Raw genomic sequence first — 56742 nt, 5'->3', positions numbered from 1 at the left:
CGACCGTCGTGGCATCGCCAACGGGTTGCGCTCGACGTTGCAGAACGTGGGCAATTTGCTCAGCACAGCCATAGTGTTGGCCGTACTCACCGTCGGCCTCGACGCCGCCGCGCGCCAGGCCGCCTATGCGGGAACGCCAGGCGCACTGACCACGAGCGGGATCGACCTGTTCGTGGACAATGTCACCATCGCCGGGTTGGTCCTCACCGGCCTCGCAGCAGTAGGCGTGGCGGTGTGCCTCGGATTTCCACGGCGCACCGCCGATTCGCCCCGTCCGTTCACCACGACCGCACCCCACGGCGCCGACCGACCGAAGGAAACCGCATGAATCCGTTCCCATCCGACGACCGGACCCGCCAGGCCGCCGACTACGCGCAGGCGGGCTTCGGGCAGGAACTGCAACCGGGTGACCGACCCGCGCTGGTGGTGGTCGACCCGGCGCGCGCCTATGTCGAGCCGGAGTGTCCGCTCTACGCCGGTGTCGAGGAGAACGTGGAGGCGATGCGGGCGCTGGTGCACGCCGCACGCTCGGCCGGTATTCCGGTGGTGTTCACCGAGGTCCGGCTACGAGCCGACGGTGTCGACGCCGGCATCTTCTTCAAGAAGGCGGGAACCCTGGTCGCGTTCTGTGACGGCAGCCCCTACGCCGATCCGATCGACGGACTCGAACCCGTCGACGACGAGCTCCTGATCACCAAGAAGTACCCGAGCGCGTTCTTCGGGACCTCGCTCAACTCGTATCTGACCTCGATGCGTGTGGACACCGTGCTCATCGCAGGTCTGTCCACCAGCGGCTGTGTGCGCGCCACGACGCTCGACACGATGCAACACGGCTACGTCCCGATCGTCGTGGCCGACGCGGTCGGTGACCGCGACCCGGCGATCCACGCCTCGAACCTGTTCGACATGCAGCAGAAGATGGCGGAGGTGTGGTCGCTCGACCGGGCGGTCGGCTATCTGTGCCGCACCGCCGAATCCCGAACTTGATCGACACATCCAGGCCATCAGCGGCCCGACCCGCTCATCGGAAGGAAGACAAGTGACCACCACCGTCGTCGTCGGCAACCCCAAGCCGGCGTCTCGCACCCTCGATGCCGCCAGCCGGCTCGCCGTCGCGCTCACCGGAACCGAACCCGACGCCACCATCGACGTGGTCGAACTGGGCAGCGGGCTACTCGGCTGGGGTGACGACTCGGTGGGCGCGGCCGTGCAGCGCGTCGCGGAGTCCGATCTCGTGGTGATCGCCAGTCCTACCTTCAAGGCCAGCTACACCGGCGTCCTCAAGCTGTTCCTTGACCAGTTCGCCACCGGCGACGGCCTGCGTGATGTCACCGCCGTGCCACTGATGCTCGGGGCCGGTCCCGGCCACGCGATGGCACCGGACCTGCTGCTCAAACCGGTCTTGGTGGAACTCGGCGCGACCTGCCCCGCGCCCGGTCTCTACCTCATCGACTCCACGTACACCACCGACAGCCGAATCGCCGACTATGCCGAACGCTGGGCCCGGGTTTTCGGCCGGACCAGCCGGACGGAGGCGCCGTGACCGCACCGAAGTCCGACGGCGCCGTGCTCCGTCGAGTGTTCGCGAATGTCCCGGCCGGCGTGATCGCGATCTGCGCGGACACCGGATCGGAGCGGATCGGGATGGCGGCGAGCACCTTCGTGCCGGTCTCGCTCGACCCGCCGCTGGTCGCGTTCTGCGTCCAGAACACCTCCACCACATGGCCACGGCTCGCCGCCCGAGAACGGCTGGGGATCAGCGTGCTGAGCTCGACGCAGGACACCGCGGCCCGGGCCCTGGCTGCCAAGAGCGGTGACCGGTTCTCCGGGATCGACACCGAGACCCACGCCGACGGCGCACTGTTCGTCCGCGGCTGCGCCGTCTGGCTCGACGTGTCCGTCGAGCAGCAGGTTCCCGCCGGCGACCACGCGATCGTCGTGATGGCGGTACACGACCACTTCGTGCACGACACCGACACCGAGGTGGAACCGATCGTGTTCCATCGCAGCGAGTTCCGACGACTGGCCTCGTGACTGCCGGTGGCCGCCGGCCACGCGCGGCGTCGGCGGCCGTGGTGACGAAAGTGTGACCGCCGATGGCTTCGCTGGCCCCGCGGCCCGTCGTCCTCCAAGATGGCAGCATGGTCGAACACAACGCGGCGATCGGCGTGATCGGCGGCTCGGGTTTCTATTCGTGGCTGGCCGAGGAGGCCGCATTCACCGACGTCGTCTCCCGACATGTGTCGACACCCTTCGGCACCCCGTCGGCTCCGCTCACCGAGGGCGTGCTCGACGGGCGGCGGATCGTCTTCCTTCCCCGGCACGGGACCCGTCACGAGTACCTGCCGCACACGGTGCCGTATCGCGCGAACCTGTGGGCCATGCGCTCCCTCGGGGTCCGCAAGATTCTGAGCGCGTCGGCGGTTGGCGGGCTGCAACTCGACGCCGGGCCGGGAACCGTGGTGATCCCCGACCAGATCGTGGATCGCACGACCGGGCGTCCCCAGACCTTCTTCGACCGGCTACCCGACGGACATTCGCACGGCCCGATCCACGTATCCTTCGCCGACCCGTACTGTCCGGATCTGCGGCAGGCGTTGGTGCGCAACGGCGACGCCCGCGACGGCGGCACCCTCGTCGTGATCGACGGGCCGCGGTTCTCCACGCGCGCCGAGAGCCGGTGGTACGCGGCCCAGGGATGGTCGGTCATCAACATGACCGGCCACCCCGAGGCGGTCCTCGCCCGTGAACTACAGATGGGCTACGCGACGGCCTGCCTGGTGACCGATCTCGATGCGGGAGTCAGCGAAGGCGAGGGTGTCACCGCATCCGAGGTGTTCGCCGAGTTCTCCAAGAATCTGCCGGCTTTCGCCACTCTGCTCCTCGCCGCGATCCGGGACATCGATCCGCACGCCGAGTCCCCCGGCGCCGCCGGGGACCACGATGTCGACGCGATCATGCTGGACATCACGTGACGCGGGTGATGGTCACCGGCGCAGCCGGTTTCATCGGTGGCCGGATCGTGGCGCAACTGCGGGAGATGGGCGTCGAGGTTGTCGCGGTCGACGCCATGATCGCCGAGGCGCACGGCGCCGACGCCTCCACGCCGTCCGATGTCATCCGGGCCGACATCACCGATGTCGACACCATCGCCGCCCATCTCGACGGTGTCGACGTCGTCTGCCATCAGGCGGCGATGGTGGGTATGGGCGTGACCCTGTCGGACGCGCCGCTCTATGCCCGGCACAACGACCTCGGAACCGCAGCTCTGCTGGCCGCCATGCACCGTGTCGGCTGCCGACGACTGGTGCTCGCGTCGTCGATGGTGGTCTACGGGTCCGGCCGGCTCCGCACCGAGGACGGAGAGCCGGTCGAGAGCCCGCCGGCCCGCGACCCGGACCGAACACGCTTGGGCGACTTCGAGTACCACACGGCGGACGGCCGGCCGATCACGTGGGAGCTGACCGACGAGGATGCGCCGTTGCGTCCGGCGAGTCTGTACGCGGCCAGCAAGGTGGCCCAGGAGCACTATGCCCGCGCCTGGTCGGTGGCGACCGGCGGATCGGTGGTCGCGTTGCGCTATCACAATGTTTACGGCCCCGGGATGCCCCGGGACACACCATATGCCGGTGTCGCATCGATCTTTCGGTCCCGACTCGCCTCCGGGCAGGCGCCACTGGTCTTCGAGGACGGCGGCCAGATGCGCGACTTCGTGCACGTCGACGACGTCGCCGCGGCCAACGTGGCGGCGATCGGCACGCACACAGACGGTTTCAGTGCCCTCAACGTCTGCTCCGGCCGGCCGATCACCATCGGCGAGGTCGCCGAGATCCTCGCACGACAGATCGACGGCCCTTCGCCGGTGATCACCGGCGAACTGCGGCCGGGCGACATCCGCCACATCGTCGCCGATCCCGCACGGGCACGCGACGTCCTCGGCTTCACCGCGCAGGTGTCACCAGAGCAGGGGCTGGCCGAGTTCGCCACCGCACCACTGCGTGCGCCGGCGCGCTGATCCTCCGACAACACGCCGAGAAGACCTCAGCCGAGCCGCCCGGTCTCGGTTCCCACCGCCCGCCGAGCAGTCGGCGACCTCGGCAACAACACCTCGAACCTGCTGCCCCGCACCGTGTTCGATGCGATGATCTCGCCCGCGTGGGCGTCGACCAGCCCGCGTGCGATCGCCAAACCCATCCCCGATCCGACCGGGAGTCCGGCACCGTTGACGGGTGTCCGCGAGGTGGTCCCCCGGTAGGCGATCTCGAAGATGCGTGATAGGTCCTCCGGCGGAATACCGGTGCCGTCGTCATCGACCACGATGGACACACTCCCGCCCGCATCGGTGACCACCAGGTCCACCGCACCGCCCCGGCGGGTGTGTGCGATCGCGTTGACGACCAGGTTGGTCAACACGCGCGACAACGCCGTCGAACTGGCCGTGGCCACCACCGGCCGATCGGGGGCGGTGACCCCGATGCTCACCTCGGCGCGCCGGGCGGCACTGCCCAGCGCGGTGGTGACCTCGTCGACCACCTCGCGCACGTCGACGGGCTCGAATTCCAGTGTCATCGCCCCGGAGTGGATGCGCGACATCTCGAAGAGATCGTCGACCATCTGCGACAGGCGAACGGTGTTGGTGTCGATTTCGCGGGCGAACTCCTCGATCTCGTCAGGTGAGGTCACCACCTGATCCGACAACGCTTCCGCGAGCGCTTTGATGTCGGCCAACGGGGTGCGCAGGTCGTGGCTGACCCAGGCGATCAGCTCCCGCCGCGAATGTTCGGCCGCCCGCTCCTGTTCGCGCATCTGCCGCTCCCACACGGTGCGTTTGGCCTGCAGATGACCCAGCATCAGCGCGAGCGGCGCCGTGACCAGCGCGACCGCGGCGAGCACGGCCGCGACCCGTGAACTGTCGTCGGTGAACATGAATCCACTCACCCCGTAGATCGCGGTGAAGGTGGCGGCCAGCGGTACGAGGATGATGGCGACCATGTTGGCGCGCAGCGACATCCCCCGGATCAGATAGAGCACACCGGCCCCGGCTGCGGCGATCGGCGCGGTCATGGCCAGCGCCACGGCGAAGATGCGCAGCGTCTCGGTGGTCATCGGGGCGTCCTTCCGTCGGGTGTCGCGGTGTTCCAGCGGTAGCCCCGGCCCCAGACCGTTTCGATGCGCGCCGCGGCGCCGAGCTTCGCCCGCAGCCGCTTCACATGCACGGTCACCGTGGAGATGTCGCCGAAACTCCAGCCCCACACCTGATCCAACAGTTCCTCACGGGTGAACACGGCGTCCCGGTTGCCGAGAAAGAAGACGAGGAGGTCGAACTCGCGTTTCGTCGTGGACACCGAACGCCCGTCGACGACGACGGCACACGCTGCCGGGTCGGCGCGGATTCCGCCGTCGGTCAGATGGTCGGCATCCGGCGTCACCCGCGTGGCGGAGGCCCGGCGCAGGACCGACTGCACGCGCAGACTCAACTCTCGTGGGCTGAACGGCTTCGCCACATAGTCGTCGGCGCCGGACTCGAGTCCGGCGACACGGTCGTCCTCGTCTCCGAGCGCGGTCAGCATGATGATCGGCAGATCGGCATGCACACCGCGACGGACCTTCTCGCACACGGAGATCCCATCGCCGTCGGGCATCATCACATCCAGGATGGCGAGGTCGACAGCTTCATCGTCGATGCAGGACAACGCTTTCGCCCCGCTGTCGACAACCGTCACGTCCATCCCGTCACGTTCGAGATATCGCCGCACGACATCGGCGACCACGCGGTCGTCGTCGGCCACCAGAATGCGCACCATCACCCGTCTCCACTTCACCAATATGTCAACAGCAGGTGGTTGACGGCCAGCGCCAGACCCGCCTGCGCGATGAGCCACACCCGCTGATGACGCCGCGGCAGCAGCCCCACCGACACCATCACCCACAGCGAGAACGGAAGCCAGATGCGTTCGGTCTCCGCCTTGCTCAGCGCACTGAGGTCGGCGGCGACGATGGCGATCAACCCGCCGAGAACCAGGAGCGTCGGCGCACTACGCCACATCACACCCGGTGGCCACCGAAACGTCCGGCCCACACCGGCCGCCGCGGCCGGCCCGAGTGCGCACAGCGTCGCCGCGATGTTCGCCCACCCCCAGTACGAGAACGGGCGGTCACTGGCGATGCCCTGGTAGTAGCGGTCGACCACCAGGTGGTAGCCGTCGAGCCACCAGAATCCTGCGGCCCAGAACGCCGCGACCACGCCCAGTGCCGCGATGCAGGCCCACAGCAGGGGCCGGGCGGTGCGGGCGGCCAGCAACACCGCGACCGCCACCGCACCGATCAGGACCAGCCCGTAGCTGAGAAAGATGCAGAAGCCCAGCAGTACACCCGCCCCGACCGCCCAGCAGATGACTGCGGGTCCACGCGAGGTCGCCGCGATCGCGAGCAGCGCCACTCCCCACGCGGCGACGCCCATGAAGTAGCCGTCCGCGGAGACACCGACCCACACCCATCCCGGGAACAGGACGAGGAACGGCGCGCACCGCCTCGCCCAGCCGTCGTCGCCGAGCCTGCGCACCGTGATCATGACGGCGGCGACGGCACTGGTACCGATCACGATGCACCAGGTACCCGCCCATCCCCCGCCCTCGAGGCCGAGCCGGTCGAGGACCACGAACGTCAGGAGCGCGCCCGGCGGGTGCCCGGACACGTGCGTCGTCCACGAATCCGGCTGTCCGTCGACGATGCGATCGGAGAAGCCGCGCAGCATCGCGCCGATCCCGTCGACTCCCGGGACCTCGGCCAGGTATTCGTCGGGCCGCTCCAGCCGTCCGGTGTAGCCACGTTGCCGGCCGTCGATCAACGCGAGGCTCACCGTCCAGGCCATCGCCCATCCCCACGTGACCAGGCACAGCACCACGAACGACGCCCGTCGGGAGATCGCCGGCATCGCGATCACGGCGAGGACGGCAAGGACGATCGCCGGTACGGTTCCCGGCCCGTCGTGCGGCAACCAGTTCGCGAACAGCGGTGGCGCCTGCGCGAAGATGCGCCCCAGCAGCGAACGGTCGTGAACCAACGGTACGTACGCGGCTGCCGCCACGAGAAGCACTGCAACCGTGACACTTACGACGTCTCGCAACACCGTCGGCCGGCCGTTCCGGCCGACGGGCGCGGAACTCGTCGGGTCCCGTTCGTCCTCGGTCACGGTTTCGGCCATGGTGCAACGGTATTGGTTCGGCCCTCGGGCGCGGGGGCCGACGGCGGTGTTGTCACACTTCCGTCATCACCGAAGACCTGTTTCTGCAGCGCCGAGGCTCCTACCGTGAGAGGGGTGAATCCCCACGAGATCGCCGTGATCATCCCGTGTCGCAACGAGGCCGGCTCGATCGGTGACGTGGTGGCGCGGATTCCGGCCGGCATGCAGGGCATCGTCGTCGACAACGGCTCCGACGACGGGACCGCCGATCGTGCGCGGGAGGCGGGCGCGATCGTGGTGTACGAGTCTGAGCCGGGGTACGGGTCGGCGGTGACGGCCGGCGTCACCGCCGCCGACCGCGACGTGGTCTGCACCATCGACGGTGACGGATCGATGGACCCGGTCGATCTCCTCGACCTCGTCGCCGAGCTCGACCGCGGAGCCGACCTCGCGGTCGGTCGGCGCCGGCCCGATTCGCCACGCACCTGGCCCCTGCACGCGCGAGCGGGCTCCGCCGCCGTGGCCGCTTATCTCCGGCGCCGCTACCACCTGCCCATCCACGACATCGGGCCGATGCGCGCGATCCGTCGCGAGACGCTGCTGAGCCTGGGTGTCGCGGACCGGCAGAGCGGCTATCCCGTCGAGCTGCTCCTGCGGGCCGGTCAGGCGGGACTGCGTGTCACCGAACGGGACGTCCGGTACACCGTGCGCACCGCGGGGCAGTCCAAGGTGTCCGGCTCTGTCCGGGGCTCGGTACGCGCGGCCCGCGATTTCGTGATGGTGCTGCGATGACCGACTCCGCGGTGCTCATCGTGGCGAAGGCGCCCGTACCGGGCCTGGCGAAGACGCGGCTCGCGACACGGTACGGCCCCCGAGGGGCGGCAGCGCTGGCGGCGGCCGCGTTGCTCGACACCCTGCGGACCGCGCGGCAGGTGGCCCACAGCGAGGTGATCGTGGCCTACACGGGTGATCTCGGGGCGTCGTGCCGCGCCGACGAGCTCGCCGATGCGCTGCGCGACGCCATGCTCATCCCCCAACGCGGCGACGGGTTCGCCCAGCGTCTGACCAACGCCCACCTCGACGCCGCGGCGACGGGCGCCCACCGGGTGCTGCAGATCGGGATGGACACCCCACAGGTCCGCGTCGACGATCTCGAGGCCGGACTGGCCGGGCTCGAGGGCGGACGGTCGTGCGTCCTCGGTGAGGCCCGTGACGGCGGCTGGTGGGCGTTCGGCACCAGCCGAGCCCGCGGCGCCCGGGCGCTGGCGACGGTACCCATGTCGCGTCCCGACACCGGCCGGCTGACCAGGGACGCGTTGGCCCGGGCCGGCCTGACGGTGCACCTGCTCACGACGATGTCGGACGTCGACGTCCCCGACGACGTCGACGCGGTTGCCCGTGCATGCCCGGACGGCAGTGAGTTCGCCTGCACGGCAGCACATCTGGGAACGGTGACGCGATGATCTCCGAGTCCCTGCCGGGCCCCAACCCGTTCGACGCGATGTTCGCCTCCCGGCACACGGTGCTGCGGTCCGCGGACGGGGAGTTGCGTCGGTGGCCGGTCAACCGATGGTGTGGGGTCGACGACGTCGACGCCGTCGAGGCCGGGTCCGTGGACCACGAGTTCGACACCAGGATCGCCGATCGGTGTCGCGGAGCCACCATCGATCTCGGTTGTGGCCCCGGCAGACTCGTCGACGTGCTCGTCGCGCGACGGATGATCGCGCTGGGCGTCGACAGTTCCACCGTCGCGGTGTCGATGGCACGGCGACGCGGGATCACGGTGCTGCTGCGCGATATCCACGGACCGCTCCCCGGGGAGGGACGCTGGACCACCGCATTGCTCATCGACGGCAACGTCGGCATCGGTGGCGCCCCCGCGCGCGTGCTGGCCCGCGCAGCCGAACTGGTGCACCGGGGCGGGACCATCGTCGTCGAGATCGATCCGGCCGTCGAGCACGTCGAGTACGACACCGTGCGCGTCGAAGGCGACGAGTACGCGAGTTCGTGGTTCCCCTGGGCCCGGATCGGACTGCTCGGAGCCGAAAACCTCAGCGGTTGCTGCGGATTGACGATCGAAGGAACCTGGGAGCACGGTGGCCGACAAGTTGTGGAGATGTCGCGGCCATGACCACCACCGACGACGACACGCCGGGCCTGCGTAGCCCACGGGTCACCGCACGGATCGGCGTGGCGCTCGGGGTCAGTTTCGCGATCTGTTTCGTCACCGGCCTGCTCAGCCATTGGATACAACATCCGCCCAGCTGGTTCGAGTGGATCTCCCGACCGATCTGGCTCTATCGCGTCACGCAGGGCGTGCACGTGATCTCCGGATGCGTGGCGATCCCCCTCCTGCTGGCCAAACTCGCGGTGGTCTACCCGAAGCTCTTCGAGAAGCCGCTGCTCGGCTCACCGGCTCGGGCCCTCGAGCGGGCATCGATCGCGGTTCTGTTGGCGGCGAGCATCTTCCAGTTGCTGACCGGACTCCTGAACATCGCACAGTGGTACCCGTGGTCGTTCTTCTTCCCGGCCACCCACTACGCGATGGCCTACGTGGTGGTCGGCGCGCTCGCCATCCACATCGCCGTCAAGCTGCCGATCATCCGCACCGCACTCGATGGCCCGGTCGACCGGCGGACATCCGATCGCCGCGCGCCGTCCGGACTCACCAGACGTGGGTTCCTGAATCTCACCTGGGCGGCGGGCGGCATCAGCGCGCTGGCATTCGCCGGTCAGACGATCCCCCTGCTACGGCCGGTCGCGTTTCTCGCCCCACGCAACGGCGACGGACCCCAGGGACTCCCGATCAACCGCACCGCAGAAGCGGCCGGGGTGATCGAACCGGCCACCGACGCCGGCTACCGGCTCCGGGTCGCCGGGGCGGAGGTCACCCGGGACATGACCCTCGACGACCTGCGCCTCCTCCCGCAACGAACCGTCAACCTGCCGATCGCGTGCGTGGAGGGCTGGAGCGTCGGCGCCACCTGGACCGGTGTCCGCCTCGCCGACCTGGCCGCGCTGGTGGGCGGCGACGGGTCGCGCGGCATCCGGGTGATCTCCCTGGAGCGGGGCCTCTATGGGGTGAGCGATGTGCCCGCCGCCCAGTCGGCCGATCCCCTCACCCTCATCGCGTTGCGCCTCAACGGCGAGACGCTCAATCTCGACCACGGCTACCCCTGCCGTCTGATCGCGCCGAATCTGCCGGGCGTGATGCAGACGAAGTGGGTCTCCCGGATCGAGGTCTCGTGATGGGCAGGGTGTCGTGATGGGCAGGGTCTCGTGATGGTCGAGCGCGGTATCCGTGCGGTCCTGATCGGCTGCGGCGTCGTCGCCTGCGGATATGGCGGCTGGCTGCTGTGGGACCTCTCGACCGCCGACAAGGTGTCGGTGGTGATCTGGCTCGTGGCCGGCCTGATCGTGCACGACGCCGTCTTCGCACCCCTCGCACTCGGCATCTCCTGGCTGCTGCGCGACCGGCTCCCGCTGTGGTGGAGCCGCACGCTGCTGGTCGCGCTGGGACTGTCGAACGTGCTCATCGTCCTGGCACTTCCGGTCATCCTGCCGCGGCCGCCCGACGATCAGATCGCGAACGCCACTATCCTGAACCGCAACTTCGGGCTGGGCCTCACCGTCGCGCTGCTCGTCGTCTGGGGCTTGGTCTTCGGGGTCGCCGCGTGGACCCGCCGGCGCGGTGACCCGGCGATCTGGGCCGATCCGCTCCCCGATCCTCAGCTGTTCGACGTCCACCGCGTCAGGAATCCGCGGACCTGATCGACGTCGACGGCGGTGGCGATCCGATGTGCCGAGTCTGCGCCAGGCACTCCGATCAGGTGCGCCGGCGAGACGTCGGCTCGCACGGCCATCCGCCCCGGCCTGGTCCGTACACAGTCGTCGTCGAGCGCAACCGCCGCGGCGACCAGATCGTGACAGGGCGCCGACCAGCCGCGAAACCCTCGGTTGCGCCGCAGAAGTCCATAGCCGCGTAGGGACGTGAAGTCGCCGATCCCGCTGCTCGGCAGATCGACCGCGCGCAAACCGAGCGCAGAGCTGACGTCGAGTCCCACCCACCGGATCGGTAGCGACGCCGCGCGCGCAACCACCGCCGCGGCCCGCGGATCGCAACGCGTATTCGTGTCGGACAGCTGGCGCACCCCGCGACCACCGAAGCCGACACCACCGGAGATCACGATCGACCCCAGGCCGGTGAGAGCGGTGGGGTCCTCGATGATCACGCGTGCCAGGTTTGTCAGCGGTCCCAGACAGAGCAGCGTGCCGCCGGGATGGTTCCGGGCGAAGCCGCGGATCACGTCGGCGGAGTCGGGTTCCCGATGGGGGCGCCTAATCGGTCGCCGGCCACGGATCGTGTTGCCGGCGCCGTCGACACCGTGTCATCGCCGCGGACGCCACGAGGCCGGTGGTGTCCGGTCGCCGCACCACACGTCGACATCCGGCACCGCCAGTGCGACATTGCGCGCGGCGATCGTCGCCGACACGTTGCCCCACGTGGTGGTCACTCCCCACAACCGCTGCTGGTGCGCGATCGTGCGTATCGCGAGCATGTCGTCGAGTCCACCGTCGGTGTCGACGAGGATGTCCCGGCCGTCGGCGCGATCCATGGGCCCAGTCTCCCGCACCCATCGCCGGCGACCGGCCTGTCGATAGACTGGGCCGCGATGTGTGCAGCAGCCAACTGGGGCCCGGGCACGGCGCCGTCGAAGATGTTCGCCAGCGACAACGCGGCCGGCGCCTGCGCCGAGATCGTCGACGCGGTGGTGGTCGTCGCGGACCAGGCCCACCTCGCCTACGGCAACGACCCCGTCACGGCGGCCGCCACCCGGCGGGTTGCCGAGATCTTCGAGACCGATGTCGACCTGCACTGCGTGTCGACGGGGTCGGCGGCCAACTCGCTGGCGCTGTCGGCACTCGTCCGTCCCTGGGGATCCATTCTGTGCCACCGCACCAGCCACATCCAGGTCGACGAGTGCGGCGGACCCGAGTTCTACACCGGCGGAGCCAAACTCGCCATCCTCGACGGGGACGACGGCAAGATCGACCCGGGGCTTCTGCGTCGCGCAGTGGCGGACCGGGTCGGCGACGTGCACAGCGTACAACCCCAGGTCCTCAGCATCACCCAGACCACCGAGACCGGGTCGGTCTACAGCCTCGACGAGATCCGCACCCTCACCTCGATCGCGCGTGACGCCGGGCTCCGCGTCCACATGGATGGTGCCCGCTTTGCCAATGCTCTTGTCCACCTTGATCTGTCGCCGGCAGAGATGTCGTGGCGAGCAGGGGTCGACATCCTGTCGTTCGGTATCACCAAGAACGGCGGGATGACGACCGACGCCGTCGTCTGCTTCGACGTCGAACTGGCCACCGAACTCGCCTTCCGCGCCAAACGCGCCGGTCAGCTCGCATCGAAGATGCGGTTCGAGTCCGCCCAGGTCCTGGCATACCTGTCCGACGACGTGTGGCTGCGCAACGCACGACACGCCAACGCGATGGCACAGCGCCTGGTGGCGGGACTGCGAGCCACGCCGGCCGTCCGGGTCCGCGGGTCCGTCGACGCCAACCTCGTGTTCTGCGAGTTGCCCGAGCCGCTGCTGTCAAGGCTGCTCGATCGGGGATACGTGTTCCACCACGGCATCCCGGAGCCGGGCGTCGCCCGGCTCGTGACGTCGCACGCAACCACCGCCGCCGACGTGGACGAATTGCTCGCCGCGTTGGGCTGAGTCACCGCGTCGGACTGAGTCACCGCGTCGGCCTGAGTCACCGCGGCTGTCGCGCCCCACCTTTCGTGCTCGCAAAGGCGCGGCGACGAGTGAGGTCGATAGCTCACACCGTCGCCGCCGATGTGTCACCGTTAGATCATGAGCAGCCAAGAGTTCGATACGAACAAGCTGTTTCCCGGCAAGTTCTTCATCAGCACGGCACTCGAGGTACTCGAGTCCAAGGAGCGGATGACGGGGCGCCTGCGTCGCCGTTTCCTCCAGCGCGCCGCGATGGCCGGCATCATCATCGGAATCTTCTACCTCATCAACTACACGATCGTCGGCGCCTTCGACTCGATGGGAGACACCCCGGATCAGTTGCACGTGATCGGCAAGATGATCGGTGCGGCGACATTCGGGTGGGCACTGGTCTTCATCTACTACACGAAGTCCGAACTGCTCACCTCGAACATGATGATCGTGTCCATCGGTATCTACTACCGCAGGATCACCGCGATGAAGTTCGTGCGAATCCTCGGCTTCTGCTACCTCGGCAACATCATCGGCGGGCTGCTGATCGCCGTGTTGCTGTGGGGCACCACGCTGATCCACGGCTCGGTGCTCGAAGCGATGAACCATTCTGTCGACGTCAAGCTCGGCTATCTGTCCGAGGGTGTCACCGGCTGGCTGGACCTCTTCATCCGCGCGATCCTGTGCAACCTGATGATCAACATCGCGATGCTGCTCGTGTACAACGGCTACCTGAAAGAGGACATCGCAAAATGTCTCGCGATGATCGTCTCGGTGTTCGTCTTCGCCTTCCTCGACTTCGAACACTCGGTGGCCAACACCGTCCTGTTCATGATGGTCGGACTCGAGGAAGGGATCGCGGTGGGGCCGGCGCTCGGGAACCTCGGGATCGTGTTGTTGGGCAACTTCGTGGGCGGGGGCATACTCATCGGCTTCTACTACGCGTGGGTCAACGACGAACGGGACACCCACCTGCCCTCGCTACGCCGCCACCGTGACTCCGGGCGGGGCTGACGACAAGGCGTAGGGTGGCCCCTGCCATGGGTCATTCCTTCGCTCACGTCATCGACGCCACCGACCTCAACCCGCGCCTGCGCCGCATCCGGCTGGAAGTGCCCGACCTGGACTCACTGGGTCTGCACGGCGCTCCCGACGACGCCGTCGGCATCTACTTCCCCGCAGCCGATCAGTCGTCTCCGCCTCCGATGGAGCACCGCGACGGCGTGTGGGGCTACCACGATCCGGCCACGGCGCCCGACGCACGGTCGTACTCGATCCGGACCGTCGACCACCACGCCCGGACGATCGACGTCGACTTCGTCGTCCACGCCCGCGGCCCCGCCACGTCCTGGGCGCAGCGTGCGCGTCCCGGCGACGGCGTGATGTTGGCCCACCCGCGCGGCTGGTATCGCCCGCCACCGGCGATCGACTGGTGCCTGTTGGCGGCCGATCTCGCCGGACTGCCCGCACTCGCCCGGATTCTGGAGGACCGGACGGAATCGGCCGCCGCGATCGCCGTCGTCGAAGTGTTCGACCGCACCGACCTCGACTACCTCCCGCACACGACCGGCACCGACGTGATCCCGATCGTCGGGTCCGGAAACGGTTTCGGTCCCAGCGCACTCGCCACGACGATCCGCGGACTCGAATTACCACCCGGTCAGGGCTATTGCTGGTTCGCCGGTGAAGCGGCGGAGTCCCGGGCGGTGCGAAAGTATCTACGCCATGAACATCGTTGGGGCCGCGACCATTACGACATCATCGGGTACTGGCGGGCCGACGGCGACGAGTGGTCACGCCGTTACGCCCAGCACGGCGAGGAACTGTTCGCCGTCTATCAGCGGGCCATCGCCGACGGGCTCGGCGAGAAAGCGGCCGCGGAGGCGTTCGACGAGGAGTTGGAGCGGCGCGGTCTATGACAGCCCCGCGCCGACTCCTCGTCCCTACCTGACGCTGCTCAGCCGGACGCCTGGTCATTGTCCTTGAGCGCACCCCAGCCGAACCAGCGTTCCACCTCGACGAGCGCGGTGGTGCGCGGTCGCACCCGGTCCGGGTAGGGGCTACCCCCGTAATGCCGTGACAGGCGGTCGATGTCGGCGAGTCCGTCGTCGTCGCGGAACTCGGCGACCCGGCCGATCAGCGTCACCTGCGTGTACCAGCTGTCGCCGTCGAGGACGGTCAGGGTGACGCGCGGGTCCCGCTGCAGATGGCCCAGACGCACCCGGCCGTTGTCCATGCTGAGCAGCATCTGCTCGCCGTCGAGCAAATACCAGGTGGCCGCCGACACGGGTGCGCCGTCGGCGCGCAGTGTGGCCATCACGCACGGATTCGGCTTGGCCAGCATCTCTTTCACGGCGTCGGGCAACGGGGGCGTGGACATCAGGAGTCCTTTCCGAGTCGCTCGACGACGGCGCGGGCCAGGTCCGCCGACGACGCGGGATTCTGCCCCGTGTACAGGTTTCGGTCCGTGCAGACGTTCGGCGCCCACGCATCGCCGACGGTCACGGCGAACCCGGCGTCGGTGAGACGGTCCTGCAGCAACCAGGGTGCCTTGTCGGCGAGTCCGGCCTGCTGTTCCTCCGTGTTGGAGAAGCCGGTCACGGTGTGGCCGGCGAACACGTTGCGGCCGCCCGCATCGACGGCGGACAGCAGCGCCGCCGGGCCGTGGCAGACGACGCCGAGCGGGATGTCGGCGCTGTTGGCCGCGGTCAGGATGGCCCCGGCCTGCGGATCGGTGGCGAGGTCCTCCATCGGGCCGTGGCCGCCGGGCACGAACACTGCGTCGTAGTCATCGATCTTCACGTCCGCCAAGGTGATCGGATTCGCGAATTCCTTTGCGGTGTCGACAACCTCGCGGATGTGCGCGGACTTCTCCGCAGACCCGGTGTTCTCGGGGGTCAGGCTGCCGTCGTCAACCGGGGGACGCACACCCTCGGGGGTGGCAACCGTCACGGTGAAACCGGCGTCGGTGAAGATCTCGAGCGGTGTCACGGCTTCCTCGGCCCAGAAGCCGGTGGGATGTCGGGTCCCGTCGTTGAGGGTCCAGTGGTCGGCTCCGGTCATCAGGAAGAGCACGTGGCGTGCCATGTCAGCCTCCTTCTGCATCGGCGATCTGTCCGTCGATGATGGTCGGTCTCTCATCCCCCGCACCAACGCTACCGACGGCTCCTGTCATCCACGCCTGCTGTCATCCGGACCTGAACCGGTCTCGGCCGGCCGCTCGGGATCGGCCGACCATTGCGACCACGAACCCGGGAACAGCGCACCGCGGAACCCGGCGAGTTCGAGTGCGGCGACCTGATGGGCAGCGTTCACGCCGGAACCGCAGTACGCGATGGGGACGTCGCCCTCGGTGACGCCGAGTTCGGTGAATCGTCGCCGCAGAGCATCCGAAGCCAGGAACGTCCCGTCGGGCCGGAGGTTCTCGGCGGTCGGTGCGCTGATCGCGCCGGGTATGTGACCCGCGCGCGGATCGACGGGTTCCACCTCGCCGCGGTATCGCTGCGCCGCGCGAGCGTCGAGCAGTCCCGACGATGTGGCAGCGACGTCATCGATGTCGACGACCGGCATGTGTCCCCCGGTGAGGGTGACGGTGCCGGGTCGAGGTGTCGCGTCCCCCGACGACACCCGCAGACCCGCGCCGCGCCACGCCCCGAGACCGCCGTCGAGCAGGTGCACGTCGGTGAGCCCACCCCACCGCAACAACCACCACGCCCGCGCGGACGCCAGGTTCCCGATGTCGTCGTAAACCACCACCAACGAGTCGTCATCGATCCCCCACCGCCGCGCCGCGGCCTGAAGATCGGCGAGGTCGGGAAGCGGATGGCGACCCCGAGCCGGGGTGGGCGGTGCGGCGAGTTCACGGTCGAGATCCACGAACACCGCACCCGGGACGTGACCCGCCCGGTAGTGCTCGTGGCCGTGCGGGTCCCCGAGTTGCCACCGGACATCGAGGATGACCGGCGGCCGGTCGGACAACATCGCCTCGGTGAGGTCGTCGACGCGTATGACCATGCTTTCGATCATGTCACCGCTCCCGACACAGCCGCGGCCGTGACCCGACCGTGATCGTCGTCGCAATCCGGTTGCACAGTGCCGTCCACGGGGTACACGACCGAACGGCGCCTCGTAGCGTCGAGGCCATGCCCACGCCACATCTGTGCTCGAGGGGAACCCGATGAGATTGTTCGTGACCGGCGCGACCGGATACGTCGGATCACGGCTGGTGTGCGCACTGCTGGCGGCCGGCCACGACGTTGTCGTCACCAGCCGACAGCCGGAGACGCTGCGACGTTTCAGCTGGTACGACGCCGTGACCGCCGTCCAAATGGACGCCGACGATCCAGAATCTGCGCACGACGCCGTGCAGTCGGCCGGACCGGTCGACGTCTTGTACTACCTGGTCCACGGCATCGGGCAGGACGACTTCGACGACGCCGACGTGAGGGCCGCGAACAACGTCGCGCTCGCCGCACGCGACGCCTCGGTGGGCCGGATCGTGTATCTCGGCGGCTTCGTCCCCGACGTCGATCGGAGCCGACTGTCGGCGCATCTGCGAAGCCGGGCCGATGCCGCCGACGCCCTGAACATCCCCGGCGGCCCGGAGCTGGTGTGGCTGCGCGCGGCGGTGATCCTGGGTGCCGGGTCGACATCCTTCGAGATCATCCGCTACGTCGCCGACCGCCTCGCAGTGATCCCCGAACCCAGCTGGACGCGCAACCCGATGGACCCGATCTCCATCCGCGACGTGATCCACTATCTGTCCGCGGTGGCGGACCCGGGCTTTCCCGCCGGCGCCTACGACATCGCCGGACCCGACGTCGGGGTGCGCTACGGGGAGGTCCTGGCGGAATATCTGCGGGCCATCGGGCAACCGCGGCTTCGCCTGCCCATGCCGTATGTGAGCACCCGTCTGGTCGGAAAGGTCGCGGGCCGGATCGTCCCGGTTCCTACGTCGCTCACCGAAGACCTGGTGACCTCGCTCAATCAGCCCATGGCCGCCTCGGAACACTCGATCAGAGAACTCGTTCCCGCGCTGCCCGGTGGGCTCACGCCGATGGACAAGGCGATCGCGGCATCCGTCTCGACACCCGCGCCACGCCCGGTGTGCGACCTTGCCAACCTGCACCATCTCGCCGACTCCGACCCGGCGTGGGCCGGCGGTGACCTGATGCGGGTGCGGCGGATCGTCGGTTCGACGCTGTCGTCGACAGGCCAGTTGGCCCGAAGCATGGTATCCCTGCTGACAGGATGACCTCGGACCTCGCCACCATCGCGCAACGACTCACGGCACCTGCCCCCGCCACCCGGCTCGACACACCGGACAGGGTGCGGCGCCGGCGGGTCGTCGTCGGCGTGTTCCTGGTGATCGGGGCGATCATCCTGGGCTTCTCGCTGTCCGCGGAACCCGGAGCGGCGTCATTCGTGCCGATGACGGTCGGGCTGGCTGCCACCTGGCTGATCGGCGGGTTCCTGTCCGGACCGATCCACCTCGGCGGTTTCGGGTGGCGCAACGGCGGTTCGGCCTCGGTCGGTGGCGCGACGGTCCTCGGCCTGGTGGTTGGCCTTGCGGTCGGTGCGGCGTTCGTCGTCGGGGCCCTGATCACCCGCGAGATCCCCGCGCTCGCCTCCCTGGTCACTGAAGTCCTGGCGTTCCGCGACGAGGGCAGCCTGATCCTGATCACCGCCATCACCCTCGGCAACGGCCTGGCCGAAGAGATCTTCTTCCGCGGCGCGGTCTATTCGGCGGTCCAGAAGCATCGCCCGATGATCTGGTCGACGGTGCTGTACGCGCTGGTCACCTTGGCCAGCGGCAACGTGATGCTCGGCTTTGCCGCGGTGATCCTCGGCTCGGTGTGTGCCGTGCTGCGCCGATCCACGGACGGGGTGCTCGCCCCGATCTGCACGCACGTGGTCTGGGGTGCGATCGTCCTGTTCTGCCTGCCCCCCATCTTCGGCTGACGGAATCCTCCCGTCGACTGGGCGCCCTTTCCCGTCGAGTGGGTGCCACTTTCCGTCGACTGGGTGCCACATCTCGTCGACTGGGCGCCACTTCCCGTCGACTGGGTGCCGCCTCCCGTCGACTGGGCGCCACTTCCCGTCGACTGGGTGCCGCCTCCCGTCGACTGGGCGCCGACGCGGCGTGTCGCGGCCGTTCCCGCATCACGGTCGCGGCCATAGACTGTCCTGGCGACCGCGATGCTCTCGCCGAGAGCTGACGAGGAGGACGACTGAGTGACCACCGACTTCGGGGATCTCTGGCCGGCGGACGACGCACGCACCCAGATCGCCGGCGCGTCGGACACCGCCACCGAGGAACGCCTCCTCGAGGCCACCGACCGGCTGGTCGGCCAGGTCGGCGTCCGCAGACTCAGCATGTCCGACGTGGCACGGGCCGCAGGGGTGTCCCGGGGCACGCTGTACCGCTACTTCGAATCCCGCGAGATCCTGCTGGAGGCGCTGCGCCTGCGTACCACCGTACGATTCTTCGACGGCGTCGCGACGGCCATCGCCCCACTGCCGACGTTGTCGGCCCAGATAGGTGCCTTCAGCGACATCATCGTCGCCACGATCAACCAGACCGGCGATCGCTGCGCCGACCGGCACGGCGCGGAGACCAACTCCGCCGCGATGATCCACATCCTCGGTGCCCATGGCGCCGAGGCCGTCTGTGCCACCGCCGGATTCCTCCGGCCATACGTGGCGTCCGCGCGCGACCGCGGCGAGATCTCGGCCACCACGGACGTCGACGACGCGAGTTCGTGGCTGGCCCGAATCCTGACCTCCTTCACCACGTTTGCGGCACTGTCCACCCCCGGCGGGGATGCCCGGAGCCTGAGCTCGCTGGTGGAACGCTACGCAGTCGCGGGTCTGATCGGTGCGCCGCAACCGAAATGACGCGGCCGCCATCGTCGACCGATGGCTGGCGCCGTGGCCGACCCTGCCCCACGCGACAGGCCGGGAGCCCTCCTGCCCGATGCTCGCCTGGGCAGCGTGCGGCGGGATGGCGCTGACCGGTTTCACCGACGAGGCGCCGGTACTGTCACCGAGTGCGGCGATCGGGGTGCTCGCGCAGTCGCTCCACCGACTACGTGATCTCACCGGATCATGCGGCACCCCTGTTGATCTCGATGTCGGAACGGTGATCGGCGCCCGGGCCGCATTGCGCGGATTCCACCGGCAAGGCGACGTTTCCGCGGGCGGGCTGACCCGCCTACTGCGGGCCGGCGACGGCTGGATCGCCCTGGCCCTGCCCCGCGACGACGACGTCGCCTCGGTGCCGGCCATCATCGGCGACACCGGAACCGGCGACCCCTGGCACGACGTCACGGAGTTCGCCACACGGACAGCGGCGCGGGACGTCGTCGACCGGGCCCAGCTGCTGGGCGTCGCGTCCGCGGTCGTCCCGCCACCGGGCATGATGACGGATGCGGCCCCGTTCGAGGTGTCCCGCATCGCCGAACCTGCCACCGATCTCAGCCTGACCGGAGCCACGGTGGTGGACTTCTCCTCGCTGTGGGCGGGTCCGCTGTGCGGGCACATCCTGACCCGCGCCGGGGCGCAGGTGATCAAGGTCGAGAGCACGTCGCGCCCCGACGGCGCACGGGTCGGTGATCCCGACTTCTTCGCGTGGCTCCACCGCGATCAGCAGTTCCTCCGCATCGACTTCGCGTCGACGTCGGGTCGCGCGGAGCTGGCGGACCACGTCGCCGCTGCCGACATCGTCATCGAGGCATCCCGCCCACGCGCGCTCGAGAACCTCGGGGTCGCACCGCATCAGGTGACCCACCGACCCGGCCGTATCTGGGTGTCCATCACCGGCGGTGGCCGATCGCGCCCCATGCAGGTCGATTTCGGTGACGACGCCGCGGCCGGCGGCGGCCTGGTGGGGTGGACCGACCGGGGACCGGTGTTCTGCGCCGACGCCATCGCTGATCCGCTGTCCGGGGTGTCCGCGGCACTGGCGGTCGCCGCATCGGCCCGATCCGGGGGCGGCCACCTGATCGACGTCTCCATGACGAACACCGCAGCCGCGTTCGCCGCGGCCGAGAATGACTGCCCCGGAGAACATCACGTCATCACCGACGGACCGGACTGGTCCGTGTCGTGCTCCTTCGAGGACAACACCCAGCCGGTGCTCGCTCCCCGACCACCCACGCCCCCGCACTGATGGGCGTCGACTGATGGACAAGTCCCTACTGATCCGCAACGCCACACTCGCCGACGGTGGGATCGTCGACATCCGGTGCAGTGCAGGGCGGATCGAAGAGATCGGCGCATCGCTCCGGCGTCGCCTCGACGAGGACGACGTCGACGTCGGCGGCCACGTGCTGCCGGGACTCCACGACCACCACATCCATCTGTGGTCCCTCGCGGCGACCGCGCACTCGATCCGGCTCGGACCGCCCACCGTGCCCGACGCCGCCGCGCTCCGCCGGGTCCTGGCCCGTGCGGCGCAGGCGGCGCCTTCAGGAACGTGGCTGCGCGCGTTCGGCTATCACGAGTCCGTGGCCGGACCGCTGACGCGCGACGAGCTCGACGTCCTGGTGCCAGACCACCCGATCCGGGTCCAGCACCGCTCCGGCGCGCTGTGGATGCTGAACTCGCCGGCCTGCCGCGCGACCGGCGTCGACGAGTGCACATTGACGGGAGTCGAGCGTGACCCCACGGGCCGCGCCGTCGGCCGGCTGTGGCGGATGGACTCCTGGCTCGGGGACGCCCTTCCCTCCACCCCTCCCGATCTGGGTGAGGTCAGTCGTCGCGCTGCCAGCCGCGGGGTCACGGGATTCACCGACGCCACACCGGATCTCACGCAGTCCGCGATCGAGGATCTGGCCGGAGCCATCGAATCCGGCCAGATCCGCCAACGCGTGCACTGCATGGCGCGCCCGACGATCACCGAACCCACGCCGCCCGCTGCGACCGGCCGATTCACCCTCGGCCCCACCAAGATCCTGCTCGACGACGACCGGCTGCCCGACCTCGACGACTTCGTCGACATCGTCCGCGAAGCGCACCGCGTCGGCAGAACTGTTGCCGTGCATTGCGTGACCCGTGTGCAGCTCATCTTGACGATGGCGGCCCTCGACACCGCCGGCGTGATCGGCGGCGACCGGATCGAGCACGGCGCGATCATCCCGCCCGAGTGCTTCGACTGGCTTCGAGAGCGCCGGATCACGGTTGTCACCCAACCCAACTTCCCACTCGAGCGCGCCGACCAGTACGCGGCCGAGGTGCCGCCCAGCGAGACGCCCGACCTGTGGCGGCTGGGCAGTCTGCGCGACGCCGGTGTCGCCGTGGCGGCGGGTACCGATGCACCCTTCGGGGATCCCGACCCGTGGAGGGCGATTCACGCGGCCGTCGTCGACCATTCGGGCCGCGACCCACGCGAGAAAGTCGGCGTCGACGTGGCTCTCGGCATGTTCGCGGGGTCTGGCGACGACCCCCTCACCGCTCGCCGCATCGAACCCGGCGCGGTCGCCGACCTCATCGCGGTGCGCGGTGAGATCGACAGTGTCCGAACCGACCCCGACTCCGTCGAGGTCGTCGCGACCGTGGTCGGTGGCGTGCCCATCCACCTCGGGTGAAACCGCAGGCGATTCAGACCGCATCCAGACCGATCGTCTCTCCCGGATGGAGTTCGGTGGCCGTCACGCCGCGCCGGTCCAGCAGAGACACGAACTCGGCACCCGGCCGGTAGAACCGATCGGGCCGGATCCGGTCGAACCCGATCGGCCACAGCGTGCCGAAATGGATGGGTACGGCGAGCGTGGCCCCGACGATCCCGGCGGCCTCGGCGGCGCGGTCGGGAGTCATGTGCCCGGGACCGAGGTTGGGCCCCCAACCACCGACCGGTAGCAACGCGAGATCACACTCGGACACCCAGGTCCCGAGATCGGGATAGAGATCGGTGTCCCCGGCGAAGTACGTCGTCAGCTCGCCTGTGATCACATAGCCGAGCGCCGACGTGTCGAACGATCCACGGCGCCAACGTCTTCCGTCGTGATCGGCGGGCACGGCGCGGATCACGAGATCGCCGATCTCCACCTCGTCGCCTGCGGTCACCTCGATGAGCCGTCCGCCCACCGCCTTCAACGCGGGGAACACGTCGGGTGCCCGCCGGGGCACGACGATCGGGACGTCGTCGGAGATCATCCGCAGCGACGGAAGGTGCGTGTGGTCGGCGTGCAGGTGGGACAGCAGCACGACGTCGGGGTCACGGATCGCGGGGTCGGTGGGCGTCGGGCCGCGGCGACGACGCAGATGGGCGACTCGCGCGGTGAGGATCGGGTCGGTCAGGACCGTCGTCGCACCGTCGGTGATCAGTGTGCTCGCATGGCCGAGCCACCGCACTCGCGAACGCCCGGCCAGGGAGTCGCCCCGCGCATCGCCATCGCCCGCGTCATCATCCCCTCGACCCGTCATGCCACTACGATCGCAAAGCAACCGAAAGGACGCCATGCGCAGCACCACCCGAGTCGTCGGCATCGCCGTCGAACTCCTCGTCTTGTGGCTGACCACCGCACTCGCCCTGCTGATTCTCGACGCCGTCTTCGGCGGGGTCACCCTCGACACGGTCACGGTGTCCGGGCGGGCCACCAATTTGCCGGCCGCACTCGCGCTGGCGCTGGTCTTCGGCCTGCTCAATGCGATCCTGTGGCCGCTGGTGGTGCGGGCGATGTCGTGGATCGGTCCGATCGTGCTGTTTCTGTCGGTCTTCGTCGCAGGCGGCCTGCTGTTGATGCTGTCGCTGCTGCTGGTGCCGGTTGCCACCGTCGACCGCACCTTCGACTTGTTCGTGATGGCCGCGCTGTTGTCGCTGTTCACCTCGGCGGTCGGCGGTGTGATCGCATCCCGGTCGGATACCTCCTACCGGCTGATGCAGGTGCGCCGGCAGCGGTTTCGGCGGCGCCGGACGCCGTCGGCGGATGCCGGCCCCGGCCTGCTGTGTCTGCAGATCGACGGACTCGGCCACGGCGTGTTGCGACGCGCCATCGCCGACGGTGTCACCCCGACCATCGCGAAGCTCGTCCGTGAAACGCATCGACTCACCCCCTGGCACACCGACTGGAGCAGCCAGACCGGCGCGTCGCAGCTCGGTATTCTGCACGGCAACAATCACAACGTCCCGGCGTTTCGCTGGTACGACAAGACGACCGGAACCATAGCGGTGTTCAGCAATCCCCGCGACAACGAGCAACGCGAGGCCGAACGTGCCGACCGACCGGGACTGCTCGCGTTCGACGGCGCGAGCCGCGGCAATCTGTTCACCGGAGGTGCCGACGACAACGTCCTCGTGGTGTCCCGGATGCGGGGTGCGCGTCTCGGCGGTGGTGCGGGCTACGCGTCGTATTTCTTCGACTTGTCCAGCGCGCTGCGCACCGTCGCACGGATGATCGCCGAGATTCAGCGTGAGCTGCGCCAGGCACTTCATCAGCGACGTCGCGACATCCGGCCCCGGGTTTCACGCGGCGGCGTCTACCCCTTCGTACGGGCGTTCACCACGGTGGTCGCCACTGACATCACGGTCGCCGCGGTGGTCCGCGATCTGATCAACGGCCGCAGCATCATCTACGCCGACCTGATCGGATATGACGAGGTGTCACATCATTCCGGTATCTCGCGACCGGAAACCCTTGCGGTGCTGACGAAGATCGACGAGACGATCCGGCTTCTGCTGGCCACCGTGGAGCAGGCCGACCGCGACTACCATGTTGTGCTGCTCTCCGATCACGGACAGAGCCAGGGCGCCACGTTCAGCCGACGGTATGGGGAGACCCTCGGCCAGGTGGTGGATCGGCTCTGCGGTGACACCGATCGACCGCCCGCCGAGGATCTCTCCGCGCAGAGCGACACCGAAGGCCGGTTGTACGCCTCGGCCAGCATCGGGTCGGCCGCGGACACCGACGAGATGGTCCCGGCGTCGGACCGCCCGGTGGTGCTGGGGTCGGGCAACCTCGGCCTGATCAGCTTTCCGCACATCGCCGGCCGCGCCGACACCACCGCCATGGACGAGGCCTATCCGGGCTTGCTCGACGGTCTCCGCAGCCACCCCGGCATCGGATTTCTGCTGGTGTCGCAGCCAGACGGCGGTTCGGTGGTTCTCGGCGCGGACGGTACCGTCGACGTGGCGACCGGTTCGGTGACCGGCATCGACCCGTTGGCGCACTTCGGCGACGATGCGCTCGAGAAGATCCGGCGGACCGACACCTTCGACAACGTCGCCGACATCATGGTCGGCGGTGCGTACTGGCCGGAGACCGACGAGGTGGCCGCCTTCGAGGAGCAGGTCGGGTCGCATGGCGGGATGGGCGGACCGCAGAGCACCCCGTTCCTGCTGTTCCCGGTAGCGCTGCCGCACCCTCCGCAGCCGCTGTTCGGCGCCGAAGCGGTCCACCGGGTGTTGGCCGGCTGGCGTGATCTTCGTGCCGACGAGGTTCCTGTCGCGCGTCACCCTGAACCACAGTGAGTGCACAGCAATCGCCAGTAGCGTGAGTAGATGACCTCCACCCTGGACACCGAACCCGTCGCCAGCTTGATCGCTGAACTCTACGAGCGCGCGGCGGCGGTACCCCGCCCGGGTCCGACGGCCGCATCCGGTCCGTCGAACCCGCCACTCACCGCAGCCGAGCAGGCGAAGGCCGCCGAGGACCGCTACATGCCGATCAGCCCGGACTCCGGCCGGCTGATGTACTCACTGATTCGGGCCGCACGCCCGCACACACTGGTCGAATTCGGTATGTCCTACGGTATTTCGACGCTGCACCTGGCAGCGGCGGTGCGCGACAACGGGGTCGGTCACCTCTACACGACCGAACTCAGCGAGAAGAAGATCGCAGCCGCACAGCACACGTTCGCCGAGGCCGGTCTGGCCGATGTCGTGACCATCCTCGACGGCGACGCACTCGAAACCCTCCGAACCGTCGACGGCGAGATCGGTTTCGTGCTGTTCGACGGCTGGAAGGATCTGTACCTGCCGGTGCTGGAACTGCTCGAGCCCCGCCTGTCGACCGGTTGCCTGCTGATCGCCGATAACACCGAAAGCCCTGGTGCGGCACCGTATCTCGAGCGGGTCCGGCATCCGGCCAACGGCTACACCAGCGTCAACTTCCCCGGCAAGGAAGCAGACACCATGGAGCTGTCCTGCCGGGTGTGACCGACATCGATCACGCGTTGCGCGAGGCCATGTCGACGATCGAGTCGAACCGCGCACCCATTTCGCGGGCCAACGCCTCGGCGGCACGCAACGGGCGCACCATCACCATGAAGTCGACGATCTTGCCGTCGTCGTCGAACCGGAGGAAGTCGCAGCCGGTGATGGCCAGACCGTCGACGGTCGCCTCGAACACCAGCGCGTGGTCGGCCGCACCCTGGGCGCCGATCTCACGGACATAATGAAAGCCCTCGAAAACCTCGACCACTGTTCGCAGAATCGCGGCCGTAATCGCCTTGCCCTCATACGGTTTGAACGCGACCGGGCTCCGGAAGACCACATCGTCGGCGAGCATCTCCTCCACCGCATCCATGTCTCGCGCCTCGATGGCCTGCCGGAAGGTAGACATACCCGATCCTCTCGTCGTCTCCTGTGCGGTCGAGCCGGGATCAATACTGGGCGACGCGACCATCCCGGGGTGCACGGTACATCGTCCACAACATGCGCGGAACAGACCGCAGCCGCATCCGCCGCGGCCACGCATCCGGTCTGAGCAGCGCGTCGGTCCCGCCGTCGATCGTGATGACACCACCTACCAGGAAATCCGCACTCGGCGACAGCATCAGGGCGATCCAGTCGGCGAACTGACCCGGAGTGCCGTACTGCCGGATCGGGACCGGGAACGATCGCACCTGCTTGCCCGTGCTGCTGTCGAGTTGGGCACGTAGTAGCGGCGTCAGCACCGGTCCGGGCGCGATCACATTCAATCGGATGCCCGCGCCCGCCCACTCGTCGGCGACCGCCCGCTCCCGGCACCACATGCTGACCGCCAGCTTCGACGCGGCGTAGGCGACGGGCGCCGACAGACCGATGCGCCGACGGATCTGGCGGACCGCGCGATCGAGGTCGCCGTCGTGCAGTCGTCGTACCGCGCGGCGCGGCACGAGCGGGGTCGTCGTGGTCGAGTTGGAGCCGATCACCACCACCTTGGCGTTGCCGGCCGCAGCCAACGCAGACCGCAGACCTTCGAGGAGGTCGGTGACCCCCAGGACGTTGACCTCGGCGATCAGACGTTCCCGGCCTTTGGCGGGCCCGAGCCCGGCCGCGAGCACCGCGCCGTCGAGCCGACCGCCGGATCGCTCGAGCACGGCCGCGACCGCGTCACGCCGGCCGGACGCCGACGACAGGTCCGCGATGATCTCGGCGTCGCGCAGATCCACGCCGATGACGGTGTGACCGTCGGTTCGCAGCCGGTCGGCGACCGCATGACCGATTCCCGACGCGGCCCCAGTGACCACATATGTGCCCGCGACGATGTCGCCCGGCGCCGCGACAGTCACCGCTGAGCGGATTCGTGTTGGCGCGTGTACGTCCGTTCGTAGGCGTCGTTGAACGCCCGTAGCTCGTGCAGCAACGCCTCCGGCGTGCCCGGGCTGAGATCGGCGAACACCCGCTCGAGTCGCTCGGCGCGCAGGCGCGAATCGTGTTCGAAGGCCTCGACACCCGCGACGGTGCGCCGGATGAGCCTGCTGGCCTGACCTTCGACCTCGAACCGCTCGAGATACCCGTGTTTGATCGCCGCGTTCACCTGCCGGTTGACGGTCGACTGCTCCAGATCGAGTTCCTCACCGAGGTCACGCAACGTGCGCGGGCGGCCGTCGGCGAGCGTCCACAGGATCGCGAACGCCGACGCCTCGAGCGTCGCGCCGGGATAGAGGTGCGTCTTGCGTCGGCTCATCCGGAGCAGTTCGTCGACCAGCTCCCGATACAGCGGCGAAGTCCAGACCGAGTCGTCACCGGCAGGCGGCATCCCCACATCCTCCCTGTTCGATACACGCAATCTACCCACGAGTTGGCGTGTGCACCATACATATGTACGCTACACACATCTTTGGAGGGAGTTCTATGAGCACGTCGCAGTCCGGCGACCGACACACCGATGCGGTGGATGCCGAGTTGACCGACGACGATCACACCGGCGCCGCCGTCGCTGTGGTGGCCGTGTTGTGTTTCGGCGGCCTGGTCGCATCTCTGATGCAGACCCTGGTCATCCCGATCCAGCCCGAACTCCCGCATCTGCTGAACACCTCGATCTCCAACGCATCGTGGATCGTCACCGCGACCTTGCTCGCAGCGGCCGTCGCCATGCCGATTGCCGGACGGCTCGGAGACATGTTCGGCAAGCAGCGGATCATGCTCGTCAGCGCTGCCCTGCTCGTGGTCGGTTCGCTGATCTGCGCGCTCGGCGGCTCGCTGATCCCGATGATCATCGGTCGCGCCGTGCAGGGACTGGCGATGGGTTTCATCCCGGTCGGCATCAGCCTCATGCGCGAGGTGACCCCGCCGCGCTTGACGTCGATGGCCGTCGCCGCGATGAGCGCGACCCTCGGTGTCGGCGGCGCGATCGGGCTGCCCCTCTCAGCTTGGGTTGCCCAGGAGTTCGACTGGCGCGCGCTGTTCTGGTTGTCCGCCGGCCTCGCCGTGATCGTCACTGTGCTGGTGGCACTGCTGGTGCCGCACGTCGATGACAGCCACGGCGGACACTTCGACGTCGTCGGCGCGATCGGCCTGGCCCTGGGCCTGTCCGGCGTTCTGATCGCCGTCTCGAAGGGCAACGATTGGGGGTGGGGCACCGCCACCACGCTGGGCCTGCTGTTCGGCGGACTCGTCGTGCTGCTCCTGTGGGGCGTGTACGAACTGCGCCACGCCGATCCGCTGGTCGACCTGCGTACCACCGCGCGCCCCGCGGTGCTGCTGACCAACATCGCCGCGATCGCGATCGGCTTCGGCATGATGGCGCAGGCGATCGTGGTGCCCCAGCTCCTGGAGATCCCGGAAGCGATGGGCGGCATGGGCCAGACCCTGCTGGCCGCCGGCCTGTGGATGGCGCCCGGTGGTCTGATGATGATGCTGTTCGCCCCGGTGTCGGGCACCCTGATCAACAAGATCGGCGCGAAGTTCACCATGGCGATCGGTGCGAGCGTGCTCGGCCTGGGCTACCTCGGGGCGTTCCTGTTGATGAATGCGCCGTGGCAGTTGGCGGTCGCCTCCGTGATCTGTTCGGCCGGTGTGGGAATCGGATACGCCGCCATGCCCACTTTGATCATGAACGCCGTACCGATGCACGAGGCCGGTGCCGCCGTCGGACTCAACGGTCTGATGCGCTCGATCGGTACCACCACCGCGTCGGCGGTGATGGCCCTGGTCCTGACCAGTTCGACCGTCACTTATGGTTCCGTCGAGGTGCCCGGCGAGTCGGCATTCAAGTGGTGCTTCCTGATCGGCGCGATCGCCGCTTTCGTCGGGGTGGCCATCACGATGGCGATCCCGGTGGCGCGCAAGAGGAAAGCCGAACGCGGGACGGCGCCGGCCGACAGTGAGACCGTCACCGCGGCGTCCTGAGCACACTGGGTTCACCACGAGCGGCTGGTCTCCATGGGGAGATCAGCCGCTCGTCTCGTTCAGGATGCGGAGGTCGTCGACGGTCAACCGCAGATCCATGGCCGCGACGTTCTCGAGCAGGTGGGTGACGCTCGTCGTGCCCGGCAGCGGTACCACCGGCTGACCATGGCGACGCCCTTGTTCGTGCACCCAGGCCAACGCGGCCTGGCCTGGCGTCACCGAGTGTCGCGTTGCGACCTCGGCCAGCGCCGACCCCAGCGAGCCGCCCGGGGAGCGCCTGAGCAGACCATGCCCGGTCGGCGAGTGCGCAATCAGTGTGATCCCCCTGTGCGCCAACGTCTCCAGCATCGTCTCCACACCGCGCGACACCAGCGACCATTCCTCCTGAACAGCGGTCACCGGATGGACCTCGTGAGCGCGCACGACGTCGTCGGCCGTGACGTTGGACAGGCCGATCGCCCGGATTTTGCCCGCCGCGATGAGACCGGCCATGGCCGAGACCGTCTCTTCGATCGGGGTCTCGTCGCTCCGATGATGCAGGTAGTAGAGGTCGATGGTGTCGACTGCCAGCCGCCGCAGACTTCGGTCGCACGACGCGACCACGGTGGCGGCGTCGGCGTGCACGCTCCAGCGCTCGGTTCGCCCCGGGACGTCCCAGCGGATACCGAACTTGGTGCACAGGATGATCTCGTCGCGCCTGCCGGCGATTGCCCGTCCCACCAGTTCCTCGTTGCCATACATCTCGGCGGTGTCGAGCAACGTGATTCCGTTGTCGATCGCGGTGTGCACGACGGTCGTCGGGTCGTGATCGGGATCGCCCGGATCGTCGGCGAGGCGCATGAGACCGAGCCCCTGCCGGGGCGGGTCGATGTCGGACCAGATCGGGGTGGACCAGAGAGAGTCGGGCATGTCAGGAATCTACGACCTCAACCGGACTTGAGGTCAACCCCAGGGCCCGACACATGAGAGGGGCGGCCGCATGGCCGCCCCTCTCATGTCAACTCACTGATACTCTCTCGAGCTCACCTGTGTGCCAGGTAGTCCGGACGCGGATTGTCCGCCGCGAACGGTTCACCGATGGCATTCGACTTCGCGTTGAACACCACGAACAGGTTGCTGCGCGGGAACGGCGTGATATTGCCCGACGACGCGTGCATGCAGTTCGAGTCGAAGTAGAGCGCGGAACCCGCAGGGCCGGTGACCATGTCGATGCCGTGCTCCTCGGCGAGCGCGGTCACGTCGCCCTCTTCCGGCGTGCCGAACGGCGGCCGGTAGGAGGTCAATGACTCGCGGTGATAGTCACCCGGGGTCTCCCCGACGCAGGTCAGGAACTTCTTGTGCGAGCCCGGGATGATCATCAGCGCGCCGTTGTACTCGTAGTTCGGTGTCAGCGCGAGCGACACACTGAGCGCCCGCGGCTTGGGCATCCCGTCCTCGGCATGCCAGGTCTCGAAGTCCGAGTGCCAGTAGAACGGGCCGCCCGCGAATCCGGGCTTCAGGTTCATCCGGCTCTGGTGGACATAGACCTCGTCGTCGAGGATCTGCTCGGCAACGCCGACGATGTCTCGGCGCGAACAGATCTCGGCGATCACATCGCTGAGCTGATGCACCGCGAAGAGCGAACGTACGTCGCCCGACGACGATTCGCGCACCACCCGCTCGTCGTTGCCGAGCCGGTCGGTGATCACGTCGACCTCGTTCATGCAGGTGCGGATGTCGGCGTCGCTCAACACATTTGTCGCGGTGTGGAAGCCACGTGCGTCGTACCCGGCCAACTGGTCGGCTGAGAGCGGTCCGCGTCCCGACGTGTCCCCCCAGACGGTCGGATGCGGCCGCGGCTCGATCTGGCCACGCTCGGCCAACCGAGTTCGGTAAACGTCAACTGGTTTCGTTGCTGTTTGAGTTATCACGATCGTCGCTGATCCTTTCCCTCAATCGGCATCTTCGCCGTGTTCTGTTGTCATGTTCGCTGTTATTACGCGCGCTTGTGCGCAAGGTTTCACACCGCGCGCCACACCGAGGTTCGCAGACGTGTCCGGCCGGTGCAAGGCAGACCTAAAATGGCGACGACCACCGGCAATGGCCCGAATCGGCGGGTTTCGTAGGCTTATCTGCGAAGACGTCGCTCCCGCCGTCCGCGCCACCCCGCAAGCGGACTATTGAGACATTTGACACACTCGCTTGCCCTATCCACTAGGGCTGTCGACTAAACTCGCGGTCCCTCGATTGTCGCCTCTCGACGACCGTGACGACCGGCGGACCGATCCCCGTGGACCGACGGTGTCAAGCCGCTACTCCTCCCAGAATCCCCGTCCTTCCAGGAGCGCGACCGCCTGATTGCCGCCGCGCAGGAAATGCCCCTCGGTGAGCACCTTGGCCATCCCGCCGGAGCGGGCGCACAGTGCGTCAAGGATCTCGCGATGATCGCGCAGCCCCGAGGCGACCCAGTCGGGATGCGCGTCGTAGAACCCGGTGGGTATCGCGCTGCTCAGCATCTTCACCTCCGATACCAGGCGGCGCGAGCGCGAAGCGCGGTTGATCACCCGATGGAATTCGAAATTGAGTCGTTCGTTGGAGTCCGACGTAGCGTCCGCCTCCATCGCCGTCGCAACTCGGTCGAGTTCGATGAGTTCATCGTCGGTCAGATTGATCGCCGCCCGTTCGGCCGCGAGTCCGGAGATCGTGCCGAGCATCCAGTAATGGTCACGGACATCCTCGCGCGACAACTGCGCGACAAAGGCGCCGCGTCTGGGGATCACCTGGATGATGCCCTCCCCCTCTAGCGCGATCAACGCTTCACGAACCGGGAGTTTGCTGAAGCCCAACCGCTTGGCAATCGCGTCCTGATCAACCTTCGCCCCGGGTCGCAATCCCCCGCTGAACACCAGTCGACGGATCTCCTGCGCCGCGATCTGCTTGAGCACCGAGGACGGTTCACTCGTGACACCGGGCGCACCTGCTGTCTCTGCCACCACTCAACCCTATCGCGGCAAGGCGCATCCAGAACACCAAGATTTGATAATTTTGCCGGGAACGTCCTCGCCGTCACCTGCATAATTAGCAGTTCATCACGGTTCACACTGGGCAGTGGATTATATTTTTGATACTCTCGCGAGCATGACACAGCCACAGCAGCCCGTCGTCTCCGACGAGGACTTCACCCAGATCCATGGCCTCGTCGCGGACTTCGTCCGGACCAAGGTCGTCCCGCGCGAGCAAGAGATCTCCGAGACCAACGCCATCCCCGACGACCTACGAGCACAGGCGGCCGAGATCGGCCTCTTCGGCTACGCCATCCCGCAGGAGTGGGGCGGCCTTGGCCTCGACCTCACCCAGGACGTGGAGTTAGCCATGGAGTTCGGCTACACCTCGTTGTCCCTGCGCTCGATGTTCGGCACGAACAACGGCATCGCCGGTCAGGTGCTGGTCAACTTCGGCACCGACGTGCAGAAGAAGGAGTGGCTCGAGCGGATCGCCTCCGGTGATGTCGTGGCGTCCTTCGCCCTCACCGAGCCGGGCGCCGGCTCCAATCCGGCCGGATTGCGCACGATGGCCGTACGAGACGGCGACGACTGGGTCATCAACGGACAGAAGCGATTCATCACCAACGCACCGATCGCCGACCTGTTCGTGGTCTTCGCCCGCACCCGCCCCGCCGACGAATCCGGCACTGGCATAGCCGTGTTCCTGGTCCCCGCCGATACCCCCGGCCTCGAGGTCGGAATCAAAGACAAGAAGATGGGACAAGAAGGCGCCTGGACGGCGGACGTCAACTTCACCGACGTCTGCGTCCCGTCGTCGGCGTTGGTCGGCGGTGACGAGGATGCCGGCTACCGCGCGGCCTTGACGTCGCTGGCCCGCGGCCGCGTGCACATCGCCGCACTCGCCGTCGGTACCGCACAGCGCGCGCTGGACGAATCCGTCGAGTACGCGGCCACAGCCACCCAAGGCGGCACACCCATCGGCGATTTCCAGCTGGTGCAGGCGATGATCGCCGATCAGCAAACGGGCGTCCTGGCGGGCCGAGCCCTGGTGCGCGAGACGGCTCGCAAGTACGTAACCGGCGAGGATCGCCGGATCGCCCCGTCGGCGGCCAAGCTCTACTGCACCGAGATGGCCGGCAGGGTCGCCGACCTCGCCGTCCAGGTCCACGGCGGCAGCGGCTATATGCGCGAGGTCGCTGTCGAACGCATCTATCGCGACGTTCGCCTGTTGCGACTCTACGAGGGCACCAGCGAGATCCAACGCCTCATCGTCGGCGGCGGCCTCGTCCGCGCCGCGAAGAAGAACCAGGGATAAGGATTCCTCATGACAGAACCGCTTCTCAAGGACAAGACTGCCGTCATCACCGGCGCCGCGCAGGGCATCGGCTTTGCCATCGCGCAACTCTTCATCGACGAAGGGGCACGCGTGGTCGTCGCCGACATCGATGCCACCGCAGCCGGGTCGGCCGCAGACAAACTCGGCGGCTCCGCCATCGCCCGCGGCGTCCGCTGTGACGTCACCAATGGCGACGACGTCGACGCCGTCCTGGGTGCGGCGGCCGAATCATTCGGACCCGTCGACGTCATGGTCAACAACGCAGGCATCACCCGCGATGCGACGATGCGCACCATGACCGAGGAACAGTTCGACCAGGTCATCAACGTGCATCTGAAGGGCACCTGGAACGGCACCCGCAAGGCTGCGGCCATCATGCGCGACCGCAAGCAAGGCGCCATCGTCAACCTGTCGTCGCTGTCCGGCAAGGTCGGCATGGTGGGCCAGACCAACTATTCGGCCGCCAAGGCCGGGATCGTCGGCCTCACCAAAGCCGCCGCCAAAGAGGTTGCCCACCATGGCGTCCGCGTGAATGCCATTCAACCGGGACTCATCCGCACCGCGATGACCGAGGCCATGCCGCAGAAGGCGTGGGATCAGAAGATGTCCGAGATCCCGATGCACCGGGCGGGCGAGGTCGCCGAGATCGCCTCTGTCGCACTCTTCCTGGCGTCCGATTTGTCGTCGTACATGACCGGGACCGTGCTCGAGGTCACCGGCGGACGGTTCATGTGAGACCCGAGAACCAGAGGACAGTCATGACAAGTACCCGTAAGCCCATTCGCCGCGCGGCCATCGTCGCACCCGCCCGCACGCCCGTGGGCACATTCGGCGGCGCACTGCGCGATGTCGCCGTAGAGGATCTCGGTGCCACCGTGGTCAAGGCGGTCGTCGAACGTTCCGGCGTGGATCCCGAACGCATCGACGACGTGGTCTTCGCCCAGTCGTATGCGAACTCCGAAACCCCCTGTGTCGGACGCTGGGTCGCGCTGCATTCGGGCCTTCCCATCAGCGTCCCCGGCATGCAGCTCGACCGTCGTTGCGGCGGCGGACTCCAGTCGTTGGCGACCGCCGCGATGATGGTGCAATCCGGCGCGGCCGACGCGGTGTTCGCCGGCGGCGTGGAGTCGATGAGTCGGATCGAGTACTACTCGACCACCAACCGGTGGGGCGCCCGTGCCGGCAACGTCTCACTGTACGACCGACTCGACCGCGGACGCGAACGCTCTCAACCGGTCTGGCGCTTCGGTGAGATCTCCGGGATGATCGAGACCGCCGAGAACCTCGCCACCGACTACGGCATCACCCGCGAGGCCGCCGACGCCTATGCGGCCCGCAGCCATCAGCGCGCAGCCGCCGCCTGGGAGGCCGGACACTTCGCCGACGAGGTCGTTGACGTATCGGTGCCGCAACGCAAAGGCGATCCGGTCGTGGTGTCCCGCGACGAAGGTGTCCGGCCCGACTCGAGCGCCGAATCGTTGGCCCGACTACGCACCCTGATGCCCAACGGCACCGTGACCGCCGGCAACGCCAGCCAGCAGAACGACGCCGCCGCAGGTTGCCTCGTCGTCGCCGAGGACGCCCTCGACGACCTCGGTCTGGAACCGATCGGATACCTGACCGACTGGGCGGCCACGGGCTGCGAACCGGCACGCATGGGCATCGGCCCGGTAGCGGCCGTCGAGAAGCTCGCCGTCCGAGCCGGAGTGGACTCCCCTGCCGCACTGCTGGACACCCTGGATCTGGTGGAGCTCAACGAGGCCTTCGCTGTTCAGGTTCTCGCGGTTCTGGAGGGCTGGAAGTGGCATGACCACGACCGCCTCAACGTCAACGGGTCCGGCATCTCACTCGGCCACCCCATCGGTGCCACCGGTCTGCGCATGACCACGACCTTGATGCACGAACTCCGTCGACGTGGCGGCGGCAAGGGACTCGTCACGATGTGCATCGGTGGTGGGCAGGGGCTCGCTGCCGTTGTCGAGAGCGCGTGACAGCAGTGACCGACACCTCCGACAGAATCGCCCGAACCCACAACGTGCTCGGTTCGGGCGATCCTGTATATGTTCCGCAACAAGCGCAATGGCGCGAGGAAGCGCGTTGCCGCGGTGCGGATACCGCTGTGTTCTTTCCGTCGGGCGAACTCAGCGCCGCGGATAGGGCCCGTCATGAGCGGGCCGCAAAGCAGATCTGCGGAGACTGCCCGGTCACGCGTCACTGTGCCGACTACGCTGCGACCGGGCCTGAGCCGTATGGCATCTGGGGTGGTATGACGCCGACCGAACGCAAGCGTCGGCACCGGAAGGCGCATGGGTTCCGCAGAATTGGACCTTCCGGACATCGTCGGAGTCCGTGAGTCACGAGCAGTCGAGATCGAATCGCCACCGCGTTGCGGGGTGCTCCCAGCGCCTGGCAACACCGAGGGTGTGGTGCACACAATCGTTACGTGGTGCAAACGCAGCGTAGTAGCCAAGATCTGACGACATCAGTGAGCACGCGAATCGACCTGGGACACGCCGAAAGCGTGTTCATCGGCGGTGCCTGGCACCGCGCTTCAGGAGCGATACGCACTGTCGTCTCACCGGCAACCGGGCAGCCAGTCGCCGAAACCCGGCAGCCGTCGGCCGCCGATGCCGTGGCAGCGGTCGCGTCCGCCGACGATGCCCGCGACAGATGGGCTTCCTTCCCGGTGGACCAACGTGTTGCCGCGTGTGCGCGTTGGCTGAATGCACTCGACGCGCGTTCCGATGATCTGGACGCGATGTGGGCGCTCGAAGCCGGGATGCCGGTGCGACATGGACGTGCGCTGTATCGATTCGCAGCCGTGCCCGCATGGCAATCCGCGCTGGCCGGGGCCGATGAGGTGTTGACGGATCGGCGTCGATCATCGGAACTCGGCGAAGTGTTGCTCCGTCGTGAGCCGGTCGGCGTCGTCGTGGCGATCCTGCCGTACAACGGTCCGGTGGTCACCGTGGCGTCCAAGGCGATACCAGCGTTGCTGGCCGGGTGCCCGGTCGTGATCAAGGCGGCTCCGGAGTCGCAGTTGACGATGGCGATCGTGGCGGAATGCGCCAGGCTGGCCGGCTTTCCTCCCGGTGTCGTCAACGTGGTGTGCGGCGGTGCGGACATAGGCCAGACATTGACGCGGGACCCGCGCGTCGACATGGTCTCGTTGACCGGCGGGCATGTTGCCGCACAGGATGTTCTCGCGGCAACCCACCAACGCTATGCCCGCGTGCAGCTCGAACTGGGTGGCAAGTCCCCCGCCATCATCCTCGATGATTCGCCCCTGGAGAAGACGTTGCGCTCCCTGATCCCCGGTGCCACCAACGCAGCGGGGCAGGTTTGCGCCTTGTTGTCCCGGATCGTGGTGTCACGCCGCCGACATGACGAGGTGGTCGAGCGTCTCCGTGTCGGATTCGAACGATTGAGGATCGGCGACCCGCTCGACCCGAAGACGCACATCGGACCACTCATCAACGAGGACGCGGTGCGTCGCACCGAAGGATTTGTCACTCACGCACTCGCCGATGGCGCCGAGTTGGTGACCGGCGGGTCACGGCCCGAGAACCTGGACGTCGGGTGCTACTACCGGCCGACCTTGTTCACCGGCGTATGCGAAGACGCGCAGCTGGCCAGACGTGAGGTATTCGGTCCGGTGACCGCCGTCCAGGTCTACGACGACGTCGACGACGCTGTGCGACTCGCCAACGCGACCGAGTTCGGGTTGTCCGGTGCGGTCTTCACCGCCGACACCGATATCGGCGTCGAGATCGCGTCACGAATCCGGGCCGGATCGGTCGCCGTGAACGCATTCGGGCCGGCAATGAGCTCGCCGTTCGGCGGGATCAAGGCTTCCGGGTGGGGCCGAGAATCCGGGCCTGAGGGCATCCTCGGCTTCACCGAACTCCAGCAGATCTTGATCGGCCGCCAATGACATCGGCCATGTCCGCGGTCTCGGCAATCACCCGATTCGCGGTGCATCTGAACTCCACGCTCTGCTCGCCGGCCTTCAGTTCGCGCAGCGGGAGTCATCGAGTCAGCGGGAGTGGGCCCGGTCTGATCCTGCTGAATGGATTCGGCGCCAGCGGTGCGGTGTGGCCGATGGCATTGGGCGAGTTGGCAAGCCGCCACCGGGTCATCGCTGTCGACACCCGCGGCACCGGAGGCTCACGACGACTGACCACAGCGTTCACCATCGAGGATCTCGCGGACGATGTGTGGGCCACGATGCTCGGCGCAGGCGTCACCGAGGCGACCGTCGTCGGCTGGTCGATGGGTGGCATGGTCGCGCAAGAACTCGCCATTCGCCACCCAGAAGCGGTCAGCCGACTCATCCTGATCAACACCGTGGCGCCGATCCCGGCCATGCAGATACCGATCTGCCGGACGTCGTGGACGTTGTGGCGCCTCGCCTTACGCAACGCCACCGATGGCTGGCGCCGCGCGGTGTGGTCGCTCGGCGGGCCGGGCGCACAGCATGAGGCGCCCCTCGAGTTGCGCGAGCTGACCGCACAGTTGCGGACCAGTGGCATCACCTGGTGGACACCGCTTCTGCAGTCAGCAGCGTCGACGACATGGCGACGCCCGGAGCGACTGCGCGACATCATGGCACCGACGACCATTCTGCACGGACGCGAGGACCCGATCGTGCCGGTCCACAATGCCAACATCCTGGCCGCGCTGATTCCGGCTGCGCAGGTCGAGATCATCGACCACGTCGGGCATCTCCTGCCGTACGAAGCGACCGGCAAGCTGCTCGACGTCCTGAACCGAGAAGGGGAGGCGCCGTGACCGACGGGCCTTTGACCGGAATGAAGATCATCGAGTTCGCCGCGCTCGGCCCGGGACCCTGGTGCGCGATGATGCTCAGCGACCTGGGTGCTGAGGTGCTACGAATCGATCGGCCCAGTTCCGTCGGCGCGCTACGCACTGACCTCGGGGCGCAGAACGGGCGGCAGCCGGCCTTCGTCAATGATCGGGGCCGACGGTCGGTGGCCATCGACCTCAAGCATCCGGACGGGGTCGCGACCGTGCTGCGGCTGATCGAGCATGCCGACGCGACGATCGAGGGCAGTCGGCCGGGCGTCATGGAGCGCCTCGGGCTCGGACCCGACGTTTGTCAGGCTCACAACCCCCGGCTGGTTTACGGACGTGCGACCGGTTGGGGGCAGGCAGGCCCCCTGGGCCAGGCGGCCGGTCACGACCTCAACTACCTCGCCATGACCGGGCTGCTCGCAGCCATGGGGCCCGCCCGAGGCGCACCCTCGATTCCCTTGAATCTGCTGGGCGACTACGCCGGCGGGGGTCTACTGCTGGCGATGGGCGTGGTGTCTGCGTTGCTCGAAACCACGCGCAGCGGTCACGGGCAGGTCGTGGACGCGGCGATGGTCGACGGGATAAGTCTGATCGGCAGCGTCTTCTACGGGCAACGGCAAGCGGGCATGCTCAGCCTGGAACGCGGTACCAACGCACTCGATGGCGGTGCACCGTTCTACCACGTGTACGAGACCTCCGACGGCGGATGGATGGCGGTGGCGGCGATCGAGGCCGAGTTCTTTGCCAACCTGCTGTCCGTTCTGGGAGTTCCCGCGGAAATCGCTGAGCAGCAGTGGGACCGGGACCGCTGGCCGTCACTGCGTGAGGAGTTCGCCGCAATCTTCACCCAGCGGACGCGATCGCAATGGGAAGAAGCGTTTGACGGTGCCGAGGCATGTGTCACGCCGGTGCTCGACCTGGACGAGGCGATCAAGGCCGAGCATGCCACGGCCCGTATTGCTTTCGTGCCAGTCGATGGCGTACTCCAGCCTGCGCCGGCGCCGCGATTCAGCAGGACGCCCGGCCGCGTACAAGGGCAGGCGGTCCCGGCAGGCGCAAACACCGATGCAGCGCTGGCAGATTGGGGGATCGACCGGAACGAACTCACTTCACTGCGGGATAGCGGTGCGATCGTGTGACGCGAGCGGCCGTCACTCGTCGGTGAGGAACTGTTCGATGATCGGTCCGACACGGTCGGGCTCATCGAACATCATCATGTGGCCGGCTCCCGGCAGGAGTTCAAGGCGCGCATGCCGGATGCGACCGGCGAGGAAGCGGCCGTTGATCGTGCGCACCACCGGATCGTCGTCGCCCTGGAGAACCAGCGTGCGGCACTGTAACCGGTGCAGCCACGGGTGGCTCGACCAGCCGAGTACCGCAAGCTGGAGGTAGCGGTAACCGGTGGTGCTCGGCGGGTGGGCCTCACGGTCGGCCAGAATCTCCGCGAGGACCGTCTCATCGCTGGCGGTTCGTCCGCCCGCCAGCAATGGGACGTCTGCCGCGGCGGCTTCCCGGCTGTGGTAGCGACGGGTCGAGAGCAACGCGCGCTGCGCGGACAGCCGGGGCGGCACCCAGGGCAGCCCAGCCACCGTGGCCACCAACGTCAGGCGCCGCAACCGGTCCGAGTGGCGCTTGGCGAATTCCTGTGCGACGGCGCCACCGTGCGAATACCCCAACACGTCGACTCGCGACACCTCGAGTGCACGCAAGGCACCGGCCAGCTTGTCGGCGATGCCGTGCATGGGCAACGGTCGGCGGGGGACCTCGGATCGACCCATGCCCGGCGAGTCGATCATGATGACGTCCCGGCCAGGCATCTGTGCCAACAGCGGCTCCCACGAATCCATGGATCCGCCGAGTCCGTGGATCAGTAGCAGCGGAACTGGCGAATCGCCCTGGCGCCGACGGGTGTAGAGGCGGATCCCGTCGACGGTGACGGCCTGGTCGGTGTAGCCGTCCGCGCCGTCGTGTTCGGAACTGTCCCCATCGGCAGTGTCGCTGTCGGGCACGATGGCGATTCCTCTCCTCGAACGGCCGGATCGATCAAGTGACGCGGTCACCGCACGACCACCGCCCGGGCGCCGTTCTCGCCGGCGCAATAGTTCACCGCGTCGTTGATGGCATCGAAACCGAAGGTCTCCGTGACCAGTTCATCCAGGATCAAGGAACCGGAGCGATAGAGGTCGACCAACCGGGGGATGTCACGCTTGATGTGTGCGGAGCCATACAGGCAGCCTTTGACGACCTTGCCCGCCATGACGACATTGTTGAACACCTCGTCGATCCCCACCCCCGGTGCGGCGCCGACCAGTACCGCGGTGCCGCCGCGTCGGGCCATCGCCACGGCTTGCTGCACGGTCGCCTGCCGGCCGGCAACCTCCACCACCACGTCGGCGCCGCGCCGACCGGTCAACTTCTGCACCTGCCTGACGACGTCCTCGCCAGCGGTGATCGTGTGTGTCGCACCGAGTTTGGCGGCGAGTGCCAGGCGCTCTGCGTGCACGTCGATGGCGACGATGGTGGTCGCTCCCGCGATGCGTGCCCCTTGGATGGCGTTGAGACCGACTCCACCGCAGCCGATTATGGCCACGGAGTCGCCGACGCGTACACCGCCGGTGTTGACGGCGGCGCCGAATCCGGTGAGCACACCGCAGCCGAGCAGCGCTGCCGACGACATCGGGATATCCGCGGCGATGGGGATGGCCGCTCCGGCCGGCACCACGCTGCGCTGGGCGAATGACCCGAGTCCGCAGAATTGGCGGACCGGGTCACCGTCGAGGGACATTCGAGTGCTGCCGTCGGGCATCGTGTGGCCACCGAGCATGGTGCGCGGACGTCCGCACAGATGCGACTCGCCACGCTCGCAGAAGTAGCAGGTGCCGCAACTCGCGAGCCAGGACAGTACGACATGGTCGCCAACAGCAAGTCCGTCGACACCCTCGCCGACGTCGGCGACGATACCGGCCCCCTCATGCCCGAGGACAAGCGGCAGCGGTGCCGGCAGTTCCCCGGAGAACACCCCGACGTCGGAGTGGCAGACGCCGGTGGCCTGCACATCGACCGCGACCTCGCCCGGACCAGGTACGGCCACGTCGATGTCGCGGATCGACAATGGCCCGCCCGCGGTGGTCAGTATCGCTGCCTGTGTCATCAAAATCCTTTCGGTGGACTGCCGGGACTTCGGTGGGTGGTGCTCGGGCACTGCTGGTTGGTGCAGCGCGACCACATCAAAGCGCGGCGATGCCTTTTTCGCGGAGTTGTGTCTTGAGGACCTTGCCGCCGGCATTGCGGGGGAGCTCGGTCACGACGTGATAGTGCTTGGGGACCTTGTACTTCGCGAGTCGGTCGATCAGCCAGCCGGATAGATCATCGGCGTCGATGGTGCGGCCCTTTGCGGCGACGAGGAACGCCGCCCCGACCTCCACGTACTTGTCGTCGGGCACCCCGACCACCGCGGCGTCGGCGATGTCGTTGTGGCCGGTGAGGATCATCTCGACCTCGGCGGGGTAGACGTTCTCACCACCGCTGCGGTACATGTCCTTGGCGCGCCCGGCGATGGTGAGCAACCCCTCTTTGTCGATACGTCCGAGGTCGCCGGAATGGCACCACCCGTCACGGAAAGTTTCCGCGTCGGCCTCGGGGCGATTCCAGTATCCGATGCTCACTCCGCCACTGCGGACGCAGATCTCACCGACCTCGTCCACGTCGGTGAGCGAGCCGTCGGGGCGGATCACCTTGACCTCGGTCATCGCCTGGGGACGGCCGATGCTGCTCTCGTGTCCGCGGGCGATGTCGAATTCGAGGCTGGTGCTGACCGCACCGCCCTCGGTCAGGCTGTAGGACTGCACGAGGGACACGCCGGGCAGCTCCTTCTCGAGTTCGTCGTACACCCACGGCATCACGATGTCGCCGCCGGTGACGATGCGCTGCAGAGAATCCGGTACCAGGTCGGTGAGGCGGTCGTCGCGCAACAGGTCGAAGAGCATGAACGGGTACAACAGCATGTTCGTGGTACAGCGTTCGCGAGCGACGGAGATGAAGTTCTCCAGGGTGAACCCGCCGGACGGGAAGGTCACCGCGGTACCGTGCGCCAGCAACGTCGGCAAGAGCAGCACCTCGAATCCGCCGGCATGAAACAGTGGTCCGGAGGTCTGGGCGACGGTGCTGTGGTCGAGGTGCCACCGTTGCGCCTGGATCGAGCCGATCCACATGGCGTTGCCGTGCGAGAAGAGCGCACCCTTCGGACGACCCGTCGTCCCTGATGAATACATGAGCGATGCGGGGTCATCGAAGGACAGGTCGGGGAAACCGGTCGCGTCTGTCGCCGTCGCGGCGAAGTCGTCCAGCGGGACCGCCCAGTCGAGGGTTCCGCCCCGCACGACGTAAGTGGTGACGTCGATCTGGTCGCGGATGGGCTCGATGTTGTTGGCGAAGTCGCGGTCGAACACCAGGGCGATGGCCCCCGAGTCGCTCAACGCGAACTGCAGTTCAGGTGCGGTCAACCGCCAGTTGAGGCGCACGGAGATGGCTCCGGCCCGGGCAACGGCCAGGTAGAACGCGACGTAGTCGGTGGAGTTGCGCAGCAACATACCGACTCGGTCGCCTTTCACGACCCCGGCGTCCTGCAGCGCACGCGCATAGCGCAACTCGAGCGTACGGAGGTCCGTCCATGAGATGACTTCTTCGCCACCCAGCGCGAGAGCAGGTCGTCGGGGGTCGACCGGAGGCATCTGACCCGCGATCGAGTCGGTGATGAAGTTGAGGCTCATTCCCATGAGATCACTTCTCCTCAATCGTGACGCGGATGTGCACTTCGGGGCTACGAGATCTATCTCACGCCTTTGTGGTCGTCGGTACCAGGGGATGAGAGCACCCCCCTGCGTGGTTCCGTCGTGCACCGGGGTCTGCCTAGTCTCGTCCCACGTGAAGGAGTCGTGGTGAATCCGTTGAATGTGATCTCGTCAGTGCCCGCCCGGATTGGTTCTGGTGCAGGACAGGTGATCGATCTCGCGCGCCGCACGGACGTGACAGCCCGCAACGTGGCCGAGTATCTCCGCTATGGGGGGCTGGAGATCGACGCGGAGACCAGCACGTTCGATGTAGTGGCCGCCGAACCGGTGTACCGGCTCCGGCACTACTTCGCCGATGAGTCACCCACGGAACTGCCAGTACTGCTGTTGGTACCGCCGCTGATGATGGCTACCGAGGTCTACGACGTCGCGCCGGCATCGAGTTCGGTTCGCGCGGTGCACGAGTGCGGTATCGACGTGTGGGTGGTGGACTTCGGACGGCCCGAGCACGAGGCCGGTGGCCTGGAACGGACCATGGGCGATCACGTCCTGGCGGTCAGTGATGCGGTCGACAAGGTGCGCGCTGCGACCGGGCGCGACGTGGTGCTCAGCGGCTATTCGCAAGGCGGCCTTTTCGCCTACCAGGCCGCGGCGTACCGGCGCGGTGACGGCATCGATTCGTTGGTCACCTTCGGCGCGCCCGTCGATTTCCAGTCCGCTCCCCTGCCGATCCCGATATCCATGGAATCGTACGCAGCCATTGCCGAAGCGCTATTGGAAACCAAAGTGCTGGATCATGTCTCACTTCCGTCCTGGTTCAACAAGACGTGGACCAGGATGCTCGATCCGATGGCCACCATCAAGTTCAAGCTCAACTACTATCTCGCACTGAGTGATCGCGACAAGCTGCTGCCGGGTGAACAGCAACGTCAGTTCCTCGAGAACGAGGGGTGGACGGCGTGGTCGGGACCGGCGATCCGTGAGTTCCTTCAGCAGGCACTGGTGATGAATCGCATGCTGTCCGGCGGCTTGGTGATCGGCGACCGGACCGTCTCGCTCGCCGACATCGACTGCCCCATCATGATCGCCGTCGGCGAGGTCGACAAAGAGGGGCATCCGCTCTCGGTGCGGGGTATCAAACGCGCGGCGCCCCGCGCGTCCGTCTATGAACTCACACTTCGGTCAGGGCATTTCGGCATCGTCGCGGGTGCCGGTGCCCGGAAGCGGACGTGGCCGAGAGTTGCGGAGTGGATCGAGTGGCGGGCGGGCAAGGGCGATCTGCCCGCGGCGATCGTGCCTTCGGAGGAGGTGACCTCGGACGTGGCATGGACCCCGGGAGACGTATCCAATCGGGTGCGGACGGTCATGGACCTCGGCATCGGGACGTCCAGCACAGTCATCCGCGCTGCCAACAGTGCGCTCACCACCACGCAGGCGGTCGTTCGTGAACGCGGTTCACAGGTCCCGCTGCTCAACCGCCTCGACGGCTTGAAGTCGGCGACCGAGATCTCCATCGGACTGCTGCTCGACGAGTCGGCCAAACGCAACCCGGACGGGATCGCGCTGATGTTCGGCGATCGCGTGATCCGTCATCGCGAGTTGGCCGACCGGATCGACGCAGTGGTCAAGGGGCTGATCAGTTTGGGTGTTCGCCAGGGAGATCGCGTCGGCGTGATGATGAGTGCGCGTCCGTCGTCGCTCGCACTGGTCGCCGCGGTCAGCCGACTGGGTGCCACATCGGTGCTACTTCGTCCAGAACGGGATGTCGGGATACAGTCGTCGGCGGCAGGCGGATTCCGTTGGCTGGTCACTGATCCCGAGCGGGTGCAGAACGAGCCGATACCGGGTGTGCAATGGTGTGTGCTCGGTGGCGGCGGGCAGATCCGAAGTCTGGCAGACCACGTCGTCGACATGGAACGGATCGATCCCGACGAGGTCCCGCTGCCGGCGTGGTACCAGCCCAATCCCTGCCGAGGCTCCGACGTCGCCTTTGTGCTGTTCACCGGCGACGGCGCCGACACTCGGACCCGCTTGATCAGCAATCGACGATGGGCGCTCTCGGCGTTGGGCACGGCCAGCGCGGCGGCTCTGCGGCCGGCGGACACCATGTACTCGCGTACCCCGCTACATCACCCCTCGGCGCTCCTGATGGCAGTCGGCGGAGCCATCGCCGCGGGCTCTCGGCTGGCGTTCGCCAGTGCACCGGACCGGGATACCTTCTGGGAGGAGGTGTCCCGATATGGCGCTACCCATGTGTCGTACACCTGGACGTCGTTGCGTGAGATCGCCTCCGGCCCGCGACACCCTTACGAGCGGGAGTCTCCGATCCGGCTGTTCATAGGGTCCGGCATGCCGCACAACCTCTGGCGACGGATGAATGAACGGTTCGCACCCGCACGGGTTCTCGAGTTCTACGCATCGCCCGATGGAGAGGCGATCCTGGCGAATGTCTCGGCCACCAAGACCGGGTGTGTCGGAAGGCCGTTGCCCGGGACCGCCGAGGTGCGCGTCGCGAAACTCGACAGGCGGACACGCCAGCTGGCCTACGGGTCCGACGGCCTCGCTCGTCGGTGCGCGCCCGGTGAAGCCGGACTGCTGTTGGCGCGCAGTGACCCGAGGGTGCCGTCGCGCGATCTGGTGCGTGGTGTCTTCGCGGCCAACGACTCGTGGCAGTTGACCGGGGATGTGTTCACCGAGGACCCGGACGGCGACTTGTGGTTCATCGATCGGGCGAGCAGCCTCATCGAGACCGCCGACGGGCCTGTCTCCCCGACCCGGGTACAGAATGCTCTCGGTCGGGTGTCGAGTGTGGACGTTGCCGTCGCCTACGGGGTCCCCGGCGGAAGCAGCGACGATGCCGCCGACCTTCTCGTTGCGGCCATCTCCCCGTTCCCCGGTGCGACCGTCACCCGGTGGGAGTTGGAATCGACCATGCGGCGATTGGACCGCAAGCACCGACCGCACACGGTCGCGGTCGTGAAGAAGATGGAGCTGAGTACGTGGGCGCGGCCGCTGACATCCGCTCTTCCCCAGGCGATCCCGATGCCACAACGTGGAACAACCATATGGCGCTTGGATTCCGACAGCGAATCATACGTTCGGGCTCGCTGAACAACCGGCAGGAAGGTACTACGACGATGACGGCAACGATTTCGCGGTTGTGGGCGCTCGATGCACCGACAGTCACAATGGACAACAGCATCATGATGTTCGGCAAGGGAGGCACGGAGATCACCATGCCGTTGCCGTCGTTCCTCGTCGAACACCCCGAGCACGGGCTGCTCATCTTCGACACCGGCATCGACGGTGCCGGCGATCCCGGTGCGGTATACGGTTCGGCTGCCGACCTGTACAAGATCGATTTCCCAGCCGACTACGCGCTCGATGTCCAGCTCGACAGCCTCGGTTTCGGCACGGAAGACGTACGACGCGTCGTGATGTCGCACATGCACTTCGATCACACCGGAGGCCTCCGGCATTTCGCGGGTGCCACCGGATACGTCGGGTCAGGGGAGCTGCGCTACGCCAAGTCGCCGGATCACCACGCGGCGCCGTTCTTCATGCCACCGGACCTGGCCGCCGCCGAACAGATCGACTGGCTCGAGGTACCCGCCTGTTACGACCACGACATGTTCGGCGACGGCAGTGTGGTCATCTTGTCGTTGCCGGGCCACACGCCGGGATCGCTGGCCCTGCAGTTGCGACTTCCCGACGGATCGACGTTGATCCTGTCAGGCGATGTGGCTCACGAGCATGACAACGTGAGCTGCTGTGCCGGTATGCAGGCCGACTCGGACACCGCGGCCGCCATCGAGTCGCTCAAGCGGCTGAAACTGCTGCGCAGCCGTCCGAACACCAGAGTATGGGTCAACCACGACATCGACGATTGGCGGATGCTGCGTCCGAACGGACGACAGGTCGTGTAACTCCGAACTCCACCGCACAGAGGTTTACGAGCCCTAATCTGGACTCGTGGACTTGGCGCACGAGATCAGAGACTTCTTGATGACGCGCCGCGCCCGCCTCCGACCCGAGGACGTCGGATTGGTCGCGCACGGCAAGCGGCGTGTCCCCGGCCTCCGCCGGGAAGAACTCGCGCAACTGGCCAACGTCAGTGTCGACTACTACACGCAGATCGAACGCGGCCAGGTCGCAGGCGCGTCAGACGAGATCCTGAGTGCGATCGCCGCGGCACTTCAGCTCGACGCCGACGAGACACGGCACTTCTTCATCCTCGTACGCGCTGAACGCAACCGCTCGACACGGCCGACGTGGGCGCGCGACGCACCGCAGCTGGTCCCGGAAACCGTGCGGGAGATGCTCCGCTCACTGGAGACCCTCCCGGCTTTGGTGCAGACCCAGCGCCTCGACGTCATCGACGCCAATCCGTTGGGACGCGCCTTGTACGTCGACGCGGCAGATCCCGACGGCGGGCCGCTGAATCTGGCGCGATTCATCTTCCTCGACGAGCGGGCCAGGCAGCTCCTGGTGCACTGGAGGTCTTCGGCGGACGACGCCGTCGGCATCTTGCGCGTCGCCGCCGCGCGCGCCCCCGACTCACCGAGGATCACCGACCTCATCGACGAGTTGTCCACCCACAGCGTCGAGTTCCGCACGCGGTGGGCCAGACACGACGTCGTCGGGACCACGCACGGCGTCATGACGTTTGATCATTCGGCGCTGGGGCGGTTCGGGCTGAACTATGAGGCGCTGAGTATTCCGCGCGCTCGCGGGGTCTACGTGGTGGTGTACTCGCCCGGTCCGGACACTCGTGACGCAGATGCATTGAGGCTGCTGTCCGCGTGGGCCGCCACAAACACCGAGACTCCCCACCAGGCGGGCGGGGAGTCTCGGATCGGGTGAAGTTACACGTTCACGTTCGATTGATCGGCATGGCCGGGGTCCAGAACGGCCATCCGGCTGCTCCCTTGTCGACGCATCACGAACACCACGCCTACGGCGCACGCCAAGGAGACGACAAGTAACAGGTTGGTGTAGTTGTAGAGTCGCTGCGCGCCGATCTCGGTGACGAGGTACGCGCTGATGAGTGGCGCAATGATCGCTCCGAGTCGTCCCACACCCAGCATGGCGCCGTAACCCTTCGCGCGGGCCAGCGGCGGGTAGGCACGCGGCACCAATGCACTGTACGAAGAGATCCCGCCGAAGATGCCGACTCCGAGAGCGACGGCAAAGGCATACAGCCACACCGTGGGCTCGTGGCCAGGGGTCGGGAACGCATTGGCAAACCCCAGCATCGCGACGACTGCGATTGCGCAGAAGACCCACGTCAACCGAACCGCGTTGACAACCAGTCCAAGTGTCGCGAGCGCGATCGCGCCGGCCAGGCAGCCCAACGACAGCCACAGTCCCACATTCTGGCCGGTCTGACGAGCCGCAGAGGTCGCCGCGTCAAGCGCTTCGTTGGCCAGGTTGGGGTCGAATCCCGCGGTGATCGCGGTCTTCACGAAATCCGGGGTGAGACCGGCGGCGAAGTTGAAGACGCCGGAGACCGTCATGTAGCCGACGCACAGCAGCAGGGTGATCATTAGCAGGTTCTTTCCCACGAGAGATGGCGCCTTCTCAGAGGTTGCCAGATCGACGCCCGAAGCTGACTCAAACCGCTGCTCGGCAGCCTTCACCGACTCGGGCAGACCCACGTATGCAGCGACAAACGCCGCTGCAGCCAATGCAGCTCCGAGTAGGAAGAGCGCCTTCCAGTTGGAGCCGAACGCGGAGGTGATCGCGTTGGTACTCAGGGCCGCCAGAACGCTGCCCAACGGGTACCCGATCATCACCAGACCTGTCGCGAGGTTCCGATACCTCGGCGCTGCCGATTCCTGAGCTGCCACCACGATGGCGACGCTGACCATGCCGATGCCGACTCCGGTGATGAACCGGGCAGCCATCATGAACTCGGCGTTGGGCGACACCGCCGACAGGACGAGGCCGGCACAGTTGATGGCGATGCCGACCAATGCGATCAATCGTCGACCGTATCGATCGGCCAAGCGCGCGAGGCCGATCGCGCCGACCGCCATGCCGACCAGTGCGAAGCTGACGATGTAGCCCTTCTCGGCCGTTGACGCGAAGTTCAGCGGGTCGCTCGGGTCAGTGGAGTTGGTGGGCAGGTTCGGCAGCACGAAGCTGATGATCAACAGGTCGAATCCGTCGACCAGGTTCAGGAACATGCACAGTAGGGCGACGCCGAGGCCGCGGCGACCGGCATCGGCGGTACTCATTGGGGAGAATGCGCTCGAGTTCATGGGACTTTCCTTTTCGTCGGATCTGACGAAATCGCGGTGATATTGGTATGTTTCGACGATCGCACTGAGCGTGGCACTTGTTCGGTCTGACGTGCCAGGGGTCAGCGGCACCCCGCTGATGAGTAAAGCAAGCTGGGTCTCTACATCGAACTGCCGCAACAACGCTCGAAGCATGGCGGCGAACTACGCGCCTCCACCTCTGGACCAGGCATCACATCGAATTCGGCAGCCACAGAACTATTTCCGGCCACAGGACGAAGAGCACGGCGACAGCAAGCATGGCGGCCGCATACGGTGCGGCACCACGGAACACCTCAACCGTATCCCGCCCCGCAGAACGTGCGACGACAAACACGTTGAGGCCCAACGGGGGTGAGATCAGACCGATCTCACCCATCAGCACCACGAAGACGCCGAACCACACAGCGTCGTAGCCGAGCGTCTCGACCAGGGGAAGAACGATGGGCACGGTCAACGCGATGATCGCCACCTGATCCATGACGAACCCGAGGAACAGGTACAGAATGGTGATCAGTGCCATGATGACCAGCGCGGGAACCGCCAGGCCGCTGACCCATGAGACGAGAGACTGCGCCGCCTTAGTTTCGGTGAACGCATAGCCGAACACATGTGCCGCGATCACGATCGCGAAGATCATCGCGCTGGACTTGACAGTCTCGACGATTGCCTCGACCACTCCTGCCCACGAGAACCTGCGTCGCGCCACCACCAACAGCAATGCCGCCAGGCAGCCGATCGCGGCGGACTCCGTAGGTGTGGCGAGGCCGAAGTAGATGGCGCCCACGACCGCCCCGAAGATCACCAGAACGGGAAGGGCCTGCACCGACGCCCGCAGCTTGGCCGGCCAGGTCGAGCGGACACCGCGCGGAACGCTGGACCGGTCACGCAGAATCGGGATGAACATGGTCAGCAGCAACGCGAAAGCGATGATGACACCGGGCACGAGCCCGGCAATGATCAAGTCACCGACGCTCGCCTCGGCGGTCACCGCATAGAAGACGAGGATGATGCTCGGGGGGATCATCCCGGCCAGGGTCCCGACCGACGCAACGATCCCTGTCGCCGTCGTGGGCCGGTATCCTTCGTCGATCATCCGACCGCTGGTGGTCTTCGCCAGCGTCGCCGCAGCAGCCGTCGACGAACCCGAAACCGCGGAGAATCCGACACCGGCCATCGTCGAGGCGATCCCCGTGCCACCCGGTGTCCGGCCGAAGATCGTGCGGCCCGCGTCGAACAACGAGTCGACCATGCCGGACAGCAGCATGAAGTGTGCCATCAGGATGAACAGTGGGATGGCCGATAGCGAGAGGCTCTGTACCGAGGTCACCGGAATCACCTCGAGTACGCCTTCTGTGGGCCTCACGCCGATGAGCAACAGCAAGCCGATGAGACCGGATGCCATGATCGCGAACGAGACCGGCACCCGAACCACGATCAGCCCCACGAGAATGACGAGCAGTATCGCCGCGATCATCGGACCGCCTCCTTCTCCTTGGCCGAAGCGGCCGTATACTCCGGGGATGCCCCGTCGGTCTCGTCCGCATGCCCTGGTGTCTGGTCGGGTCGATCGCCCGGATCGTAGTCGGTCACCGGTCTTGTCCACGGCCCCAACAGTTCCCGGAGCAGGTCGATCGCGACGATCACGATTCCCGCGGACATCGACACCGGCACGATCGCTCGCCAGACCCAGCTGGGGATCACCAGCTCTGACGATCCGGGGACCGGTGATTCACCGGTGGTGAACGAGAACACGGTGGCCTGCAGACCGGGGTAACCCAGCGCCACCATGCCGGCCAGAACGACGAGATACCCTGCGAGCAGCAGTATTTTGCGTCGTGCGGGCGCCAAGCTGTTGAACACGCTGCCGACGGCGACGTGGGCTCCACTTCGATACGCGGTCACCATGCCGAAGAACGCTGTTGCGGGCAGCAGGTAGAACTCGATGAACGACACCGACCATCCGAGTGGTGATTCGAAGATCGCCCGGGAGAGGACCTCGACCACCGTCAACACGGTCGTCGCGAGGATTGCTGCACCGGCGATGACGCCACATACCGCGGATATCCCGTTCTGCACCCGATCGAGACGTGGATGATCCGCAGTCCGGTATCCGAAGACCGTGCGCTCAGCAGATCCATGCCGGTACGGGTGAACAATGCTCCCGGTCATCGGTTCTCACCGTCCAGGCGACGCTGGAACTCGTCGAGGACGTCACCGGCCGGCATTCCGACGGACGTGAGGTCGTCGACCCACCGTTCACGCACCGGCTCGAGTGCATCATCCCAGGCCTGCTCGTTCTCGGCCACCTCGGTGATCTCGATGCCACCTGCCGCCATGTCGTCCATCGCTTCCTTCGATACCTTCGTCAATGTGTCGCAACCGCTTTGTTGAGCAACTCTCGATGCCTCCATCAGCACGTTTCGCTGTTCTGAGTCGAGCTCTTCCCAGGCCTGCTGACTGGTCGAGTAGAGAACGGTGGTACTGCTCAAGTTCGCCCCTGACGTGGAGTACCCCAACACGTCTTCCAACCCGTACGGCGCCACGCTGATGGTTGTCAGCAGCGCCCCGGCGACGGTCTTGCGCGCCACGGCTTCATACAGATCGGGGCCCGAGATCTGAACCGGTGCCGCGCCGAGTCCGGCGACGACGCGGTCGCCGACCCCACCGAAGGATCTGATCAACATCCCACCGAGATCAGCCGGGCGGGCGATCCGCCGATCGCTGGTGAATATCTCGTACCCAGGAATCGCGATGCCCCACAACGGCAGGGCCTCCTGTCGCTCGATCTCCTGCTCGTAGAGGATGCCGCCGGGACGAACCATGGGCATCAAGGCACCGGTTGCCGCACAGGTGTTCTCGACCAGGCCCGGTAGTTCACCGACACTCGACATCGGCAGTTCGTTCGCGAGGTACGCCGGAATGACCGGCGCGAGGTCGACGGCGCCCGAACGCAACAGATGGAGTGCATCCTTTGCCGTGCCCAACTGTCCAGCGGCGAAGTAGTCGATCTCGAGACCGACGGACGGTCCGTGCTCCTGCAGATACGTCAGGAACGGTTGGGCACCACCCTTCCCGATGGGGTGGGTGGCGGAGAAGCCGTCGGCAAACGTCAGGGTCACGGTGTCCGAAGGGGTTTCCCGAGAACAACCGGCCAACGCGAGGGCGATCGCAACGAGTCCGACCACCACCATCTTCGGTCTTGTCAGGTGCACGGGTCTCCCTACTGCCTTCTTCCACGTGGACGCGGAAGTGCTGAACGTGATCTATCTAACGCATAATATATTAAGTTGCCCAGAGCACAACCCCCGATCGTTGATGGGCCACCGCTTCCTCAGGTGCGCCAACCCCATGACCAGCGAGTCAGATGTCGATCTGCCAGCACATAGGGCACAATGGAGAAAACTGAGTCGAAAGGAGCGGGGCTGTGGCAGCGCAACCATTCTCCGCAGGAGTTCTGCCACGGGGACGTGCCCCCAAGCAGCAACTCTCCGAAGACGTGGCCAGCTACGTCCGCGAATTGATCATCTCCGGTCGGGTGAAGCCGGGCGACTTTCTCCGCACCGAGCCGATCGCCGAGGCCGTGGGCGTCAGCAACACACCGGTCCGGGAGGGACTGCTACTGCTGAGCGGTGAGGGATTCGTCGAGTTGGTGCCCCGTCGCGGTTTCGTGGTCGCGGCATTCAGTCGCCAGGACGTTCGAGACATCTTCTGGGCGCAGGCGGAACTCGCGGCAGAACTGGCCGGTCGCGCAGCCAAGAACATCGCGCCCGAGCAGATCGCTTACCTGCAAGAAGTGACCGACAAGCATGCAGCCGCGGTGACGAGCGGCGCCGACTCCGACACCGTGGTCGCGCTGGGCCACGAGTTCCATCGCACGATCAATCTGGCCGCCGGATCGCGTCGCCTCGCTCTGATGTTGCGCAGCATCGTCAAACAGCTGCCCAATCGGTTCTACAACGAGATCGAGGGCCACGGTGAGGACACCATCGACACCCACCCACAGATTCTCGAGGCTCTCCGGAAACGTCGTTCGAAGGCGGCTGCCAATCTGATGCGGGACCACATCATGTCCGGTGCCGACGAACTCGTCGCCATGCTGGAGAAACAGGGCGTCTGGGACGACGAGGAGCGAACCTCCGCCTGAGCTTCAGCACCCATCACAATCGCCCGCTCACCGACGTGAGCGGGCGATTGTGTTCTCTGTCGTCGGGCGAGCGGGCGGCCGCACGCGCCACTGCCTTTGGGGGAGTCTGACAGCCACTGGTTAGTCCATTCCGGCGCTCCTACCGTCGAAGACACGGCACACGTTGCCGATGCCGAGAACCCGACATCGGCAACAACCGACGAAAGGTCAGCACGATGACGGAGAGCACCAAGACAGGAAACAACCGCCGGGTGGAGACATACGACCCGGGCTACACCGGCGAGATTCGCAGCGTGAAAGTTCCAGCGCTGGCCTGGGATATCGCCGCCAACCTGCTGTTGCCACCGCACTTCGACAGCAGCAAGAAATACCCGGCCGTCGTGTGTGGACACCCGATCGGCAGCTGCAAGGAACAGACGTCCGGCAACATCTACGGGGCCGCGCTCGCGCAGCAGGGCTATGTCGCCATCGCCTTCGATGCGAGTTTCCAAGGCGAATCCGGCGGAGAACCGCGGCTGATCGAGGACCCGACGCAGCGCGTGGCAGACTTCAGTCACGTTGTCGACTTCCTGGTGACACAGGACTTCGTCGACGCCGACCGCATCGCGGTCCTCGGTGTCTGTGGCAGTGGCGGCTACAGCATCAGTGCAGCAAAAACCGAACGTCGATTCCGAGCAGTTGTCAGTGTCACCGGCGTCAACTTCGGACGCCTGATGAACGAGGACTTCTCGCAGTTCGATCCGGTGGCGGCGCTCGAACAGATGGCAGCACAGCGCACCGCGGAAGCACGTGGTGAGGAACTGACGGTCAACAACTACCTGCCGGCGTCACCGGATGAAGCGGAGAAGAACGGCGCCACCGAGGTGGACCTCTACGAGGCGACGCTCTACTACCGCACACCGCGTGGTGAAAAGCCAGGTGGCGCCACGAGTGCACTCTTCTCACACCAGACCACCGCGGTGGGCTGGGATGCATTCACCCGCGCCGAGAAGCTGCTCACCCAGCCTCTGCTGGTTGCCATCGGCGACGTACCCGGATCCTTCGGCGCCTACCGGGACGGCCGGGAGATCTACCGTCGGGCGGCCTCGCAAGACAAGGAACTCGTCGAGATCGCCGGCGGTACCCACTACGACCTCTACGACGAAAAAGACTCTGTGACACAGGTTCTCGATCGGGTTGTCCCGTTCCTGGCCAAGCACGTCTGAACCAGGCAAGCATCTGCGACCGACAACCACATCCGAACACATCAGTGGAAGTATCGAAAGGATCATCATGAGCACGGAAATCGAGATCACGACCCGCAACGGTTACGGCACAACGCTGGCCGCGGTGATCAACCACCCACCGGAGTTCGACGACACCAGGACCTATCCGGCGATCGTGGTCTCACACCCCGGTGGTGGGGTCAAGGAGCAGACGGCCGGGCTGTACGCCCGCAATCTGGCGCAGGACGGTTTCGTCACCATCGCCTACGACGCATCGTTTCAGGGCGCGAGCACCGGGACGCCCAGGCAGCTGGAGAATCCGTTCATCCGCACCGAAGATGTCAGTGCCGTCATCGACCACCTCACCACACTCCCCTATGTGGACAACGATCGAATCGGCGCCATGGGCATCTGTGCCGGCGCCGGGTACACCGTGAACGCGGCGATCAACGACCCGCGGATCAAGGCGGTGGGCACCGTCAGCATGGTCAACATCGGACAGATGTTCCGAAACGGATGGGATGGATCGATCGCCGACGCCGACGCCGCACCGGTTCTCGACCAGGCCGCGCAGGCCCGCACCAGCGACGCGTCCGGTCCCGACGACGGCAATCAGTTCCCGCTGGCACCGATGACCAAGGAGGATGCGCCGAACCCCGAACTCGAAGAGGCGTGGGAGTACTACCACACGCCCCGTTGTGAACACCCCAACGCACCGGGGTGGATGACTGCGCGCAGCCTCAGCCAGATCGTCACCTACGACGCCTTCCACAAGGCCGAGGCGTTTCTCACCCAGCCCCTGCTGTGCATCGCGGGCAGCGCGGCGGGTAGCAAGTGGATGAGCGACGATGCCTTCGCGCGCGCAGCCAGCACCGACAAGACGTTCCACGTCGTCGAGGGCGCCAACCACATGTCGCTCTACGACGGTGACGCCGAGGTCAAGGAAGCGGTGTCTCAGCTCGGACCGTTCTTCACCGACCGGCTGTGATTCCCGCGCGGTGAACACCGCACCCTGCACTCCCCCGGCCACCGATCCGCAGCAGGTGACCGGGGGAGTTCGACGCGGGCGATGCCGAGGATCAGAGGTGTGCGGCAACCTCGGCGCGCACGGCATCGGTATGTTCGCCCAGAGCCGGGACGCGGCCCGTCGGCCCCTCCCAGTGGGTGGCCAATGCCGGCGGCCTCAACGCCGGGACCGGGCCCGATGGAGTGCCGATGTCGTGCCAGCGACCGCGGTCGGCGAGTTGTTGATGCCCGGCGAGATCGGCAACCGTGTTCAGGCGCGCGTTCCCGATACCGGCGTCGTCGGCAACCGACTGGATCTCCGCCAGTGTGTGCTCCACACACCAGGCCGAGAGCACCTCGTCGAGTTCATCGCGGGCACGCACGCGGTCCTCGTTGTGCGCGTAGCGATCGTCGCCGGCGAGTTCGGGGCGCCCGATCATCTGGGCCAGCCGCGCGAACTCACGATCGTTGGTGGTTCCGAGCACAGCCGTCTGCCCGTCGGCGGTCGGATATGCCCCGTACGGCGCGATCATCGGGGAGCCCATGCCCACCGGTTCCGGCTCCGTTCCGCCGTGAATGTAGCCATTGAGTGCGAAACCCATCATCTCCGCGACGGTGTCGAGCATCGCGATGGGGATCACCGCACCGCGACCTGTCTTCTCGCGCGCATAGAGTGCAGCGACAATCGACGAGTAGGCGT

The 56742-nt window shown here is 67.0% G+C and carries 59 protein-coding genes (2 of these 59 running past the window's edge); 36 read left to right on the top strand and 23 right to left on the bottom strand.

Annotated elements, in window-relative coordinates:
• From V1Y59_RS11605 to V1Y59_RS11580, 6 genes are all read left to right on the top strand, one after another.
• Positions 1-328, top strand: partial view of an MFS transporter gene (locus V1Y59_RS11605; RefSeq protein WP_330505171.1) — the final stretch only. Its footprint begins 1160 nt before the window's first position; 328 of the gene's 1488 nt are visible here — the last part of the coding sequence; its start codon lies beyond the left edge, outside the window; its stop codon occupies positions 326-328.
• Positions 325-987, top strand: coding sequence for an isochorismatase family protein (locus V1Y59_RS11600; protein WP_330505116.1), 663 nt, complete (start codon positions 325-327; stop codon positions 985-987). Before V1Y59_RS11605 ends, V1Y59_RS11600 begins: the two co-directional genes overlap by 4 nt.
• A 52-nt stretch (positions 988-1039) precedes the next feature.
• Positions 1040-1543, top strand: coding sequence for an NADPH-dependent FMN reductase (locus tag V1Y59_RS11595; RefSeq protein WP_330505115.1), 504 nt, complete (start codon positions 1040-1042; stop codon positions 1541-1543).
• Positions 1540-2034: a flavin reductase family protein gene (locus tag V1Y59_RS11590; RefSeq protein WP_330505114.1), complete on the top strand. Its 495-nt coding sequence runs from the start codon at positions 1540-1542 to the stop codon at positions 2032-2034. Before V1Y59_RS11595 ends, V1Y59_RS11590 begins: the two co-directional genes overlap by 4 nt.
• A 107-nt stretch (positions 2035-2141) precedes the next feature.
• Positions 2142-2975 carry an S-methyl-5'-thioadenosine phosphorylase gene (locus V1Y59_RS11585; protein ID WP_330505113.1) on the top strand — a complete coding sequence of 278 codons (834 nt, stop codon included), beginning with the start codon at positions 2142-2144 and terminating at the stop codon, positions 2973-2975.
• 8 nt (positions 2976-2983) lie between these two features.
• On the top strand, positions 2984-4015 hold the full coding sequence (locus V1Y59_RS11580) for an NAD-dependent epimerase/dehydratase family protein (protein ID WP_330505170.1): 1032 nt from the start codon (positions 2984-2986) through the stop codon (positions 4013-4015).
• 26 nt (positions 4016-4041) lie between these two features.
• Here the strand turns inward: V1Y59_RS11580 and V1Y59_RS11575 are convergent, their stop codons facing one another.
• The 3 genes from V1Y59_RS11575 to V1Y59_RS11565 are packed head-to-tail and all read right to left on the bottom strand — an operon-like array spanning position 4042 to position 7204.
• A complete protein-coding gene (locus V1Y59_RS11575; RefSeq protein ID WP_330505112.1) occupies positions 4042-5106 on the bottom strand; it encodes a sensor histidine kinase in 1065 nt (354 codons plus the stop codon).
• Positions 5103-5804 (bottom strand): response regulator transcription factor, encoded by a 702-nt coding sequence (locus tag V1Y59_RS11570; protein ID WP_330505111.1) that lies wholly within the window; start codon positions 5802-5804, stop codon positions 5103-5105. Before V1Y59_RS11570 ends, V1Y59_RS11575 begins: the two co-directional genes overlap by 4 nt.
• Before the next feature lie 14 nt (positions 5805-5818).
• Positions 5819-7204, bottom strand: a complete 1386-nt coding sequence (locus V1Y59_RS11565) for a hypothetical protein (protein ID WP_330505110.1) — start codon at positions 7202-7204, stop codon at positions 5819-5821.
• A gap of 114 nt (positions 7205-7318) precedes the next feature.
• On the opposite strand from V1Y59_RS11565, the gene V1Y59_RS11560 reads away from it, so the two are divergent.
• Genes V1Y59_RS11560 through V1Y59_RS11540 form a run of 5 tightly spaced genes read left to right on the top strand, consistent with a single transcriptional unit; the run spans position 7319 to position 10954 of the window.
• The gene (locus V1Y59_RS11560; protein ID WP_330505109.1) at positions 7319-7975 is read left to right on the top strand and encodes a glycosyltransferase family 2 protein; all 657 of its coding nucleotides are present in this window, start codon (positions 7319-7321) and stop codon (positions 7973-7975) included.
• Complete coding sequence (locus V1Y59_RS11555; protein WP_330505108.1) at positions 7972-8646, top strand: TIGR04282 family arsenosugar biosynthesis glycosyltransferase; 675 nt, start codon at positions 7972-7974, stop codon at positions 8644-8646. Before V1Y59_RS11560 ends, V1Y59_RS11555 begins: the two co-directional genes overlap by 4 nt.
• Positions 8643-9314, top strand: a complete 672-nt coding sequence (locus tag V1Y59_RS11550) for a class I SAM-dependent methyltransferase (protein WP_330505106.1) — start codon at positions 8643-8645, stop codon at positions 9312-9314. The genes V1Y59_RS11555 and V1Y59_RS11550 overlap by 4 nt, the downstream gene beginning before the upstream one ends.
• Positions 9311-10432 (top strand): molybdopterin-dependent oxidoreductase, encoded by a 1122-nt coding sequence (locus tag V1Y59_RS11545; protein WP_330505105.1) that lies wholly within the window; start codon positions 9311-9313, stop codon positions 10430-10432. The genes V1Y59_RS11550 and V1Y59_RS11545 overlap by 4 nt, the downstream gene beginning before the upstream one ends.
• A 33-nt stretch (positions 10433-10465) precedes the next feature.
• Complete coding sequence (locus V1Y59_RS11540; RefSeq protein WP_330505104.1) at positions 10466-10954, top strand: hypothetical protein; 489 nt, start codon at positions 10466-10468, stop codon at positions 10952-10954.
• Here V1Y59_RS11540 and V1Y59_RS11535 read toward each other — a convergent pair.
• Complete coding sequence (locus V1Y59_RS11535; RefSeq protein ID WP_330505169.1) at positions 10912-11526, bottom strand: nucleoside hydrolase; 615 nt, start codon at positions 11524-11526, stop codon at positions 10912-10914. The two genes, V1Y59_RS11540 and V1Y59_RS11535, sit on opposite strands and share 43 nt — an antisense overlap.
• 45 nt (positions 11527-11571) lie before the next feature.
• Entirely contained in the window at positions 11572-11799 is a 228-nt protein-coding gene (locus V1Y59_RS11530; RefSeq protein ID WP_330505103.1) for a nucleoside hydrolase, read from the bottom strand.
• A 57-nt stretch (positions 11800-11856) separates the two neighbouring features.
• On the opposite strand from V1Y59_RS11530, the gene V1Y59_RS11525 reads away from it, so the two are divergent.
• From V1Y59_RS11525 to V1Y59_RS11515, 3 genes are all read left to right on the top strand, one after another.
• Complete coding sequence (locus V1Y59_RS11525; protein ID WP_330505102.1) at positions 11857-12915, top strand: threonine aldolase family protein; 1059 nt, start codon at positions 11857-11859, stop codon at positions 12913-12915.
• Between the two features lie 138 nt (positions 12916-13053).
• Entirely contained in the window at positions 13054-13938 is an 885-nt protein-coding gene (locus V1Y59_RS11520) for a formate/nitrite transporter family protein (RefSeq protein WP_330505101.1), read from the top strand.
• 26 nt (positions 13939-13964) lie between these two features.
• On the top strand, positions 13965-14843 hold the full coding sequence (locus tag V1Y59_RS11515; RefSeq protein ID WP_330505100.1) for a siderophore-interacting protein: 879 nt from the start codon (positions 13965-13967) through the stop codon (positions 14841-14843).
• 38 nt (positions 14844-14881) lie between these two features.
• On the opposite strand, the gene V1Y59_RS11510 is transcribed toward V1Y59_RS11515, so the two are convergent.
• The 3 genes from V1Y59_RS11510 to V1Y59_RS11500 form a co-directional block, all read right to left on the bottom strand.
• Complete coding sequence (locus tag V1Y59_RS11510) at positions 14882-15304, bottom strand: PPOX class F420-dependent oxidoreductase (RefSeq protein WP_330505099.1); 423 nt, start codon at positions 15302-15304, stop codon at positions 14882-14884.
• Complete coding sequence (locus tag V1Y59_RS11505) at positions 15304-16011, bottom strand: type 1 glutamine amidotransferase domain-containing protein (protein ID WP_330505098.1); 708 nt, start codon at positions 16009-16011, stop codon at positions 15304-15306. Before V1Y59_RS11505 ends, V1Y59_RS11510 begins: the two co-directional genes overlap by 1 nt.
• Positions 16012-16095: 84 nt before the next feature.
• On the bottom strand, positions 16096-16950 hold the full coding sequence (locus V1Y59_RS11500) for a sulfurtransferase (protein ID WP_330505097.1): 855 nt from the start codon (positions 16948-16950) through the stop codon (positions 16096-16098).
• Positions 16951-17101: 151 nt separating this feature from the next.
• Here V1Y59_RS11500 and V1Y59_RS11495 point away from each other — a divergent pair, with 151 nt between their 5' ends.
• Genes V1Y59_RS11495 through V1Y59_RS11470 form a run of 6 tightly spaced genes read left to right on the top strand, consistent with a single transcriptional unit; the run spans position 17102 to position 22511 of the window.
• Positions 17102-18178, top strand: coding sequence for an NAD(P)H-binding protein (locus V1Y59_RS11495; protein WP_330505096.1), 1077 nt, complete (start codon positions 17102-17104; stop codon positions 18176-18178).
• Positions 18175-18885 carry a type II CAAX endopeptidase family protein gene (locus tag V1Y59_RS11490; RefSeq protein WP_330505095.1) on the top strand — a complete coding sequence of 237 codons (711 nt, stop codon included), beginning with the start codon at positions 18175-18177 and terminating at the stop codon, positions 18883-18885. The genes V1Y59_RS11495 and V1Y59_RS11490 overlap by 4 nt, the downstream gene beginning before the upstream one ends.
• Before the next feature lie 42 nt (positions 18886-18927).
• Positions 18928-19104 (top strand): hypothetical protein, encoded by a 177-nt coding sequence (locus V1Y59_RS11485; protein WP_330505094.1) that lies wholly within the window; start codon positions 18928-18930, stop codon positions 19102-19104.
• Positions 19105-19158: 54 nt separating this feature from the next.
• Positions 19159-19821 carry a TetR/AcrR family transcriptional regulator gene (locus tag V1Y59_RS11480; protein ID WP_330505093.1) on the top strand — a complete coding sequence of 221 codons (663 nt, stop codon included), beginning with the start codon at positions 19159-19161 and terminating at the stop codon, positions 19819-19821.
• A complete protein-coding gene (locus V1Y59_RS11475; RefSeq protein WP_330505092.1) occupies positions 19802-21094 on the top strand; it encodes a CoA transferase in 1293 nt (430 codons plus the stop codon). The genes V1Y59_RS11480 and V1Y59_RS11475 overlap by 20 nt, the downstream gene beginning before the upstream one ends.
• Positions 21095-21107: 13 nt before the next feature.
• Complete coding sequence (locus tag V1Y59_RS11470; protein WP_330505091.1) at positions 21108-22511, top strand: amidohydrolase family protein; 1404 nt, start codon at positions 21108-21110, stop codon at positions 22509-22511.
• 13 nt (positions 22512-22524) lie between these two features.
• Here V1Y59_RS11470 and V1Y59_RS11465 read toward each other — a convergent pair whose 3' ends face one another.
• Positions 22525-23349, bottom strand: coding sequence for an MBL fold metallo-hydrolase (locus tag V1Y59_RS11465; RefSeq protein ID WP_330505090.1), 825 nt, complete (start codon positions 23347-23349; stop codon positions 22525-22527).
• 34 nt (positions 23350-23383) lie between these two features.
• On the opposite strand from V1Y59_RS11465, the gene V1Y59_RS11460 reads away from it, so the two are divergent.
• Both V1Y59_RS11460 and V1Y59_RS11455 read left to right on the top strand, forming a co-directional pair.
• Complete coding sequence (locus V1Y59_RS11460) at positions 23384-25393, top strand: alkaline phosphatase family protein (protein WP_330505089.1); 2010 nt, start codon at positions 23384-23386, stop codon at positions 25391-25393.
• 30 nt (positions 25394-25423) lie between these two features.
• Positions 25424-26080, top strand: a complete 657-nt coding sequence (locus V1Y59_RS11455; protein WP_330505088.1) for an O-methyltransferase — start codon at positions 25424-25426, stop codon at positions 26078-26080.
• A 10-nt stretch (positions 26081-26090) separates the two neighbouring features.
• Here the strand turns inward: V1Y59_RS11455 and V1Y59_RS11450 are convergent, their stop codons facing one another.
• From V1Y59_RS11450 to V1Y59_RS11440, 3 genes are read right to left on the bottom strand one after another with little or no spacing between them, the layout of a single operon-like run.
• The gene (locus V1Y59_RS11450; RefSeq protein WP_330435888.1) at positions 26091-26486 is read right to left on the bottom strand and encodes a nuclear transport factor 2 family protein; all 396 of its coding nucleotides are present in this window, start codon (positions 26484-26486) and stop codon (positions 26091-26093) included.
• A gap of 40 nt (positions 26487-26526) precedes the next feature.
• A complete protein-coding gene (locus tag V1Y59_RS11445) occupies positions 26527-27417 on the bottom strand; it encodes an SDR family oxidoreductase (RefSeq protein ID WP_330505087.1) in 891 nt (296 codons plus the stop codon).
• Positions 27414-27887 carry a MarR family winged helix-turn-helix transcriptional regulator gene (locus V1Y59_RS11440; protein ID WP_330505086.1) on the bottom strand — a complete coding sequence of 158 codons (474 nt, stop codon included), beginning with the start codon at positions 27885-27887 and terminating at the stop codon, positions 27414-27416. The genes V1Y59_RS11445 and V1Y59_RS11440 overlap by 4 nt, the downstream gene beginning before the upstream one ends.
• Before the next feature lie 95 nt (positions 27888-27982).
• On the opposite strand from V1Y59_RS11440, the gene V1Y59_RS11435 reads away from it, so the two are divergent.
• A complete protein-coding gene (locus V1Y59_RS11435) occupies positions 27983-29479 on the top strand; it encodes an MFS transporter (protein WP_330505085.1) in 1497 nt (498 codons plus the stop codon).
• 42 nt (positions 29480-29521) lie between these two features.
• Here the strand turns inward: V1Y59_RS11435 and V1Y59_RS11430 are convergent, their stop codons facing one another.
• From V1Y59_RS11430 to V1Y59_RS11420, 3 genes are all read right to left on the bottom strand, one after another.
• Positions 29522-30388: an aldo/keto reductase gene (locus V1Y59_RS11430; protein ID WP_330505084.1), complete on the bottom strand. Its 867-nt coding sequence runs from the start codon at positions 30386-30388 to the stop codon at positions 29522-29524.
• A 113-nt stretch (positions 30389-30501) separates the two neighbouring features.
• On the bottom strand, positions 30502-31389 hold the full coding sequence (gene thpD, locus V1Y59_RS11425) for an ectoine hydroxylase (protein ID WP_330435878.1): 888 nt from the start codon (positions 31387-31389) through the stop codon (positions 30502-30504).
• Between the two features lie 381 nt (positions 31390-31770).
• The gene (locus V1Y59_RS11420) at positions 31771-32451 is read right to left on the bottom strand and encodes a GntR family transcriptional regulator (protein ID WP_330505083.1); all 681 of its coding nucleotides are present in this window, start codon (positions 32449-32451) and stop codon (positions 31771-31773) included.
• A gap of 145 nt (positions 32452-32596) precedes the next feature.
• Between V1Y59_RS11420 and V1Y59_RS11415 the strand changes: the two genes are divergently transcribed.
• The 7 genes from V1Y59_RS11415 (at position 32597) to V1Y59_RS11385 (ending at position 39753) form a co-directional block, all read left to right on the top strand.
• The gene (locus V1Y59_RS11415; protein WP_330505082.1) at positions 32597-33778 is read left to right on the top strand and encodes an acyl-CoA dehydrogenase family protein; all 1182 of its coding nucleotides are present in this window, start codon (positions 32597-32599) and stop codon (positions 33776-33778) included.
• A 9-nt stretch (positions 33779-33787) separates the two neighbouring features.
• Positions 33788-34534, top strand: a complete 747-nt coding sequence (gene fabG / locus V1Y59_RS11410; protein ID WP_330505081.1) for a 3-oxoacyl-ACP reductase FabG — start codon at positions 33788-33790, stop codon at positions 34532-34534.
• Positions 34535-34557: 23 nt separating this feature from the next.
• The gene (locus tag V1Y59_RS11405) at positions 34558-35790 is read left to right on the top strand and encodes an acetyl-CoA C-acetyltransferase (RefSeq protein WP_330505080.1); all 1233 of its coding nucleotides are present in this window, start codon (positions 34558-34560) and stop codon (positions 35788-35790) included.
• Positions 35742-36152: a WhiB family transcriptional regulator gene (locus V1Y59_RS11400; protein WP_330505079.1), complete on the top strand. Its 411-nt coding sequence runs from the start codon at positions 35742-35744 to the stop codon at positions 36150-36152. The genes V1Y59_RS11405 and V1Y59_RS11400 overlap by 49 nt, the downstream gene beginning before the upstream one ends.
• A 132-nt stretch (positions 36153-36284) precedes the next feature.
• Positions 36285-37733 carry an aldehyde dehydrogenase family protein gene (locus tag V1Y59_RS11395; protein WP_330505078.1) on the top strand — a complete coding sequence of 483 codons (1449 nt, stop codon included), beginning with the start codon at positions 36285-36287 and terminating at the stop codon, positions 37731-37733.
• A gap of 8 nt (positions 37734-37741) precedes the next feature.
• On the top strand, positions 37742-38590 hold the full coding sequence (locus V1Y59_RS11390) for an alpha/beta fold hydrolase (RefSeq protein ID WP_330505077.1): 849 nt from the start codon (positions 37742-37744) through the stop codon (positions 38588-38590).
• 20 nt (positions 38591-38610) lie between these two features.
• Complete coding sequence (locus tag V1Y59_RS11385) at positions 38611-39753, top strand: CaiB/BaiF CoA transferase family protein (protein ID WP_330505076.1); 1143 nt, start codon at positions 38611-38613, stop codon at positions 39751-39753.
• 12 nt (positions 39754-39765) lie between these two features.
• Here the strand turns inward: V1Y59_RS11385 and V1Y59_RS11380 are convergent, their stop codons facing one another.
• The 3 genes from V1Y59_RS11380 to V1Y59_RS11370 all read right to left on the bottom strand — a co-directional run bounded on the left by V1Y59_RS11380 (position 39766) and on the right by V1Y59_RS11370 (position 43389).
• Complete coding sequence (locus V1Y59_RS11380) at positions 39766-40623, bottom strand: alpha/beta fold hydrolase (protein ID WP_330505075.1); 858 nt, start codon at positions 40621-40623, stop codon at positions 39766-39768.
• A 47-nt stretch (positions 40624-40670) separates the two neighbouring features.
• Positions 40671-41765, bottom strand: a complete 1095-nt coding sequence (locus V1Y59_RS11375) for a Zn-dependent alcohol dehydrogenase (protein WP_330505074.1) — start codon at positions 41763-41765, stop codon at positions 40671-40673.
• Positions 41766-41841: 76 nt separating this feature from the next.
• A complete protein-coding gene (locus V1Y59_RS11370) occupies positions 41842-43389 on the bottom strand; it encodes a class I adenylate-forming enzyme family protein (RefSeq protein ID WP_330505073.1) in 1548 nt (515 codons plus the stop codon).
• Between the two features lie 162 nt (positions 43390-43551).
• Here V1Y59_RS11370 and V1Y59_RS11365 point away from each other — a divergent pair, with 162 nt between their 5' ends.
• From V1Y59_RS11365 to V1Y59_RS11355, 3 genes are read left to right on the top strand one after another with little or no spacing between them, the layout of a single operon-like run.
• A complete protein-coding gene (locus tag V1Y59_RS11365; RefSeq protein ID WP_330505072.1) occupies positions 43552-46515 on the top strand; it encodes an AMP-binding protein in 2964 nt (987 codons plus the stop codon).
• Positions 46516-46541: 26 nt separating this feature from the next.
• Positions 46542-47330 (top strand): N-acyl homoserine lactonase family protein, encoded by a 789-nt coding sequence (locus V1Y59_RS11360; RefSeq protein ID WP_330505071.1) that lies wholly within the window; start codon positions 46542-46544, stop codon positions 47328-47330.
• Between the two features lie 46 nt (positions 47331-47376).
• Positions 47377-48267 (top strand): helix-turn-helix domain-containing protein, encoded by an 891-nt coding sequence (locus V1Y59_RS11355; protein WP_330505070.1) that lies wholly within the window; start codon positions 47377-47379, stop codon positions 48265-48267.
• A 2-nt stretch (positions 48268-48269) separates the two neighbouring features.
• On the opposite strand, the gene V1Y59_RS11350 is transcribed toward V1Y59_RS11355, so the two are convergent.
• From V1Y59_RS11350 to dctP, 4 genes are all read right to left on the bottom strand, one after another.
• Positions 48270-49667 carry an MFS transporter gene (locus tag V1Y59_RS11350; protein ID WP_330505069.1) on the bottom strand — a complete coding sequence of 466 codons (1398 nt, stop codon included), beginning with the start codon at positions 49665-49667 and terminating at the stop codon, positions 48270-48272.
• Positions 49668-49878: 211 nt separating this feature from the next.
• On the bottom strand, positions 49879-51162 hold the full coding sequence (locus V1Y59_RS11345) for a TRAP transporter large permease (protein WP_330505068.1): 1284 nt from the start codon (positions 51160-51162) through the stop codon (positions 49879-49881).
• Positions 51159-51857 (bottom strand): TRAP transporter small permease, encoded by a 699-nt coding sequence (locus V1Y59_RS11340; protein WP_330505067.1) that lies wholly within the window; start codon positions 51855-51857, stop codon positions 51159-51161. Before V1Y59_RS11340 ends, V1Y59_RS11345 begins: the two co-directional genes overlap by 4 nt.
• Complete coding sequence (gene dctP / locus V1Y59_RS11335) at positions 51854-52900, bottom strand: TRAP transporter substrate-binding protein DctP (RefSeq protein ID WP_330505066.1); 1047 nt, start codon at positions 52898-52900, stop codon at positions 51854-51856. Before dctP ends, V1Y59_RS11340 begins: the two co-directional genes overlap by 4 nt.
• A 212-nt stretch (positions 52901-53112) precedes the next feature.
• Here dctP and V1Y59_RS11330 point away from each other — a divergent pair, with 212 nt between their 5' ends.
• The 3 genes from V1Y59_RS11330 to V1Y59_RS11320 all read left to right on the top strand — a co-directional run bounded on the left by V1Y59_RS11330 (position 53113) and on the right by V1Y59_RS11320 (position 56025).
• Entirely contained in the window at positions 53113-53832 is a 720-nt protein-coding gene (locus tag V1Y59_RS11330; RefSeq protein WP_330505065.1) for a GntR family transcriptional regulator, read from the top strand.
• Positions 53833-54047: 215 nt separating this feature from the next.
• Entirely contained in the window at positions 54048-55037 is a 990-nt protein-coding gene (locus tag V1Y59_RS11325) for an alpha/beta hydrolase (protein ID WP_348537235.1), read from the top strand.
• Positions 55038-55104: 67 nt separating this feature from the next.
• Positions 55105-56025 (top strand): alpha/beta hydrolase, encoded by a 921-nt coding sequence (locus V1Y59_RS11320; protein ID WP_330505064.1) that lies wholly within the window; start codon positions 55105-55107, stop codon positions 56023-56025.
• A 91-nt stretch (positions 56026-56116) separates the two neighbouring features.
• Here the strand turns inward: V1Y59_RS11320 and V1Y59_RS11315 are convergent, their stop codons facing one another.
• A protein-coding gene (locus V1Y59_RS11315) for a CaiB/BaiF CoA transferase family protein (protein ID WP_330505063.1) crosses the window boundary here: on the bottom strand, positions 56117-56742 show its 3' portion. The gene runs 520 nt beyond the window's last position; 626 of the gene's 1146 nt are visible here — the last part of the coding sequence; its start codon lies beyond the right edge, outside the window — the gene reads right to left on this strand; it ends in the stop codon at positions 56117-56119.

It is taken from the genome of Gordonia prachuapensis (genome assembly GCF_036350515.1).
Lineage (GTDB): Bacteria > Actinomycetota > Actinomycetes > Mycobacteriales > Mycobacteriaceae > Gordonia > Gordonia prachuapensis.
Note: the sequence above shows the minus strand (reverse complement) of the source record. Positions and strands in the feature narration are given on the sequence as shown.

Coding starts and splice junctions, on each gene's coding strand:
- V1Y59_RS11360 (WP_330505071.1), top strand. CDS start 46,542: ATGACGGCAACGATTTCGCGGTTGTGGGCGCTCGATGCACCGACAGTC.
- V1Y59_RS11375 (WP_330505074.1), bottom strand. CDS start 41,765: ATGACACAGGCAGCGATACTGACCACCGCGGGCGGGCCATTGTCGATC.
- V1Y59_RS11460 (WP_330505089.1), top strand. CDS start 23,384: ATGCGCAGCACCACCCGAGTCGTCGGCATCGCCGTCGAACTCCTCGTC.
- V1Y59_RS11435 (WP_330505085.1), top strand. CDS start 27,983: ATGAGCACGTCGCAGTCCGGCGACCGACACACCGATGCGGTGGATGCC.
- V1Y59_RS11500 (WP_330505097.1), bottom strand. CDS start 16,950: ATGATCGAAAGCATGGTCATACGCGTCGACGACCTCACCGAGGCGATG.
- V1Y59_RS11520 (WP_330505101.1), top strand. CDS start 13,054: ATGAGCAGCCAAGAGTTCGATACGAACAAGCTGTTTCCCGGCAAGTTC.
- V1Y59_RS11525 (WP_330505102.1), top strand. CDS start 11,857: ATGTGTGCAGCAGCCAACTGGGGCCCGGGCACGGCGCCGTCGAAGATG.
- V1Y59_RS11415 (WP_330505082.1), top strand. CDS start 32,597: ATGACACAGCCACAGCAGCCCGTCGTCTCCGACGAGGACTTCACCCAG.
- V1Y59_RS11490 (WP_330505095.1), top strand. CDS start 18,175: ATGACCTCGGACCTCGCCACCATCGCGCAACGACTCACGGCACCTGCC.
- V1Y59_RS11495 (WP_330505096.1), top strand. CDS start 17,102: ATGAGATTGTTCGTGACCGGCGCGACCGGATACGTCGGATCACGGCTG.
- V1Y59_RS11370 (WP_330505073.1), bottom strand. CDS start 43,389: ATGGGAATGAGCCTCAACTTCATCACCGACTCGATCGCGGGTCAGATG.
- V1Y59_RS11545 (WP_330505105.1), top strand. CDS start 9,311: ATGACCACCACCGACGACGACACGCCGGGCCTGCGTAGCCCACGGGTC.
- V1Y59_RS11550 (WP_330505106.1), top strand. CDS start 8,643: ATGATCTCCGAGTCCCTGCCGGGCCCCAACCCGTTCGACGCGATGTTC.
- V1Y59_RS11585 (WP_330505113.1), top strand. CDS start 2,142: ATGGTCGAACACAACGCGGCGATCGGCGTGATCGGCGGCTCGGGTTTC.
- V1Y59_RS11600 (WP_330505116.1), top strand. CDS start 325: ATGAATCCGTTCCCATCCGACGACCGGACCCGCCAGGCCGCCGACTAC.
- V1Y59_RS11515 (WP_330505100.1), top strand. CDS start 13,965: ATGGGTCATTCCTTCGCTCACGTCATCGACGCCACCGACCTCAACCCG.
- V1Y59_RS11325 (WP_348537235.1), top strand. CDS start 54,048: ATGACGGAGAGCACCAAGACAGGAAACAACCGCCGGGTGGAGACATAC.
- V1Y59_RS11345 (WP_330505068.1), bottom strand. CDS start 51,162: ATGATCGCGGCGATACTGCTCGTCATTCTCGTGGGGCTGATCGTGGTT.
- fabG (WP_330505081.1), top strand. CDS start 33,788: ATGACAGAACCGCTTCTCAAGGACAAGACTGCCGTCATCACCGGCGCC.
- V1Y59_RS11320 (WP_330505064.1), top strand. CDS start 55,105: ATGAGCACGGAAATCGAGATCACGACCCGCAACGGTTACGGCACAACG.
- V1Y59_RS11455 (WP_330505088.1), top strand. CDS start 25,424: ATGACCTCCACCCTGGACACCGAACCCGTCGCCAGCTTGATCGCTGAA.
- V1Y59_RS11390 (WP_330505077.1), top strand. CDS start 37,742: ATGTCCGCGGTCTCGGCAATCACCCGATTCGCGGTGCATCTGAACTCC.
- V1Y59_RS11385 (WP_330505076.1), top strand. CDS start 38,611: ATGAAGATCATCGAGTTCGCCGCGCTCGGCCCGGGACCCTGGTGCGCG.
- V1Y59_RS11575 (WP_330505112.1), bottom strand. CDS start 5,106: ATGACCACCGAGACGCTGCGCATCTTCGCCGTGGCGCTGGCCATGACC.
- V1Y59_RS11430 (WP_330505084.1), bottom strand. CDS start 30,388: ATGCCCGACTCTCTCTGGTCCACCCCGATCTGGTCCGACATCGACCCG.
- V1Y59_RS11540 (WP_330505104.1), top strand. CDS start 10,466: ATGGTCGAGCGCGGTATCCGTGCGGTCCTGATCGGCTGCGGCGTCGTC.
- V1Y59_RS11450 (WP_330435888.1), bottom strand. CDS start 26,486: ATGTCTACCTTCCGGCAGGCCATCGAGGCGCGAGACATGGATGCGGTG.
- V1Y59_RS11555 (WP_330505108.1), top strand. CDS start 7,972: ATGACCGACTCCGCGGTGCTCATCGTGGCGAAGGCGCCCGTACCGGGC.
- V1Y59_RS11505 (WP_330505098.1), bottom strand. CDS start 16,011: ATGGCACGCCACGTGCTCTTCCTGATGACCGGAGCCGACCACTGGACC.
- V1Y59_RS11530 (WP_330505103.1), bottom strand. CDS start 11,799: ATGGATCGCGCCGACGGCCGGGACATCCTCGTCGACACCGACGGTGGA.
- V1Y59_RS11565 (WP_330505110.1), bottom strand. CDS start 7,204: ATGGCCGAAACCGTGACCGAGGACGAACGGGACCCGACGAGTTCCGCG.
- V1Y59_RS11440 (WP_330505086.1), bottom strand. CDS start 27,887: ATGCCGCCTGCCGGTGACGACTCGGTCTGGACTTCGCCGCTGTATCGG.
- V1Y59_RS11465 (WP_330505090.1), bottom strand. CDS start 23,349: ATGACGGGTCGAGGGGATGATGACGCGGGCGATGGCGATGCGCGGGGC.
- V1Y59_RS11470 (WP_330505091.1), top strand. CDS start 21,108: ATGGACAAGTCCCTACTGATCCGCAACGCCACACTCGCCGACGGTGGG.
- V1Y59_RS11570 (WP_330505111.1), bottom strand. CDS start 5,804: ATGGTGCGCATTCTGGTGGCCGACGACGACCGCGTGGTCGCCGATGTC.
- V1Y59_RS11510 (WP_330505099.1), bottom strand. CDS start 15,304: ATGTCCACGCCCCCGTTGCCCGACGCCGTGAAAGAGATGCTGGCCAAG.
- V1Y59_RS11405 (WP_330505080.1), top strand. CDS start 34,558: ATGACAAGTACCCGTAAGCCCATTCGCCGCGCGGCCATCGTCGCACCC.
- V1Y59_RS11350 (WP_330505069.1), bottom strand. CDS start 49,667: ATGAACTCGAGCGCATTCTCCCCAATGAGTACCGCCGATGCCGGTCGC.
- V1Y59_RS11340 (WP_330505067.1), bottom strand. CDS start 51,857: ATGACCGGGAGCATTGTTCACCCGTACCGGCATGGATCTGCTGAGCGC.
- V1Y59_RS11580 (WP_330505170.1), top strand. CDS start 2,984: ATGGTCACCGGCGCAGCCGGTTTCATCGGTGGCCGGATCGTGGCGCAA.